The 57,671-nt window shown below is 67.1% G+C and carries 45 protein-coding genes and 1 pseudogene; 32 read left to right on the top strand and 14 right to left on the bottom strand.

Annotated elements, in window-relative coordinates; translation table 11 throughout:
* Window positions 1–170 precede the first annotated feature (170 nt).
* From SPI01S_RS23365 to SPI01S_RS13080, 7 genes and pseudogenes are all read right to left on the bottom strand, one after another.
* Window positions 171–1,187, bottom strand: a complete 1,017-nt coding sequence (locus SPI01S_RS23365; RefSeq protein ID WP_157084689.1) for a UDP-glucuronic acid decarboxylase family protein — start codon at window positions 1,185–1,187, stop codon at window positions 171–173.
* A gap of 72 nt (window positions 1,188–1,259) precedes the next feature.
* A pseudogene (locus SPI01S_RS23425) lies at window positions 1,260–1,856 on the bottom strand (CgeB family protein); the annotation flags it as partial.
* Between the two features lie 410 nt (window positions 1,857–2,266).
* The gene (locus tag SPI01S_RS13100; RefSeq protein ID WP_066723113.1) at window positions 2,267–3,355 is read right to left on the bottom strand and encodes a CgeB family protein; all 1,089 of its coding nucleotides are present in this window, start codon (window positions 3,353–3,355) and stop codon (window positions 2,267–2,269) included.
* Window positions 3,352–4,464 (bottom strand): CgeB family protein, encoded by a 1,113-nt coding sequence (locus SPI01S_RS13095; protein ID WP_066723112.1) that lies wholly within the window; start codon window positions 4,462–4,464, stop codon window positions 3,352–3,354. The genes SPI01S_RS13100 and SPI01S_RS13095 overlap by 4 nt, the downstream gene beginning before the upstream one ends.
* Complete coding sequence (locus tag SPI01S_RS13090) at window positions 4,461–5,564, bottom strand: glycosyltransferase family 4 protein (protein WP_169804512.1); 1,104 nt, start codon at window positions 5,562–5,564, stop codon at window positions 4,461–4,463. Before SPI01S_RS13090 ends, SPI01S_RS13095 begins: the two co-directional genes overlap by 4 nt.
* Window positions 5,565–5,578: 14 nt before the next feature.
* A complete protein-coding gene (locus tag SPI01S_RS13085; RefSeq protein WP_066723106.1) occupies window positions 5,579–6,664 on the bottom strand; it encodes an SDR family NAD(P)-dependent oxidoreductase in 1,086 nt (361 codons plus the stop codon).
* Window positions 6,661–7,776 (bottom strand): SDR family NAD(P)-dependent oxidoreductase, encoded by a 1,116-nt coding sequence (locus SPI01S_RS13080; RefSeq protein WP_066723102.1) that lies wholly within the window; start codon window positions 7,774–7,776, stop codon window positions 6,661–6,663. The genes SPI01S_RS13085 and SPI01S_RS13080 overlap by 4 nt, the downstream gene beginning before the upstream one ends.
* A 243-nt stretch (window positions 7,777–8,019) precedes the next feature.
* Here SPI01S_RS13080 and SPI01S_RS13075 point away from each other — a divergent pair, with 243 nt between their 5' ends.
* Genes SPI01S_RS13075 through SPI01S_RS13060 form a run of 4 tightly spaced genes read left to right on the top strand, consistent with a single transcriptional unit; the run spans window position 8,020 to window position 11,532 of the window.
* Window positions 8,020–8,619, top strand: coding sequence for a histidine phosphatase family protein (locus SPI01S_RS13075; RefSeq protein WP_066723099.1), 600 nt, complete (start codon window positions 8,020–8,022; stop codon window positions 8,617–8,619).
* Window positions 8,616–9,425, top strand: a complete 810-nt coding sequence (locus SPI01S_RS13070; RefSeq protein WP_066723089.1) for a TIGR04290 family methyltransferase — start codon at window positions 8,616–8,618, stop codon at window positions 9,423–9,425. The genes SPI01S_RS13075 and SPI01S_RS13070 overlap by 4 nt, the downstream gene beginning before the upstream one ends.
* The gene (locus SPI01S_RS13065) at window positions 9,422–10,423 is read left to right on the top strand and encodes a glycosyl hydrolase (RefSeq protein ID WP_066723087.1); all 1,002 of its coding nucleotides are present in this window, start codon (window positions 9,422–9,424) and stop codon (window positions 10,421–10,423) included. The genes SPI01S_RS13070 and SPI01S_RS13065 overlap by 4 nt, the downstream gene beginning before the upstream one ends.
* Window positions 10,423–11,532, top strand: a complete 1,110-nt coding sequence (locus tag SPI01S_RS13060) for an inositol-3-phosphate synthase (protein ID WP_066723085.1) — start codon at window positions 10,423–10,425, stop codon at window positions 11,530–11,532. Before SPI01S_RS13065 ends, SPI01S_RS13060 begins: the two co-directional genes overlap by 1 nt.
* Window positions 11,533–11,542: 10 nt before the next feature.
* Here SPI01S_RS13060 and SPI01S_RS13055 read toward each other — a convergent pair whose 3' ends face one another.
* Window positions 11,543–12,067 carry a DUF1003 domain-containing protein gene (locus SPI01S_RS13055; RefSeq protein ID WP_066723083.1) on the bottom strand — a complete coding sequence of 175 codons (525 nt, stop codon included), beginning with the start codon at window positions 12,065–12,067 and terminating at the stop codon, window positions 11,543–11,545.
* Window positions 12,068–12,114: 47 nt separating this feature from the next.
* Here SPI01S_RS13055 and SPI01S_RS13050 point away from each other — a divergent pair, with 47 nt between their 5' ends.
* From SPI01S_RS13050 to SPI01S_RS22300, 11 genes are all read left to right on the top strand, one after another.
* Window positions 12,115–13,074 carry an MDR/zinc-dependent alcohol dehydrogenase-like family protein gene (locus SPI01S_RS13050; RefSeq protein WP_084253449.1) on the top strand — a complete coding sequence of 320 codons (960 nt, stop codon included), beginning with the start codon at window positions 12,115–12,117 and terminating at the stop codon, window positions 13,072–13,074.
* Window positions 13,071–14,045 (top strand): Gfo/Idh/MocA family protein, encoded by a 975-nt coding sequence (locus SPI01S_RS13045; protein WP_066723074.1) that lies wholly within the window; start codon window positions 13,071–13,073, stop codon window positions 14,043–14,045. Before SPI01S_RS13050 ends, SPI01S_RS13045 begins: the two co-directional genes overlap by 4 nt.
* A 111-nt stretch (window positions 14,046–14,156) precedes the next feature.
* Window positions 14,157–14,306 (top strand): hypothetical protein, encoded by a 150-nt coding sequence (locus SPI01S_RS22305; protein ID WP_157084681.1) that lies wholly within the window; start codon window positions 14,157–14,159, stop codon window positions 14,304–14,306.
* Window positions 14,307–14,329: 23 nt separating this feature from the next.
* Entirely contained in the window at window positions 14,330–14,923 is a 594-nt protein-coding gene (locus tag SPI01S_RS13040; RefSeq protein ID WP_245653592.1) for an SRPBCC family protein, read from the top strand.
* Window positions 14,923–16,113, top strand: coding sequence for a zinc-dependent alcohol dehydrogenase (locus SPI01S_RS13035; RefSeq protein WP_066723068.1), 1,191 nt, complete (start codon window positions 14,923–14,925; stop codon window positions 16,111–16,113). The genes SPI01S_RS13040 and SPI01S_RS13035 overlap by 1 nt, the downstream gene beginning before the upstream one ends.
* Window positions 16,114–16,126: 13 nt before the next feature.
* Window positions 16,127–16,906 (top strand): SDR family NAD(P)-dependent oxidoreductase, encoded by a 780-nt coding sequence (locus tag SPI01S_RS13030; protein WP_066723066.1) that lies wholly within the window; start codon window positions 16,127–16,129, stop codon window positions 16,904–16,906.
* A 74-nt stretch (window positions 16,907–16,980) separates the two neighbouring features.
* On the top strand, window positions 16,981–17,823 hold the full coding sequence (locus tag SPI01S_RS13025) for an HpcH/HpaI aldolase/citrate lyase family protein (protein WP_066723062.1): 843 nt from the start codon (window positions 16,981–16,983) through the stop codon (window positions 17,821–17,823).
* A 273-nt stretch (window positions 17,824–18,096) separates the two neighbouring features.
* Window positions 18,097–21,252, top strand: a complete 3,156-nt coding sequence (locus SPI01S_RS13020; protein WP_066723060.1) for a TonB-dependent receptor — start codon at window positions 18,097–18,099, stop codon at window positions 21,250–21,252.
* Between the two features lie 164 nt (window positions 21,253–21,416).
* Window positions 21,417–22,136: a SapC family protein gene (locus tag SPI01S_RS13015; RefSeq protein WP_066723056.1), complete on the top strand. Its 720-nt coding sequence runs from the start codon at window positions 21,417–21,419 to the stop codon at window positions 22,134–22,136.
* Window positions 22,133–23,167 carry a cupin-like domain-containing protein gene (locus tag SPI01S_RS13010; protein ID WP_066723051.1) on the top strand — a complete coding sequence of 345 codons (1,035 nt, stop codon included), beginning with the start codon at window positions 22,133–22,135 and terminating at the stop codon, window positions 23,165–23,167. Before SPI01S_RS13015 ends, SPI01S_RS13010 begins: the two co-directional genes overlap by 4 nt.
* 201 nt (window positions 23,168–23,368) lie before the next feature.
* Window positions 23,369–24,004 carry a PEPxxWA-CTERM sorting domain-containing protein gene (locus SPI01S_RS22300; RefSeq protein WP_169804511.1) on the top strand — a complete coding sequence of 212 codons (636 nt, stop codon included), beginning with the start codon at window positions 23,369–23,371 and terminating at the stop codon, window positions 24,002–24,004.
* Between the two features lie 81 nt (window positions 24,005–24,085).
* Here the strand turns inward: SPI01S_RS22300 and SPI01S_RS13000 are convergent, their stop codons facing one another.
* Complete coding sequence (locus SPI01S_RS13000; RefSeq protein ID WP_245653591.1) at window positions 24,086–25,948, bottom strand: methyl-accepting chemotaxis protein; 1,863 nt, start codon at window positions 25,946–25,948, stop codon at window positions 24,086–24,088.
* Window positions 25,949–26,192: 244 nt separating this feature from the next.
* Between SPI01S_RS13000 and SPI01S_RS12995 the strand changes: the two genes are divergently transcribed.
* The 15 genes from SPI01S_RS12995 to SPI01S_RS12925 all read left to right on the top strand — a co-directional run bounded on the left by SPI01S_RS12995 (window position 26,193) and on the right by SPI01S_RS12925 (window position 46,851).
* Window positions 26,193–27,245 (top strand): glycosyltransferase family 2 protein, encoded by a 1,053-nt coding sequence (locus SPI01S_RS12995; protein WP_245653590.1) that lies wholly within the window; start codon window positions 26,193–26,195, stop codon window positions 27,243–27,245.
* A gap of 171 nt (window positions 27,246–27,416) precedes the next feature.
* Window positions 27,417–28,205: a 2-keto-4-pentenoate hydratase gene (locus tag SPI01S_RS12990; RefSeq protein ID WP_245653589.1), complete on the top strand. Its 789-nt coding sequence runs from the start codon at window positions 27,417–27,419 to the stop codon at window positions 28,203–28,205.
* A 32-nt stretch (window positions 28,206–28,237) separates the two neighbouring features.
* Window positions 28,238–29,527 carry an MFS transporter gene (locus SPI01S_RS12985; protein ID WP_066723037.1) on the top strand — a complete coding sequence of 430 codons (1,290 nt, stop codon included), beginning with the start codon at window positions 28,238–28,240 and terminating at the stop codon, window positions 29,525–29,527.
* Between the two features lie 28 nt (window positions 29,528–29,555).
* Window positions 29,556–30,980, top strand: coding sequence for a glucuronate isomerase (gene uxaC, locus SPI01S_RS12980; RefSeq protein WP_066723033.1), 1,425 nt, complete (start codon window positions 29,556–29,558; stop codon window positions 30,978–30,980).
* Window positions 30,981–31,101: 121 nt separating this feature from the next.
* Window positions 31,102–31,737: an RpiB/LacA/LacB family sugar-phosphate isomerase gene (locus SPI01S_RS12975; RefSeq protein WP_066723031.1), complete on the top strand. Its 636-nt coding sequence runs from the start codon at window positions 31,102–31,104 to the stop codon at window positions 31,735–31,737.
* 154 nt (window positions 31,738–31,891) lie between these two features.
* Window positions 31,892–32,662 carry a 2-dehydro-3-deoxy-D-gluconate 5-dehydrogenase KduD gene (gene kduD, locus SPI01S_RS12970; RefSeq protein WP_066723029.1) on the top strand — a complete coding sequence of 257 codons (771 nt, stop codon included), beginning with the start codon at window positions 31,892–31,894 and terminating at the stop codon, window positions 32,660–32,662.
* Entirely contained in the window at window positions 32,659–33,663 is a 1,005-nt protein-coding gene (locus tag SPI01S_RS12965; RefSeq protein WP_066723026.1) for a sugar kinase, read from the top strand. The genes kduD and SPI01S_RS12965 overlap by 4 nt, the downstream gene beginning before the upstream one ends.
* Complete coding sequence (locus SPI01S_RS12960) at window positions 33,660–35,195, top strand: carboxylesterase/lipase family protein (RefSeq protein WP_066723024.1); 1,536 nt, start codon at window positions 33,660–33,662, stop codon at window positions 35,193–35,195. Before SPI01S_RS12965 ends, SPI01S_RS12960 begins: the two co-directional genes overlap by 4 nt.
* Window positions 35,196–35,260: 65 nt before the next feature.
* The gene (locus SPI01S_RS12955) at window positions 35,261–36,292 is read left to right on the top strand and encodes a LacI family DNA-binding transcriptional regulator (protein WP_066723020.1); all 1,032 of its coding nucleotides are present in this window, start codon (window positions 35,261–35,263) and stop codon (window positions 36,290–36,292) included.
* A gap of 295 nt (window positions 36,293–36,587) precedes the next feature.
* A complete protein-coding gene (locus tag SPI01S_RS12950) occupies window positions 36,588–39,899 on the top strand; it encodes a TonB-dependent receptor domain-containing protein (protein ID WP_066723018.1) in 3,312 nt (1,103 codons plus the stop codon).
* On the top strand, window positions 39,899–41,245 hold the full coding sequence (locus SPI01S_RS12945) for a pectate lyase family protein (protein ID WP_066723015.1): 1,347 nt from the start codon (window positions 39,899–39,901) through the stop codon (window positions 41,243–41,245). Before SPI01S_RS12950 ends, SPI01S_RS12945 begins: the two co-directional genes overlap by 1 nt.
* Before the next feature lie 137 nt (window positions 41,246–41,382).
* Window positions 41,383–42,306: a transferrin-binding protein-like solute binding protein gene (locus tag SPI01S_RS12940; protein ID WP_157084679.1), complete on the top strand. Its 924-nt coding sequence runs from the start codon at window positions 41,383–41,385 to the stop codon at window positions 42,304–42,306.
* A gap of 142 nt (window positions 42,307–42,448) precedes the next feature.
* On the top strand, window positions 42,449–44,488 hold the full coding sequence (locus SPI01S_RS12935) for an amidohydrolase family protein (RefSeq protein WP_066723000.1): 2,040 nt from the start codon (window positions 42,449–42,451) through the stop codon (window positions 44,486–44,488).
* A 60-nt stretch (window positions 44,489–44,548) separates the two neighbouring features.
* Complete coding sequence (locus SPI01S_RS12930; RefSeq protein ID WP_066722999.1) at window positions 44,549–44,947, top strand: hypothetical protein; 399 nt, start codon at window positions 44,549–44,551, stop codon at window positions 44,945–44,947.
* 248 nt (window positions 44,948–45,195) lie between these two features.
* Window positions 45,196–46,851, top strand: coding sequence for a cation:proton antiporter domain-containing protein (locus SPI01S_RS12925; RefSeq protein ID WP_066722998.1), 1,656 nt, complete (start codon window positions 45,196–45,198; stop codon window positions 46,849–46,851).
* Here the strand turns inward: SPI01S_RS12925 and SPI01S_RS12920 are convergent.
* The 4 genes from SPI01S_RS12920 to SPI01S_RS12905 form a co-directional block, all read right to left on the bottom strand.
* Complete coding sequence (locus tag SPI01S_RS12920; protein ID WP_066722997.1) at window positions 46,827–48,434, bottom strand: alpha-glucosidase family protein; 1,608 nt, start codon at window positions 48,432–48,434, stop codon at window positions 46,827–46,829. The genes SPI01S_RS12925 and SPI01S_RS12920 overlap by 25 nt on opposite strands.
* Before the next feature lie 5 nt (window positions 48,435–48,439).
* A complete protein-coding gene (locus tag SPI01S_RS12915; protein WP_066722996.1) occupies window positions 48,440–50,236 on the bottom strand; it encodes an alpha-amylase family glycosyl hydrolase in 1,797 nt (598 codons plus the stop codon).
* Complete coding sequence (locus SPI01S_RS12910; protein WP_066722994.1) at window positions 50,233–51,744, bottom strand: tryptophan halogenase family protein; 1,512 nt, start codon at window positions 51,742–51,744, stop codon at window positions 50,233–50,235. The genes SPI01S_RS12915 and SPI01S_RS12910 overlap by 4 nt, the downstream gene beginning before the upstream one ends.
* Window positions 51,745–51,809: 65 nt before the next feature.
* Entirely contained in the window at window positions 51,810–54,623 is a 2,814-nt protein-coding gene (locus tag SPI01S_RS12905; RefSeq protein WP_066722991.1) for a TonB-dependent receptor, read from the bottom strand.
* Between the two features lie 264 nt (window positions 54,624–54,887).
* Between SPI01S_RS12905 and SPI01S_RS12900 the strand changes: the two genes are divergently transcribed.
* Both SPI01S_RS12900 and SPI01S_RS12895 read left to right on the top strand, forming a co-directional pair.
* Complete coding sequence (locus SPI01S_RS12900) at window positions 54,888–55,916, top strand: LacI family DNA-binding transcriptional regulator (protein WP_066722989.1); 1,029 nt, start codon at window positions 54,888–54,890, stop codon at window positions 55,914–55,916.
* A 2-nt stretch (window positions 55,917–55,918) separates the two neighbouring features.
* On the top strand, window positions 55,919–57,409 hold the full coding sequence (locus SPI01S_RS12895; protein WP_066723266.1) for an MFS transporter: 1,491 nt from the start codon (window positions 55,919–55,921) through the stop codon (window positions 57,407–57,409).
* A gap of 91 nt (window positions 57,410–57,500) precedes the next feature.
* On the opposite strand, the gene SPI01S_RS21865 is transcribed toward SPI01S_RS12895, so the two are convergent.
* Window positions 57,501–57,671: oxidoreductase C-terminal domain-containing protein (locus SPI01S_RS21865; RefSeq protein WP_281179439.1), on the bottom strand; the 171-nt coding region annotated here is incomplete at its 5' end.

The following is a 57,671-nucleotide window of genomic DNA, read 5'->3' as shown; positions in this document are numbered from 1 at the left end:
GTCGCTACCTTGGCCTGTTCATCCGTCGAGCATCGCCTGACCAACCGGCCTCGTTCCTTGCAACAGCGGCCGCGGGCGTAGTGCGGCCGCATCCCAAGGGCGCGCGGTTAGCCACGACGCCGCACCGTCAGCGGGGGCAGGCTGGCGCACCTTCGGTGGGGAACGTGATCCTATTCGGCGGCGACTTCCAGCGGCATGGGGCCGGTGGGCACTACATCCATCGCGCGCGCGAACCAGGCGCAGGTGCGCTCCAGACCCTCCGTCAGCGGTACGCGCGGTTCCCAACCGAGCAGTTCACGCGCGCGCCCGATGTCCGGCTTGCGGCGCCGCGGATCGTCCACCGGAAGTGGATGATATTCAATCGCAACATTGTCACCGATGAAGCCCGCCACCCGTTCTGCCAGTTCGCCGACGGTGATTTCATGCGGATTTCCGAGGTTTATGGGTTCCATTCCTGTGATATCGCTATTCATTAGCAGGATTAAGCCCTGCACCAGATCGGAGACGTAGCAAAAGCTGCGGGTCTGGCTACCATCGCCATACAGCGTCAGCGGCTTGCCGGAGAGTGCCTGCACGATGAGGTTCGAGACCACGCGACCGTCATCGAAATGCATATGGGGTCCATAGGTGTTGAAAATGCGCGCTACCCGCACTTCCGCCCGCCCGGTGCGGCAAAAGTCATAGGTCAGCGCCTCGGCGGCGCGTTTTCCTTCGTCGTAGCAGGCGCGCGGGCCCGTGCAGCTTACCCAACCGCGATATTCCTCCCGCTGCGGGTGCATCTCCGGGTCGCCATAGACCTCGGAGGTGGACGTCAGCAGGAATCGGGCACCTGCATCGGCGGCGAGCCGTAGCAGGCGGTCTGTGCCAACCACATTGGTTAGCATGGTGTGTTCGGGGTCTACCTGATACTGCGGCGGGGAGGCCGGGCAGGCGCAGTTGTAGATCTGCTTGAAGCGGTGCGCGCGGTCTAGAATGGAGGCGGGGAGCGCCTCGACGATGTCGCCGCGGACGAACTCGAAGCCCGGGCGCCCCTCCAGCCCGCGAAGATTGTCGAGGTTGGACGTCTGCAGATTGTCGAGGCAGACGACCTGCTCGCCGCGATCGAGCAGTTCGGCACAGAGGTGCGAGCCGATGAATCCTGCGCCGCCCGCCACCAGGATCAGGGATTTTTCGTCGTCGTTCGTCATGCGGGCATTCCTCTCCTGGCGCGTGCCGTGCGGCCGCGCTCTTGCTTCTTCGAGATGGGCTTCGAGTTCGGCTGCGCGGTGCGCTGCGTCATGGCCTTCGAACAGTCGCCGTCGCGCAGCCGTGCCGATTGCTTCGGCATCGCGGTGGAGCGCGGCGATCGCGTCCTCCGTCGTGTCGGCGAGCAGGATCTCGTCGCCGGGCACGAACAGGCTTTCGATGCCGTCCCAGCGATCCGACAGGATCGGCGTGCCGCAGGCTGCCGCTTCGAACAACCGTACCGAGGGGGACCAGCCAGCGGCGATCATGTCCGCGCGGGTGACGTTCAGCGTCATGCGCGACGCCGAATAGAAGCCGGGGTGCTCTGCCGGCGGCAGATGCTCTATCCGCTCCACATTAGCCGGCCAGTCGATGTCGTCCGGATATTGCGGGCCGGCAACAGCGAACCGCTTGTCGGGACAGCGGCGGGCCGGTTCAAGCAGCAGCTTCTCCAGCGTCGGCTGGCGATCTGGGCTGTAGGTGCCGAGATAGGTGAGGTCCCACCGCTTGGGGACGTCGAGTGGGCGGTAGGCAACGGTATCGACCGAGCAGTAGAGCGCGCGGGCTGCAGGGCTGCCCAGCTCGCGCTCGATCCGGTCCAGCGTCGGGCCCCCGGTGAAGCTTAGATACATGTCATAGCCAAGGATCAGCGCCGGCGTCAGATATTCGAACTCGCTGCGGGCCAGCTTGGCGAGGGTGACCGGCGTGTCGATGTCGTAGAAGGCGGTGACTCCCCTGGCCGTCCCCTGGACGAACGCACCGACCGCGGTGCCGTCCGGCACGTAGGAACCCACTATGACTGCGTCGGCATCCGCAATCTCTTCGCGCCAGGCGTCGAGATCGGCAAGTGTTCGGTAGTATTCGAGCCGGCAGAAATCCGGATCGATCAGGTCGCGGTGCGCACCGGCATACCAGGGGACTTCGCGCTCGAGGAACAGCACGTCATGTCCCCGCGCGGAGAATGCCCGCAGCAGCGCGCGGAAGGTGGTGGCGTGGCCGTTGCCCCAGGAGGAGCCAAGGCTGAGGCCCAGGACGATCAGCTTCATGCTGCTTTCCTTTCGCGCGGACGCTGGGACTTGAGGATGGCATCGACCTGCGCACCGCGAAGGTCGTAGCTGTGCTCGGCGAGTACGCGGGCGCGCGCCGCCTCGCCGATGGCACGGGCCCGATCGGGCGTGAGTGTGGCGAGATGTTCGGCGACGTCCTGCCCGTCACGTGCGACCAGCACCTCGCTGTCGGGCTTCAGGAACAGCTCGATGCCTTCCCAGGCGTCGGTAATCAGGCAGGCGGCGGCACCGGCCGCCTCGAACACGCGGGTCGCGGGGGAGAAGCCGATGGCTGCCATCGAATCCCGCGCCACGTTCAGCACCGCCTGCGGCGTGCAGTTGAAGGCATTGTGGTCGGCAGTGCCGACATGGCCGATCGCGCGGACATTCTCCGGCATCGCCTTGTCGTGCCAGCCATTGCCGCCCAGCAGGAAGCTGCGCTCGGGTGCGAGCGACGCCGCACGGAGGAAGAACTCCTCGATCCGCGCCTCGCGATCCGGCAGGCGATTGGCAAGCAGCGCCAGATCCGCGTTGAAACGCGGATCGGCGGGGGCGGGGTGATGTGTCTCGGGATCGAGCGCGTTGTACACCGGGATACACTCCCGTGCGCCCATCGCCGTGTACGCATCGATCACCGGCGGGCCGCCGCCATAGGTGAGGACCAGATCGATCTCGGGCAGCGTGGTGCGAACCGGGTGGGCGGGATCGCCGCGCATCTCGTCCAGCGTCGCGGCGGCGTCCACGTCCCAGAAGATGCGGAGCGCATCGGGGCGTGGGGCGGTGCGCATCGCCTCGATCAACTCGCGGTCGAACACGCCGACTCCGCTGGCCTTGACGACCACATCGGCCTTCGGCGCTTCGGCCAGCACGCTGCGCAGGCCTTCGTCCGTCGCGGGGTAGACCACCACCTTCGCCCACGCCGGCGGATCAATGTCGCGGTGCTGCTGCCGTTCGAAGGCGTCCGGTTCGTAGAAGGTGATGTCGTAGCCGCGCGCAGCCAGCGCCTTCAGAATGCCGCGATAATAGGTCGCGGCGCCGTTCCAGTAGGAGGAAAGCAGGCTCGATCCGTAGAATGCAATCTTCATGCGGCGTCCTTGGCAAGGTGAGGGCGGGCGAGTCCGGCGACGATCGCGAGCAGTTCGTCGACGCGGTGCGCGCAGCTGTGGCGGGTGCGGATCGTCTCGAGGCCGTGGGAGACCAGCGAGGCGCGAAGATCGGGATCGTCGCGGAGCGCGGCGAGGTGGCGGGTCATTTCCGCGCCGTCACGGGCGACCAGATAGTCGGTGCCGGGGCGGAAGAGATGTTCCGCATCGTCCCATGGCGCGGAAACCAGGGGAATGCCGCAGGCGAGCGCCTCGAACACGCGGATCGTCGGGATGCCCGGCAGAATCGTTGCGTAATAGCGGCGCGGTACATGCACCGTGGCGAGATGGCGGGCGAAGATATCCGGCGCGCGGGCATTGGGCGCCCAGCCATGATAGCGCGCGCCGTGCCCGGCGAGCATCGCTCTGGCTTCGTCCGGATAGCGAACGCCATAGATGTCGAGCGGAAGCCCGGCATCGGCAGCGGGGCGGAACAGGAAGCGCTCCAGTTCCTCCGTGCGTTCCCCGTCACCCCAGTTGCCGATCCAGACCAGACCTTCGCGGTCGCCTTCCTGCACGGGCGGCTGAAATCGGCGCAGGTCGGCGGCTTCATGCCAAACCCACACCCGATTGCCCCAGCCCCAGCCGCGATAGACCTCGGCCAGCGTCTCTCCGAAGGCGAGCACGCCGTCATAGTCGTTGAGGTCATAGGCCTGCATCGCCGCCGGCTCGCTGACCGCACGATGGTGCGTATCGTGGAACAGCAGGGTGAAGCCGCCGCCCATCGCCCGCGCCTGGCCAATGCGGGAAACCAGCTTGGGATCATTCCACTCGTGAACGATAACCAGATCGGCTTCGCCAATCATCTGCGCTGGCGTGCACATCGGCGTGTAGGTGCAGGATTGCAGTTCGGGATAGGCGTCGCGATAGGGCGCCAGACCTTCCTGGCCATGGTCCGCCAGCAGGTTGGCGAGGCTCCAGGCGCTTTCCGGTTCCCACGCCGTCACCTCGTGGCCGCGCGCGATCAGCTCGCTGAGCACGCCGCGCAGGAAGTGTGCATTGCCATGGTTCCAGCACGAGGCGAGCGAATGGGTGAAATAGACGATCTTCATGCCGCGACCTTTCCGGCGGGCGCGCGCTCGGCGAGGAGCTGGCGGTAGAGAGGAAGCATGGCGTCGGCCATGCGGACGGGCGTGTAGCGGCGGGCGTGGTCGGCAGCGGCATCGCCCAGCATGCGGCGCAGGCCGAGATCACCGATCAGCCGCTCGATCGTGGCGCGATAGGCGGCGGCATCCCGGGGCGGCACGAACAGCGCGACGTCGCCCCAAAGCTCGCGGAACACGGGGATGTCGGCTAGCACCAGCGCGCAGCCGGCAGCGGCGGCTTCCAGCACGGCCAGCCCGAACGGCTCGAAACAGGCGGCAGAGACGAACACGGGCCGGGCCGCGAGCCGGTGCGCCAGCGCAGGGCTATCCAATTGGCCGAGCAGATGCAGGTTTTCCAGCCGCGCCGTTTCCCCATGCGGTCCGGTGGCGGCGCCCGCCGCGTGGAACGGCACCGAGAGCTCGGCTGCAACGGCGTCGAGCAGTTCCGCGCCTTTCACGGAATCCCAGAGGCGGCCCACGGTCAGCACGAAATCCTGCACCGGCTCGCCTTTCGGCGTCACCAGGGGCGCACGGCCGTTATGCACCACGGTCGGCAGCGTCGGCAGGGTGTAGTAGCCGCGAATGACCTCGGCGTACCCGGCCGAAGGCGCGACCACGCGATCTGCTGCGCGGAGTCCTTGTTCGGTCAGTGCACGGTGCCAGTGAAATCCCGGATCGAGCGACACGCCGGGACGGGCATGCTGCCACCAGGTGGAGACACAGCCATGCGTCACCGCCAGCACCGGTACGCCGGGCGACGCGGCGGCGGCGAGGGTGGGCATGTTGAGTTGCACCAGGTCGACGCCGTGGAGCCGCGCCAACCGGCTGACTTCCGCGCCGGCGGTGAGTACCGGGGCAGGGCCGTCGCTAAGCCAGTCGAGCGGCAGCCCGGACTCGATGAAGGTGACGCCGGCGATGGCCCTGGCCTCGGCCCGCTGTGCCGCGCTTGGGGGCGGGCCAAGCTGCACCAGCACCGTCTCGACGCCCTGCTCGGCCAGCGCGCCGGCAAGGTCGAGGCTGTACTGCCACACGCCGCCCACGGCGTCGGTGGTAAGCAACAGCCGCAACGGTGCCCCCACGGTCACAGGGCAGCCGCCGCCACGCGCTCGCGCTGTATCGGCCGGCCGAGCGTGCGCCCGCGCTCTTCACCCAGCCAGCGGGCCAGCGCGGTTACGCCGTCCTGCCACCCGGTGGGCGTGCCGAGACCCAGCGCGGTGCGCGCCTTGCTCGTGTCCGCGACGAAATAGCGCTGGTCGCCCGCGCGCCAATCGTCGAAACGGAGATCGAGCGGGCGGCCGGTAATCGCCTCGACATGCGCCAGCAGGGTGCGCAGGCTCACCGCATTGTCGGGGCCGCCGCCCAGGTTGAAGGCCTGGCCCGCCACATGGTCTATCTGCCGCCACGCCGCGAGATAGGCGTCGACCGCATCCGACACGTCGAGGATGTCGCGCACCTGATGCCCGTCACCATAGAGCGTGATCGGTGCCCCTTCGAGCGCGCGGATCAGGAAATGGGCGACCCAGCCCTGGTCTTCGGTTCCCATCTGGCGCTGGCCATAGATGCAGCTCATCCGGAGCACGGCCGCCGGCAGGCCATAGCTGCGGGCATAATCGAGCACATATTGGTCCGCGGCACCCTTGGAGCAGCCATAGGGCGTGTGGAAATCCAGCGGTCGCGCCTCGCCGATGCCGTGCGCGTGCACCTCCCGATCAACCGGTTGATAGCCGTTGGTGCCCAGTTCGAAGTCGAGATCGGCGAGGTCGCCATAGACCTTGTTGGTCGAGGCGAAGATCACCGGCGGCGGCGTGGCCGCGGTGCGGGCAGCTTCCAGCAGCGCGAAGGTGGAGGCGAGGTTCACCTCGAAGTCGCTGTTGGGATCGGTGAGGCTGGTGGTCACCGCCACCTGCGCGGCGAAGTGGAACACCGCACGCGCCGAGCGAACCGCCTCCACGAGCGTCGCCGTTTCGCGGACGTCGGCGATCAGCGGGCGGATCCGGTCGCCATGCCGCGCCTGCAACCAGGCGAGGTTGCGCTCGACGCCGGGGCGACGCAGCGCGTCGTAGATCACCACCGTCTCGCCCTGGCGTGCCAGCCGGTCGGCGAGGTTGGAGCCGATGAACCCGGCGCCGCCGGTGATCAGGATCGGCTTCTCGTCGCCGCCGTTCATGCGACCAGACCCCGCTTCTCGAGCTCGGCACGCGCCTGGCCGACGCGATCCTCGGCGGTCTGCCGCTGCACCCAGTCGGCGAGTTCGGCGAGACCGATCTCGAAATCCTGTCGTGCCTCGAAGCCAAGCTTCTCGCGGGTGAGGCTGGTGTCGCAGAAGCAATGGCGGATGTCGCCGACGCGGGTCTTGCCGACGATTTCCGGCGCGGCATCGTTGCGACCCATGGCGCGGGCGAGCGCCTCGGCAACCTGCGTCACCGAGCGATCGTCGCCGGAACCGATGTTGAAGGTCTGTCCTGCAGCCTGGGGCAGGGTGAGCGCCTCGGCAAAGGCGCGGGCGACGTCACTCACATGCACGAAGTCGCGGCGCTGCTCACCATCCTCGAAGATCATCGGGCGCTGGCCGTTGAGCAGCCGCGAGGCGAAGATCGCCAGCACGCCGGTATAGGGATTGGAGAGCGCCTGGCCCGGGCCATAGACGTTGAACAGGCGCAGGCACGCGGTCTCGATGCCATAGGGCGCGCCCATGATGTGGGTGGTGCGCTCCTGCACATATTTGTTGAGCGCGTAGATCGAGGCGAGGCTCGGCCGCTTCCATTCGGGCGTGGCGACCGGCTCCAGCGGACGGCCTTGCGCGTCGAGCGGGTTCCACTGCTGCTGCCCGTCGCGGACGATGCCGCGCTCGGCGTTCTCCACAAGCTTTCCGTCGGCATCGCGGTACAGGCCTTCGCCGTAAATGCTCATTGACGACGCGGTGACGACCCGGCGGACGGGATTGTCGATCAGCCGCTCGAACAGCACGGCAGTGCCGACGTCATTCGCGGAGGTGTAGCGCTCGACTTCGTACATCGACTGGCCGACGCCGACCTCGGCGGCGAGGTGGATGACACTGTCCACCCCTTGCAGCGCTCGGGCCACCGCGTCGCCATCGCGCACGTCGGCCCGGATCAGTTCTACATCGTCGTCCAGTGCTTCGGGGCGCTCGCGATTGCCATGAACCTGTTCCAGCATCGAATCGAGCACGCGAACCTGATGGCCCCTACGAAGAAGCTCGGCTGAGACCTGACATCCGATGAACCCCGCACCACCCGTTACGAGCACCTTTTCGGTCATTTCGACGCTTTCCTGTCTCAAAAACTAACCTGGGTAAGTCGTGACGGAATGATGACTTGCTAGGGAAATCATCCGCCCATGAAACAAACAGCTTCTTCTTCATCTTGTTCCCGCTGAACGTTACGTAACGACTGGTATTAATTCGTTGAATGTCTGAAGTAACTTAGGTTAGTGGGAACCATTGGGCCAAGGCGGTTGTTACGGAAGCATCTAAGTTGATGCTGGTAGGCTGCAAATCTTCTCATGACTGCGAAAGTACATCTCATCCGGCATGGCGCGCATGATGATGTCGGTCACGTGCTGAGCGGGCGCAGCGCGCGATCGCCGCTTTCCGCGGTGGGCCATGCGCAGGCCCAGTGGCTCGCCGCCCGCTTTGCGCGCGAGAGCCCGATTGCCGCGATCCATTGCAGCCCACGCGAGCGTACCCTTGCGACGGCCGAAATCATCGGGGGGCGGATCGGTGTTCGCACAAAGGTGGTGGACGCCCTGGACGAGGTCGACTTCGGCGCCTGGACCGGCCGAAGCTTCGCGGAACTGGAACGTGATGCCGAATGGCACGAATGGAATCGCCAGCGTTCCGCCGTTCGCCCTCCCAATGGAGAGCGGATGGCAGAGGCCACCGGGCGGGCCGTCGGCCATCTTGATGGCCTGGTAGAGCGCGGATGGACCGGCACGCTGCTTTGCGTGAGCCATTGCGACATTATTCGGGGCGTTATTGCCCATTATCTCGGGTTGGGCCTCGACCGCCTGCTCGCCTTCGACGTGGATCCCGGATCGGTCAGCACGCTGTTGCTCGGTCGCTGGGGGTCGCGTCTGCTCAAGCTCAATGGGGAACAGGAATGAGAAGCCTCGCAGCCGCGCGACCCGCGCCGGCGGACGACCTGCGTGCGCGCATCGACGCGCTGGGACCGTGGTTCCAGAACATCCGCATCCAGGGCGTGGAGACCGCGCCGAAGCATTTCCTGGGCGACTATCCCGCCTTCAAGTTCGCCCGCTTCGCTACGGCGCTTCCTGATGACTTGGAAGGGCGTTCCGTGCTCGACATCGGCTGCAATGCCGGTTTCTATTCCTTCGAAATGAAGCGCCGCGGCGCGGGCGAGGTGCTCGGCATCGACAGCGACGAGCGCTATCTGGCGCAGGCCCGCTTTGCCGCGGAGGCGCTGGGCTTCGACGATGTGCGCTTCGAAAATCGATCCGTTTACGACGTGGCGGCGCTCGGCCGGCGTTTCGACATCGTGATCTTCATGGGGGTGCTCTATCATCTCCGTCACCCGCTGCTGGCGCTGGACCTGATCCGCGAACATGTTGCGGGCGAGTACATGCTGTTCCAGACGATGCAGCAGGGTTCGGATGCGGTCGCCGAGGTGCCGGAGGATCATCCCTTCCACATGCCCGGCACCTTCGACCCGCCCGTCTATTTTGACGATCCGGGCTATCCCAAGCTTCACTTCATCGAGCGCCAGTTCGCGCATGACTGGACCAACTGGTGGGCGCCCAACGCAGCCGCGTCGCAGGCGATGCTGCGCGCTGCCGGCTTCACCATCGAGGCCAACCCGGAATCCGAAGTCTATTGGTGCCGTGTCGCCGACGTGCCGTATGCGGAGTACGGCCCCGCTGCCGTCTATCCGGCCCAGGGAGGCGCGGCATGATCGAAGCGGCGATGCTCTGGAACGAGCCCAACAACAAGTCGCATTGGGATCCGGCGATCGACCCGGACTGGTCGATGTTCGCGCAGCATGTGATCGCCGCCGGTAACGCGATCCGAGCGGTGAATCCGGACCTTCCACGGGTGCTTGGCGGCATGTCGCCGATCGACACGCATTGGCTGCGGCGCATGGAAGGGCATGGCGCGCTCGACGCCATAGACGTGGTCGCGGTGCACGGCTTTCCGCTCGACTGGAATCTCTGGCCGCTTTCCGCCTGGCCGGACAAGATCGCGGAGATCCAGGCGGTCACCGACAAGCCGGTCTGGGTCACGGAAGTGGGCGTGAGCTCGTTCGGTGCCGAGGAAGTGCAGGAATTCGGCCTGCGTCGCACGGTGGAGCTGCTGCGGGGCAAGGCCGAGCGCGTCTTCTGGTATTCGCTGTTCGACCTGCCGACCAGCTGGGGCGCCGAGACGCGCCACCGCGAGGCGGAGGGCTCCTCCTATTATCGCCACTTCTACCTGGGCCTGATTCGTGAGGACGGCACGCCGAAGCCCGCGCTCGACGTCTATGCCGAGCATGCCGCCGAGGTGGGGCTGATGCAGTGGTTCCACTTCCACGATCCCCGGCTGGACGAGGCGGTGGCCTGGATGAAACGGCTGGGCACGCGGCGCATCCGCACCGGGCTCAGCTGGGCGGACAGCTTCCGCGAAGGCGCGGTCGACTGGTTCGACCGGCAGATGGAGGCGCTGGCGGACTTCGACGTCACCGTCACCTTCTGCTTCACGCCCGCGCATCTCGGCATCGAGCCGCACCATACCAGTCCGGCGCGCGACCCGCAGGCGTTCGCCGATTTCTGCGGCTGGATGATCGACCGTTACGCCGGCACCGCGACCATCGCGCCCTCGGCGGCGCCGGTCGCGCTGGCGGCCAGCCAGCCCGAGCTCAACCCCTTGCTGTTCAACCGCGACGAGCGCCTCGCCGCCGAGAGAAAGTTCGCCTGATGCTCTCCCCTGACCGCCATCCCATCAATGTCGCGCTGGTGGGCGTCGGCAATTGCGCCAGCTCGCTCGTGCAGGGGATCGAGCATTATCGCGCCGGTGCCAACGACATGGTCGGCCTGATGCACCCGGAGCTGGGCGGCTATGCCCCCAGCGACATCCGCATCGTCGCGGCCTGGGATGTCGACGCCCGCAAGGTCGGCCGCGACGTCGCCGAGGCGATCTTCGCCCAGCCGAACTGCACGGCCGTGTTCTGCGACGAGGTGCGGCATACCGATACCGAGGTGCGGATGGGGCGGGTGCTCGACGGCGTCGCCGATCACATGGCGGACTATCCGCAGGAGCGTACCTTCCTGCTCGCCGGTGGTGCGGCGGAGCCCGGCAAGGACGAGATCGTCCGGGCCCTGCGCGAGACCAACACGCACGTGCTGATGAACTATCTGCCGGTCGGATCGCAGGCCGCGACCGAATTCTACGCCGAATGCGCGCTCGAAGCCGGCGTGGCGTTCGTCAACAACATCCCTGTGTTCATCGCCAGCAACCCCGAATGGGCGGCGCGGTTCGAGGCGGCGGGTGTGCCGATCATCGGCGACGACATCAAGGCGCAGCTGGGCGCGACGATCGTCCACCGCGTGCTGACCGACCTGTTCCGCAAGCGCGGCGTCAAGCTGGAGCGGACCTACCAGCTCAACACCGGCGGCAACACCGACTTCCTCAACATGCTCAACCGCTCGCGGCTGGCATCGAAGAAGGAGTCCAAGACCGAGGCGGTGCAGTCGGTCGCCGAGAGCCGGCTGGAGGACGAGAACATCCATGTCGGCCCCAGCGACTATGTCGCCTGGCAGAACGACAACAAGATCTGCTTCCTGCGCATGGAAGGCCGGATGTTCGGCGGCGTGCCGATGAACCTGGAGTTGCGCCTGTCTGTGGAGGACAGCCCGAACAGCGCCGGCGTGGCGATCGACATGATCCGCTGTGCGAAGCTGGCGCAGGACCGCGGGCTGGGCGGGGCGATTCTCCCGGCGGCGGCGTGGTTCTGCAAGCATCCGCCCGAGCAGATGCCGGACGACGACGCGTACGAAGCGGTGGAAGCGTTCATCGCGGGGAATTGAGGTGGGGTCCTCAGTCGATCCCCTTCTCCTTGCGGCTCGCGTCCAGCGCATCCAGCACCTGCACCGGCTGCACATGGGCGTGAATCTCCGCGAACCCCGGATCGTCTGCCGAGACGTCCAGCTTCGCGGCGATCCGCTCCACCAGTCCGGCCAGCTTGGTCAGCTCATGCTCGGCCAGGAGGCTAACGTGCAGGTCCAGATCGGCGCGACGATCGGCGATTGTCGCCATGCGGTTCTGGCTGATCAGCACGAAGGTCGACAGGAAGATCGCTTCCACCGACGCGAACATCGCCAGCACCACGAAGCTTGGATCGAAGCGCGGCAGGACCGGCAGCACCCCCAGGTTCACGAGAATCCAGACCCCGAAGAGGACCAGATGCAGCACCACGAACGTCATCGATCCCGTGAAGCGGGTGATCCGATCCGCGACCTTGTCACTGAGCGGTGCGCGCTGGGCATCCTCGCGCTGCCGCGCCGTGAGGTCTTCGATGTTCTGGCGGAGCGTGGCGCCCATGCCCTGGCGTGGTTCGATCATCGCGCTGAAACAGGCCGCAAATCCAATTGGTTGCAGGGGGAGGGTGCATGATGCGCGCGGCGATCCTGGAAGGGCCGGAGCAGATCCGGATCGAGACGGCGACGCTTCCCGCGCCTGGCCCCGGCGAGGTGCGCATCCGCCTGGAAGGCTGCGGCGTCTGCGCCTCCAATGTCGAGCCGTGGCAGGGCCAGCCCTGGAGCCAGTTCCCCGGCGATCCTGGCGGGCTTGGCCACGAGGGCTGGGGCGAGATCGACGTGGTGGGCGAGGGCGTCGAGGGGCTGCTGCCCGGCGACCGGGTCGCCTCGCTTTCGTTCCGCAGCTTCGCCGATTACGATGTCGCCAAGGCCGACATGGTGGTGAAGCTGCCCGACACGCTTGCCGGCCAGCCATTCCCGGGCGAGCCGCTCGGTTGCGCCTTCAACATCTTCCGCCGCAGCGACATTCGCGCGGGCCAGACGGTGGCGATCATCGGCATCGGCTTTCTCGGCGCGGTGTTGACCAGGCTGGCGAGCGATGCCGGTGCGCGCGTGATCGCGATCTCGCGGCGGCAGGAATCGCTCGATCTCGCCAGGCATTATGGCGCTGCCGAGACGATCCCGATGCACGATCACTATGCGATCATCGATGCAGTGAAGGCGCTGACCGACGAGGCCATGTGCGAGCGCGTGATCGAAGCGGTCGGCAAGCAATGGCCGCTCGACCTGGCGGGCGAGCTGGTCGGCTTCGGCGGCAGGCTGGTGGTCGCCGGCTATCACCAGGACGGGCCGCGGCAGGTCAACATGCAGGGCTGGAACTGGAAGGGCATCGACGTGATCAACGCGCACGAGCGCGATCCCGCGGTGCAGATGCAGGGCCTGCGCGAGGCGGTGGACGCGGTGGCGAGCGGCCGGCTCGATCCGGCGCCGCTCTATACCCATCGCTATGCGCTGGAGGAGCTCGGCGAGGCGCTGGCGGCGACGCGCGACAAGCCCGAGCATTTCGTCAAAGCCCTGGTGATGCTGCGATGAGGCCGCGCGTCGGATTTCTGGGCACCGGCTGGATCGGCCGCCACCGCATGGAAGCGATGATCGCCACCGGCGCCATCGAGGCCGCTGCCTTTGCCGATCCGTCGCCGGAATGCGCCGAGCAGGCGCGGGCGCTCGCCCCGGACGCGCAGGCGGTTGACGGACTGGACGCCCTGCTGGGGCTGGGGCTTGACGGCATCGTCATCGCCACGCCCAGCGCGATGCATGCCGAACAGAGCATCCGCGCGCTGGACGCGGGGGTGGCGGTGTTCTGCCAGAAGCCGCTCGGCCGGACCGCGCGCGAAGTGGAGGCGGTGATCGACGCCGCACGCACTGCCGATCGGCTGCTCGGGGTGGATCTCTCCTATCGCCATACGGACGGCATGCAGGCGATCGCCGCGCTGGTGCGGAGCGGCGCACTTGGCCAGGTGTTCGCGGTCGATCTGGTGTTCCACAATGCCTATGGGCCGGACAAGCCGTGGTTCTACGATCCGGCGCAGTCGGGCGGCGGCTGCGTGATCGATCTGGGGGTGCATCTGGTCGATCTGGCGCTGTGGACGCTGGGCTTTCCGGCCGTGGACGGGGTTGCGGCCTCGCTGCGCGCCAAGGGGCAGCCGCTAGGGCCCGACCAGGTGGAGGATTATGCCACCGCCGCCTTCCGTGCGGGCGGCACCGATGTGCGGCTCGCCTGCTCGTGGCAGGTGCATGCGGGTGCCGATGCGGAGATTGCGGCCGTGTTCTACGGGACGGAGGGCGGCGCGGCACTGCGCAACGTCGATGGCAGCTTCTACGACTTCGTTGCGGAGCGGTTCACCGGCACGTCGAAGACCGCGCTGGCGAGCCCCCCGGATGCCTGGGGCGGGCGGGCGGCTGCAGCATGGGCGGAGCAGCTGGCCCGTTCGCAGCGCTTCAATGCGGAGGCAGAGCATTTCGCACGTTCCGCCGAGGTGCTGGACCGGATCTACGGGCGGTAACCTGGGGCCCCTCCCAAGCCTAACCCACGTTATGTCAAACATAATTTGCAACCAGCGCCTTTGCCGGTGGTTTCCCTAGGCACGCCCTCCCCAAGTGCAGGAGACTGGATCATGGCTACCCCGCCGAACGATCCCGAGGTGCGCGACGAACAGCGCGACCCCGGCTCGACCGAGACCAACCCCAGCGGCACCTCCAACCAGGCGCCCGCCGAAGGCGACGACGACACGCCCGAACGCCTCCCGGGCTCACCCCGGGGCTGACGCCCTCCGACAGGAGTACAACCATGGCTGACACGATGAACCGCGCGTCCCACGACGACGCGCCGCTGAGTACTGCCAACAACGAACGCGAGGCGATTGACGAGGCGACCGATGGCCTGATCGTCCAGCGCGGCGACAAGCTCGTCGCCCGCGCGGTGACGATCAATCGCCCGCGCGACGAACTCTACGCCTTCTGGCGCGATTTCAGCAATCTTCCCTCCGTTCTCGACAATGTCGTGCGGATCGACGTGCTCGATCGCGAGCGTAGCCACTGGGTGGTCAAGTCGCCCGGCGGCGGCATCGTCGAGTGGGAGTCGCGGATCACCGAGGATCGCGAAGGCGAGCTGATCGCCTGGGCGTCCGAGGAAGGTGCCGATATTCCCAACAGCGGCCGCATCGAATTCCGCGATGCCGGCAGCCGGGGCACGGTGGTGGTGGCAACGATCAACTACGACCAGCCGTTCGGCACGTTGGGGCGCGTCATCTCGCGCATCTTCCAGCGCGAGCCGAAGATGCAGGCGCAGCGCGACCTGCGGCGCTTCAAGCAGCTGATGGAAACCGGCGAAGTCGCGACATCGTCGCGCACCCACAAGCAACTCGAAGAGGAGCGGAGCTGATGCGCGCACTCACCTGGCACGGCAAGCATGACGTCCGCGTCGACACGGTCGACGATCCCGAAATCCTCAACCCGCGCGACGCGATCATCAAGATCACCTCGACCGCGATCTGCGGGTCGGACCTCCACCTCTATGACGGCTTCATCCCGACGATGATGGCCGGCGACATCCTCGGCCACGAGTTCATGGGCGAGGTTGTCGAGGTCGGTGCGGGTTCTACCCTGAAGAAGGGGCAGCGCGTGGTGGTGCCGTTCACCATCTCCTGCGGGTCCTGCTATCATTGCGGCAAGCACCAATATTCGGCCTGCGAGAACGGGCTTCCCGCCGACAACCAGGATATCGGCCAGGAAATGTACGGCCAGCCGATGGCCGGGCTGTTCGGTTATAGCCACCTCACCGGCGGCTACGCCGGCGGCCAGGCCGAATATGTCCGCGTGCCGTTCAGCGATGTCGGCCCGATCGTGATCCCGGACGGGGTCGAGGACGACAAGGTGCTGTTCCTGTCCGACATCCTGCCCACCGGATGGATGGCGGCGGAAAATGCCGACATCGAGCCGGGCGATACGGTTGCCGTGTGGGGCTGCGGCCCGGTCGGGCTGTTCGCGGTGCAGTCGGCGTTCCTGATGGGCGCCGAGCGCGTGATCGCGATCGACCATTTTCCGCGCCGCCTCGAACTCGCCCGCCGCTTCGGCGCGGAGACGATCAACTTCGAGGAGACGGACACGGCGGCCGCGCTGTTCGAGATGACCGGCGGCATCGGCCCTGATGCGGTGATCGATTCCGTCGGGCTGGAGGCGCACGGCTTCTTCGTCGACAACGTGCTCGACCAGATCAAGAAATCGACCTTCCTCGGCACCGATCGCATCCACTCGATCCGCCAGGCGATCCTCGCCTGCCGCAAGGGCGGCCGCGTCTCGATGCCGGCCGTGTACGGCGGCTTCGTCGACAAGTTCCCGCTCGGCGCGCTGATGGAGAAGGGGCTGACGCTCAAGACCGGCCAGACCCATGTCCAGCACTACATGCCCGCGCTGCTCAACGCGATCATGGAAGAGAAGATCGATACGACCTTCCTGATCAGCCACACGCTGCCGCTGGAGCAGGCCCCGCAGGGCTACAAGATGTTCCACGACAACCAGAACGAAGTGACCAAGGTCGTGCTGAAGCCCGGCATGGCGCTGGCGGCCGAATAAGGAAGCACCGAACATGGCGAACAAATTTGCAATCGTGACCGGTGCCTCGAGCGGCATCGGCCTGGAACTGGCGCGTCTCGCGGCGCGCGACGGCTACGACCTGCTGGTGGTGGCCGACACCCCGCTGGTCGACGCCGCCGCGGCGCTGAAGGGCGAGGGCGTTGACGTCCAGTCGGTCGAGACCGACCTCTCGACCATCGAAGGCGTCGACCGGCTGCTGTCGGCGGCCGGCGGGCGGCGGATCGACCTGCTCTGCGCCAATGCCGGGCATGGCCTGGGCGGCGGCTTCCTCGACCAGGACGTCTCCGAATGGCGACATGTGGTCGACACCAACGTCACCGGCACCGTCTATCTGCTACAGAAGGTGCTGCGCCAGATGCGCGACGCGGGTGAGGGCAAGGTGCTGATCACCGGATCGATCGCGGGCTGGATCCCTGGCAGCTTCCAGGCGGTGTACAACGGCACCAAGGCGTTCGTGGACAATTTCGCCGCGGCGATCCGCAACGAACTAAAGGACGTGAAGGGCATCACCATCACCACGCTGCTGCCGGGCCCGGTCGAGACCGAGTTCTTCGAGCGCGCCGGCATGATGGACACCAAGGTCGGACAGAGCGAGAGCAAGTCCGATCCGGTGGACGTCGCCAAGGATGGCTGGACCGCGCTGATGAAGGGGACGGACAACATCGTCTCCGGCATCTCCAACAAGCTGCAGGTTGCCGGGGCCGGGGTGCTGCCGCAATCGGTCACCGCCGAGCAGCACCGCAAGATCGCCGAACCGGGCAGCGGCGAATGATCGAAAGGGTCGGGCTGTTGCCAGCGCGGCCCTGATGATGCCATGGCATCCCCGCAAAACGGGAGGGGGATGCCATGCGCCTTAGATCGCTGTTGTTCGTGCCGGGCGATCGCCCGGAGCGTTTCGCCAAGGCCGCCGCGAGCGGTGCGGATGCGCTGATCCTCGATCTCGAAGACTCGGTCGTGGCCGAACGCAAGGACTTCGCTCGCGAGGCGATCGGCGCATGGCTGGCTGACATGCCCGACACGCCGTGCTTCGTCCGGGTGAACCCGCTGGGCACCGCCGCCATTGCCGATGATCTGGCCGCGCTTGCATCCTGTCGCCCGGCAGGACTGGTACTGCCCAAGGCCGACGGCGCCACCGCAATCCGCAGCCTGGTAGCGCTGGTGGCACAAAGCGGCGCGGTGTGCCCGCCGATCCTGCCCATCGCCACCGAAACGCCCGCCGCGCTGTTCCAGTTGGGCAGCTATGGCGAAGTCGCGGCCCATCTCGCCGGGCTTACCTGGGGCGCGGAGGACCTGCCCGCCGCGATCGGCGCCGTCAGCGCCCGGGAAAGTGACGGCGGCTACACGGCGCCGTTCGCAATGGTGCGCTCGCTTGCATTGTTCGCAGCGCATGCTGCCGGCGTGTCGGCGATCGAGACGGTCTACCCGGACATCGCCGACGGCGACGGACTCGCCGCCTATGTCGCGCGCGGACGTCGCGACGGATTCACGGGCATGCTCGCAATTCATCCCGCGCAGATCGAGGCGATCCATCGCGGTTTCACCCCTAGTGAAGCGGAGATCGCCGCCGCGCAGGAGATCGTGGCGGCTTTCGTCGCCAGCCCGGCGGCCGGGGCCCTGCGCCTTCACGGCAAGATGATCGACCGTCCGCACCTTGAGCAGGCGCGCCGCCTGTTAGCCCGCGCGGAATAACGCCCGGCGCGCAATTTCCCCGATGTAACCCGTTTCAGTCCGACAGATTGCGGCGCTGCGGCGACTTTTGCAAGTTTGTTGCACAGGTGAAAGTCATTTTCGAGCTGTAACCTCGAAAACACACCGGCGAACAAAATCAAACCTGTCCAACAGCTTTTTGTTTCAAACATTGACAATGTAGCGACCGATGGTAGCGATATCGCGGCTGCGAATGCATCGGGGTATTCGCAGCAAAAACGGTTTCCGACGAACAATGTCGGCAGAGGAGGGGACATGAAAAGCGTTTCGCGTTCGACTATATGGTCGCGCTCGGCTTCCATGATGGCAGTGGCTGCCTGCATGGTCTTGCCAACGATTGCACAAGCACAGACCGACAACGTTGCCAATGGCGCGGCGCAGCAAGAAGCCGGGCAGGGCGAAGAAGTCGTCGTCACCGGTATTCGCGCTTCGCTTGAACGCTCGATCGCGATCAAGCGCGAGGCTCCGGGTATCGTGGATGCGATCTCGGCCGAAGACATCGGCAAGTTTCCGGATACCAACCTCGCAGAGTCGCTGCAGCGTATTCCTGGCGTGTCGATCAACCGCACCAACGGTGAAGGCTCGCAGGTCACGGTTCGCGGCTTCGGTCCGCAGTACAACCTCGTCACGCTGAACGGGCGCCAGCTCGCCTCGGCGGCGATTTCGGTAGTGGGCGGTGACCAGAACGCGGACGGCGCGCAGGGCACTACCCGTTCGTTCGACTTCTCGAACCTGGCGACCGAGGGCGTGCGCACGCTGGAAGTGTACAAGACCGGGCGCGCAGCGGTGCCGTCGGGGGGCATCGGCGCGACGATCAACGTCGTCACCCGCCGCCCGCTCGACAACGGCAGCAAGCCGGGTCTGAACGGCAGCATCGGCGCCAAGGCAGTATACGACACCAGCGTGAACGGCTGCCTCGATTGCGGCGCGAAGGTGACCCCGGAATTCTCGGGCGTGGTCGGCTGGAGCGATGCGGACCAGCGCTTCGGCGTCGAGCTGTTCGGCAGCTACCAGAAGCGTAACTTCACCTCGATCGCGGCGACGTCGAACGACTGGAACATCGTTCCGTACAGCAGCTTCGTCAACGGCGGCTTCACCCGCAACAACACGGTGTGCCCGGCCAGCCAGACGGCGGTGAGCGCGAACTGCACGATCGTCAAGGGCGTGCCCACCAACGCCAACCAGCTGGTCGCGATCCCGAACGACAGCCGCTACCACTATGCCGAAGGCAGCCGCGAGCGCATCAACGGCCAGGCCGTGGTGCAGTTCAAGCCGACCGACTCGCTGACGCTGACCGCCGATGCGCTCTATGCGCAGAACCGCCAGCGCGAGACCCGTTCGGACCTGTCCAACTGGTTCAGCCGTCCGTTCGACGAGGTGCATTTCGACGGCAACACCACCGTCGCGACGGCAACCTATCTCCACGAGACGATCAACGGCTTCAAGGACGAGGGCTTCGAGGCCCAGTCGCGCGCCCAGAAGAACCGCCTGACCGATTTCGGGCTCGGTGCCGACTGGCAGCTGGCGAGCAACCTCTCGATGCGCCTCGACGGGCACATCTCCAAGTCGTCGAGCCTGCCGGACAATCCGAACGGCGTCAGCTCGACCCTGGTCGGCATGGGAGCCAACGTCGTCGCCGCGCACTCGGTGGACTATAGCGGCGCCGGCATTCCGAAGCAGGACATCACGCTGGGCTCGGTGCCGCTCAACCTGACCTCGCTGGGCAGCCAGATCGGCCGCACCAACAAGTCGACCCAGGAGCAACTGGTGCGCGAGGCGCGCGTCGATTTCGGCTGGGATCTCGGCAACGAGAGCAAGTTCGAGTTCGGTGCAAACTATCGCAAGACCGACATGCGCCAGACCTTCGTCAGCACCCAGCAGACGCTGGGCGACTGGGGTATCGCCAACCCCGGTGACGTCGAGCGGCTGGCCCCAGGGCTGGTCAAGTCCTTCTGCCTCGAGTGCAAGTTCGACAAATATGACCCGGGTTCGGACCCGGACTCGAAGGTCGCCTTCCGTGGCGACGCATCGAAGCTGTATCCGATCCTGTCGTCCTATTATGCGGGCCGCGGCAATGCGGTTGGCATCACCGGCAACAACAACAACCGCGTCAAGGAAGACATCTGGGCAGCCTATGGCCAGCTGACCTGGAAGGGCGAAGTCGGCAATGCGCCGGCGCGCCTAGTCGCCGGCATCCGCTACGAGCGCACCAAGTCGCGCTCGATCTCGCAGGTGGCGATTCCCTCGGCGCTGGACTGGGTTTCGGACAACGACTTCACCGTGGTGGTGTCGCTGACCAACACCAGCCAGTTCGACGAATCGCATTCCTATGACAACGTGCTGCCGCAGGTCGACTTCCAGGTCGAACTGCAGCGTAACCTGCTTGCCCGTCTGTCGTACAGCAAGACGATCGCGCGGCCGAACTACAACAACCTGTTCACCGCAACCACGGTCGGCGGTCCGCCGCGCCCGACCAACAATGGCGGCATTCCCAGCGCTTCCATCGGGAACGCCCGCCTTTCGCCGCTGATTTCGGACAATTTCGACGCATCGCTGGAATGGTATTTCAAGCCGGACAGCTATGTGTCGGTCGCGTTCTTTGACAAGCGGGTGCACAACTTCGTCGGCAACGGCCAGTTCACCTCGCCGCTGTTCGGCCTGCGCGATCCCAGCTCGGGTGCGGCAGGCAGCCGTTCGGGCCAGGCGAACGACGCGCTCAAGGCGCTCGGCGCGGACATCAGCGACGTGAATCTGTTCGTGATGTCGGCGCTGATCGCCAACCGCGGCTCGCTCGCGGCGGCGACCACCGAGTTCCAGGCGAACTACAACAACTCGACCCGCGCACTGGACGACAATTACGTCAAGGCGATCAACAACCAGTATGATCTGCGCGGAAATTCGGCCGATCCGCTGTACCAGTTCCAGGTTACGCAGCCGATCAACAACAAGGACGCCGAAATCTACGGCGTCGAACTGGCTGGCCAGTACTTCCTCGGCAGCACCGGCATCGGTGTCGCTGCGGCGTACACGCTGGTGCGCGGCGACGTGGGCTTCAACCTGGGTGCCAATCCGGCCCAGGACCAGTTCGCGCTGCTCGGCCTGAGCGACACGTTCAGCACCACGCTGATCTACGACAAGAACGGCATCTCGGCACGTCTCGCCTATAACTGGCGCGACAAGTACCTGTCGGGCATCAACCGCCAGGGCTCGCGGAACCCCGAGTTCACCGCGCCCTTCGGCCAGCTCGACATGAACATCAGCTACGAGGTGACGCCGCGGGTAGCGTTGACGCTGGAAGGCATCAACCTGACCAAGGCAAGCGTACGGACCTATGCCCGCGACAAGAGCGAGCTGTGGTTCGCGCAGGAACTCGACCGCCGCTTCCTGGCAGGCGCGCGCTTCAAGTTCTGAGCTGCCGCGCAATCGCGCGAGTGGAGAGGGGAGGGTCGCTGCCTGGTGCAGCGGCCCTTTCCCGTATCGGCGGCAGGAGGATGGACGGTTGAGGGGGCGGCGGCTTTGCGCCATGGTTCTCCCGAACCGGGCCGCCGATGCCCGGAAACATGGATGATGTTCGAATGACGAGACCGGTCGCGCTGGACAATGTGCTCCACCAGGACCTGCGCGTCGCCTTCCGCCACGGAGCGGAATTCGGCGATGCCGCCAACCAGATTCTGATCTTCCCCACCGAGTTCGAAGCCGCACAGCGCGAATTCCCGATCCTGTTTCGCGAGGCGGAAGGGGAGGGGCTGCAGGCCGTGGCGCTCACCGGCTTCGAATTGGACGAGAACCTGTTCTTCGACGGTGCACGCTGGACAAGCCGCTACGTCCCGGCACTCCAGCAACGCGGGCCCTTCTCGATCGGCGTCCCCGGCGACGGCGGTGATCCCGATGAAGGCCCGACGGTGCATGTCGATCTCGACGATCCAAGGGTGGGTACCGAGACGGGCGAGCTGCTGTTCCTCCCCGAGGGCGGGGCGAGCCGCTATCTGGAGCATGTCTCGCGGGTGCTCGGCCGCATTCATGCGGGGATCGGCGCGGCCGCGCCCGTCTATGGCTTGTTCCAGGAACTCGGCTTGCTTGAGGCGAACGTCATCGAAGTGACGCTGCACGACGAGCAACGCTATCGTATCGACGGCTTCCAGATGCTGTCGCGCGAGCGGCTGGAGGCGCTGGACAGTGTTTCGATCGAGCGGCTCCACCGCGCCAATGTGCTGGGGCTGGCCTATCTCGTGACGGCGTCCCTGGGGAACATCAGCGGGTTGATCGAGCGCAAGAACGCGGGCCGGGCGCGATGAACGTGCTGGCCGGTGCTGCGCCCGCCGTGCAGGAGATCCAGGGCATCGCAGCCGATGCGATCCCCTTCGATCGGCTGCTGGCGGAACAGCAGCCGGTGCTCCTCAGGGGCATTGCCGCGGACTGGCCGCTCGTCCGCGCGGGGCTGGAATCCGCGCCTTCGGCGATGGACCTGCTCCAGCGCTTCGACGCCGGGCGCCCGGTGGTGACGTTCACCGGCGCGCCCGAGATCCAGGGCCGCTTCTTCTACGACGAAAGCGTCACCGGCCTCAATTTCACCGGCAGGCGCGAGCCGCTGAGCGCCCTGCTCGACGCGATGCGCCCCCGGACCGGCGATGCGGATGCGCCGAGCTTCTATGTCGGCTCGACCGATCTGGACGAGTATCTGCCGGGTTTCCGTGCCGAGAACGACCTGGTGCTCGATCACCCGATGTTCGCCCGGCACCTGGCGAGCATCTGGATCGGCAACCGCACCACGGCGACGTGCCATCACGACATGTCGCACAACCTTGCCGTGTGTGCCGTAGGCCGGCGCCGCTTCACGCTGTTTCCGCCCGACCAGATCGCCAACCTCTATCCCGGTCCGCTCGAACCGACGCCGGGCGGCCAGGTGGTCAGCATGGTGGATTTCGCCGCGCCCGATTTCGATCGGCACCCCGGCTTTCGCGACGCGATGGCGGTGGCGCAGGTGGCGGAGATGGAAGCGGGGGACCTGCTCTTCTACCCCGCAATGTGGTGGCACCACGTCGAGGCGCTCGCCCCGTTCAACGTGCTGGTCAATTACTGGTGGAACACCAGCCCGGCCTGGCTCGACACGCCGCAGCTGACGCTGCTGCACGGGCTGCTCAGCCTGCGCGATCGCCCGGAGCCGGAAAAGGCCGCGTGGCGCGCGCTGTTCGATTATTATGTGTTCGGCGACCCTGATCGCGCGGCGGCGCATCTGCCGGAAGCAGCGCGTGGCCCCCTGGCACCGATCGACGCAATGGCCGCCCGGCGGCTGCGGGCGCAGTTGCTCCACCGCCTCAATCGCTAGGTTCATCCGCAACGCCGCAGATGGTCTACGGAATCCGGCAACCTGCCGCGAGATGGTTAATTTTTCCGGTAAGCCGATGCGGATCCACGACAAATCGACGGAACTTGCTGCGCCGCCGCAGGGTTCGGGGGCTGCCATGGTGCGGGCATGAACCATGCGGCCGTTCGTGGTGCGTTGTACCCTGTTCAGGAGGATTTGCGGATGATTAAAGGCGCTTTGAGCGCGGCGGCCCTGGTTGCGGGCCTGTCGCTTACCCCGGTTTCGGCTTCGGCCGCACCGATCATCGGCGGCGCGACTGCCATCGACCTCACCGCTACCAGCACGTTCCAGTCGCTCGGCTATAATGTCTCCACCTACGGTTCGGCCAGCTCCTTCGTGGTCGGCGGTGACATCATCGCAGCGTTCCTCATCACCGGCGGCAATCGCAACGATTCCACCGGCGCCATGGTCATCAACCATGCAGGCTCGGGCCTGAACTTCTCGCTGGGCGGCAACACGCTCAGCATCGGCAACTTCGAGATCGACACGGCCGCCGGCTTGGTCCGGGGCAGCGCTACCGCCAACGGCTTCACGCTGGGCAGCAACCTTTCGCTGTTCAACCTCGGCGCCGGTTCGGTGCTGACGCTGACGGACGAAGCGGCAGCCGCCTTCAACACCACGCTGGGCACGGCCGGCCTCGCCGGCGCGACCATCGGTACGGCCAACCCGGTCGCCGTGTTCGGCCCGAGTGGCGTTCCCGAGCCGGCAAGCTGGGGCCTGATGATCGCGGGCGTCGGCTTCGTCGGTGCATCGCTGCGCCGTCGTGCCCGCAATACGGCGCGCCTCGCCGCCGCCTGAGCGCCGCTGCATGGGTAAAGGAAACGGCCGGGAGATCGCTCTCCCGGCCGTTTTCATTCTGCTAGCTGGGGAGGGGAGCGATCAGAAGCTCGCCCATTCCCCCGCATCGGACATTGCCGCTACCGGCAGCGGCTTCACGGGCGAGACATAGCCGCCCCGAGCTGCCGCCTTGGCCTGCGGCGCACGCGGCGCGCGGGGGGCGGACTGGCCACCGACCTCGAACTTGTGCGCGGAATCGCTGAGGCTGGAAACCTCGGCGTTCAGATTGCGTGCGGCGGCGGAGGTTTCCTCCACCATCGCGGCATTCTGCTGGGTGCTATGGTCCATGGTCTGCACGGCGGAGGCGATCTGGGAGATCGCCGAGGCCTGGGCCTGGTTGTCGGTCGCCATCGCGCTGACCAGCTGGTGCACCTCGGTCGTCGCGGTCGAGATGCTGTCCAGCGCGCCTTCCACCTGGTGCACCGTCTGTACCGCCTCGACGATGTCCTTCTGCGTGGCGCTCAGCTGGTCGCGGGCGCGGCTGGCTTCCTCTTCCGAACGCATTGCCAGCTGCGAAACGAGATCGGCGACCACCGCGAAGCCGCGCCCTGCCTCGCCGGCGCGACCGGCCTCCACGGCGGCGTTCATCGCCAGAACGCGGGTCTGGAACGCGATCTTGTCGAGACCCTCGATCACGCTGTCGATGCCCTTCGCGCCTTCGGAAACGCGGTTCATTGCCTGCACGGCGGTGTCGGTGATCGCGCGGCCGTCGTTCACGGTCTGGATCGCGCCGTTGGTCCGCTGGACGGTGCTGTCGGCGGCGCGCGCGGTGGCCTTCAGCCGCTGGTCCATCTGCGTGACGGCCGCCGCGGTCTGTTCGAGACTGGCGGCATTGGCCTCCGTCCGCCTCGCCAGGTCCTCCGACGCGGCGGCGATCTCGCCGGAGCCGGTGCGGATCGTGGTGGCGCTCTCCATCACCTGGGCGATCAGCTGGCGCAAATTGGTGACCGCGCGGTTGAAGTTGCTCTTCACCGGCTCGAATTCCGGCGCGACCTGCACGTCGATCGAGGCCGTCAGGTCGCCCCGCGACAAGGCGTCCAGGCGGGTATCGAGCGCGTCGATCAGGCGCGCCTGCGCGGCGTCGGCTGTCTCCTTGGCATGGCGGGCCGTTTCCTGCGTGATGGCGTTCTCCCGGAACACCGCCACGGTGCGCGCCATCGCGCCGAGCTCGTCGCCGCGATCGCTGCCGGGGACGGCAACGCGGAGATCCCCGCCGGCGACGGCCTGCATGGCGGTGCGGAGCGCATCGAGCGGCTCGGTTATGCCGAGGCGTGAGACCAGGTAGCCGAGCATCATGGCGAGCAGGATCGCGATGACGCTGATGGCCACCAGCGTCCACACGGTCGACTGTCCGGCCGCCTGCAGCGTGTGCGATGCATCGGCAGCCTCCTTCATCCGCTGGTTGTTGAAGGTCGACAGCCGCTTGGAGATCGTCTGGATCTCCGGGTCGACCTCCCGCAGAAGCGCGAGCGCGGCGGCGTTGTCGTTCCGCAGGCCGTGTTCGACGGCGGTCGCGGTCTTGTCCTGCAGCGTGTCGATCGAGCGCCGGACCTCGTCGATCATCGGCTTGGCCGATGCATCCTCGCGCTCGATCTCGTCGAGCAGCGTCTTGGCCTGCGCGTAGCTCTGCTTTTCCTCGGCCTGGGCCTGGCGCGCCATCGGGCTGTTGCCGTCATAGGCGACGGAGCGATAGCCGGCATAGGGCATCGCTTCGAGCAGGCGGTTCAGCCGCGCGGTGTGCGCGGTGCTGGGCAGCTTGCCGAGGGTGAGTTCGGAATAGTCCCGATTGGCGCGATGGAGGCTGCTGGCGCCGATCCAGGTGACGACCAGCGTCACCAAGCTGATCATGGCGATCACCGTCAGGATTTTGACGGGCACGCGCATACGCGCGAGTAACTGTTTCATTCCGTGGGTCCCTCGTGCGCCGGCCTGAACGAGCGGGCGGCAAGACCTTCATTATAGCGTCCGCGCATGCGCACGCGGCGCGGGTAAACCCATAAAATAGTCACATAATGCACTGGCGCTGAAGCATAGTCGCGTCGGCGCGTCCCAGGGCTGCGGGCCTGTTCTGCGGGCTCCGGGCGGTTGGTCTGCACGCATCGCCTATAATGCGAACGTGGCGCCGTGGCGGTGCCGGGGGAAGATGCGCGTGACACGGCTGGCTTTGGTGATGATCGCCCGAAACGAAGCCCGTGCGATCGCCCGGGCGCTCGACAGCGCGCGTCCCCATGTCGACCGGATGATCGTACTCGATACGGGTTCCACCGATGCCACGGTGGCGATCGCCGAAGCGCATGGCGCCACCGTCTTCCGGTTCGACTGGTGCGACGACTTCGCCGCCGCGCGCAACGCCGCGCTCGACCATTCCGACGCCGACTGGAACCTGCTGCTCGACGCCGACGAATGGCTCGACGGCGGGTTCGAGGCACTGGGGGCAGGGGCGCTGCCGCCGGGCGGCGCGCGTGTCGGATTCATCGGCTGCGCGCAGCTGCGCAACGAGGGCGTGTCGGCCAGTGTCACGCGTCGGTTTCTTCCCCGCATCCTGCCGCGCGGGGTGCGCTATGCCGGGCGCATCCATGAACAGCCGGTTTCGCCGCTGCCGCTGGTGCCCTGCGCGCTGCAGATCGGGCATGACGGCTATGCCGAGGCGCAGCTGGCGGCGAAGCACGGCCGCAACCTCGCCCTGCTGGAGGCCGCGCTGGTCGATGCGCCGGAGGACGGCTATCTCTGGTACCAGCTCGGTCGCGAGCACCTGGTCCGCGGCGCGCCCGAGGCCGCGGTGGCGCCGCTGCGCACTGCGTGCCGGCTGACCGCGCCGGATGCCGCCTATCGCCATGCCGTGGTGCTTTCCACCATCCGCGCGCTGAAGGAGGCCGGGCATCTGCCGGAGGCGCTCGCGCTGGTCGATGCAGAGCAGGCGGCCTGGCCGCAATCTCCAGACTTCTATTTCGCCGTGGCCGACCTGTATCTGGAATGGGCCAGCCGCGAACCGGCGATCGCGCTCGACGAACTGCTGCCGGTCGTCGAGGGCGCGTGGCTGCGCTGCCTCGAGATCGGGGAGCAGCCGCTGCTCGACGGGTCGGTGATCGGCTGCGGGAGCTATCTTGCGGCCGGCAACCTCGCCATGTTCTACGACCGCCTCGGCATCGAGGACGAGGCGCAGCGCTTCGCCGCGATGGAGCGTGTGCTGCGCGCCGCCTGATCCTCGGACAAGACTGCGCCGCGATGTTCGCCCCGAACACCGCATGTCCCGTTGACGCGGCAATTTGACACCGGTATCAAATCAGCAAGGCGCTGCATGTCGCAGTGGGTTGGAGGCGGAGAACGCCCGCGGCACGACCGGCGGGCTCCGCACATGGAGAGGGATGAAGCATTGGCGGAGCAAGCGACGGCGGAGCGCATCGCACAGGCCTTTGTGGCGGCACGGCGCGCGCGCGAGGGGTTCGCCGACTATCCAGGCGTGATGCCCCAGACGCTGGACGACGCCTATGCCATCCAGGCGCGTGCCATTGCGCTGTTCGACAGGCCCGTCGCCGGCTGGAAGGTGGGGCGCGTGCCGGATGCGCTGGTCGAGCGTTACGGCTCCAATCGCCTCGCCGGGCCGATCTTTGCCGACAGCATCGTCCATGCGGAGTCGGGGGAGGCGCCGGCCATGCCGATCTTCCGCAACGGCTTCGGCGCGGCGGAGGCGGAATATCTGGTGCGGCTGGGCGCGCTGCCGGCGAATTTCGATCGCCCCTGGTCGAACGACGAGGTGCTGCCCTATATCAGCGAGATGCGTGTGGGCATCGAGATTGCCAGCTCGCCCTTCGCCGGCATCAACGCGCACGGCCCGGCCGTGACGGTTTCCGACTTCGGCAACAATAACGGTCTGCTGATTGGATACCGTATATCTTCTGAAGAGGATTTCCTTCGCTGGCCAGTGTCGCTAACGATTGACGGGGAGGTCGCTGGAACCGGCACCGCGGGCAACATGCTCGACGGACCGATCGGAGCGGTGCGCTTCCTGTTCGAACGTGCGGCCAATGGGCTTCCGCTGGCGGAAGGCCAGTGGATCTCGACAGGCGCGGTCACCGGCGTGCACCAGGTAGAGCCAGGCGCGCAGGTCGAGGCGCGTTTCGGAGACACGCTCAGCGTACGGTGCTCGATCGGGGTCGCCTGATCCCGGGGTCACGGAGTGGGATTGGAGAGTTGATGGCGAGCAAGGGGGAAGCCGCAGTAAGCGGCGCCGCGGCACGGGTAGGGCGATATCGCTGGGTGATCTGCGGGCTGCTGTTCGCGGCCACGATCATCAATTATGTCGATCGCCAGATGATCGGCGTGCTGAAGCCCACGCTGATGGCCGATCTGCATTGGACGGAACAGGATTTCGCCAACGTCATCATCTGGTTCCAGTTCGCCTATGCCGTGGGCTACATCATCTTCGGCAAGGTGGTGGACCAGGTGGGCGCGCGGGTCGGCTATACCATCGCCTTCGTCATCTGGCAGGTCGCCCATATCCTTCACGGCGCGGCCCACAGCCTGATGCATTTCGCCATCGCCCGCTTCGCGCTGGGCATCGGCGAATCCGGCAACTTCCCCGCGGGCATCAAGGCGGTGACCGAATGGTTTCCGGCCAAGGAGCGCGCCTTCGCGATCGGCGTGTTCAATGCCGGCGCCAATATCGGCGCGGTGCTTACCCCGCTGGCAATTCCGTACATCGTGCTGGCTTGGGGCTGGCGTTCTGCGTTCGTCATCACCGGCGTGGTCAGCTTCGTCTGGCTGATCGCCTGGTGGACCCTGTACCGCACCCCGCGCGAGCACCCGAAGGTCACCGAAGGAGAGCTCGCCTGGATCGAGCAGGATCCGGCTGATCAGGTGCAGAAGCTCGGCTATGGCGCGGTGCTCACCAGGCGCGAGACCTGGGCCTATGCGCTCGGCAAGTTCTTCATCGATCCGATCTGGTGGTTCTTCCTGTTCTGGCTGCCCGGCTATCTGTACGAACGCTACCATCTGGACCTGAAGACCTTCGGCATTCCGCTCGCGGCGATCTATCTCGTGTCCGACATGGGAAGCGTCGCCGGCGGCTGGCTATCCTCGCGGCTGATGCGGGCCGGCTATACCGCCAACCTCGCCCGCAAGGTGACGATGCTGGTCTGTGCCTTCGCGGTGCTGCCGGTGCTGTTCGCGGAATCGCTGAGCAGCGTGTGGATGGCGGTCGGCGTGATCGGCATCGCGACCGCCGCGCACCAGGCCTTCTCCGCCAATCTCTATGCGCTGCCGGCGGACATGTTCCCGCGCGGCGCCGTTGGTTCGGTGATCGGGATCGGCGGCACCGTCGGCGCCGTCGGCGGCATCCTGATGTCGCTCTACGTCGGCGTGGTGCTGGAGCGGATCGGTAGCTACTGGCCGCTCTTTGCGGTGGCTGGCAGTGCCTATTTCGTGGCACTCGCCTGTGTGCACTTCCTGTCGCCGCGGCTCGCCCGCGTCGACATGAGCCACTGATTTCACATCTACGTTACCGGAGTACCCGATGGCCAAGCCGCTGAAGCTCGATCCCGACCGGCTGCTGCCGGCCGAGGATCGCACCCGCGCGATCGCGCGCGACCTCTATAAGGCGGTCGCGGGCCTGCCGATCATCAGCCCGCACGGCCATACCGACCCGACCTGGTTCTCGACCAACGCCAACTGGTCCAACGCCACCGAGCTGCTGCTGTCGCCGGACCATTATATCTACCGCATGCTCTATTCGCAGGGCGTGTCGCTCGACGCGCTGTGCGTGCCGAGCAAGGCAGGGATGCCGGCCACCGATCCGCGCGCGGCGTGGCGCACCTTCGCCGAGCATCTCCATCTGTTCCGCGGCACCCCCTCGGCGATGTGGCTGGGCCATGTGTTCGGCGAGGTGTTCGGCTTCGACGTGGCGCTCGACGGCGAGACGGCGGATTTCTACTACGACACGATCAACGAAAAGCTGGCGAGCGACGATTTTCGTCCGCGCGCGCTGTTCGATCGCTTCAACATCGAGTTCCTCGCCACGACCGAGGGCCCGCAGGACGACCTGTCGCCGCACCATGCGATCCGGGAGTCTGGCTGGGGCGGCCGCGTCGTCACCACCTATCGCCCGGACGCAGTGATCGACGTCGAGCATGAGCAGTTCCACGGCGCACTCAAGATCTTCGCGGAGAAGACCGGCGAGGACGTCTATAGCTGGGACGGCTATCTCGCCGCGCACGCCAAGCGCCGCGCCGATTTCCGCGCCGCCGGTGCCACCGCGACCGATCATGGCCACCCCACCGCGCGCACCGCGAACCTCAGCAAGGCCGAGGCTGCGGCGCTGTTCGCGAAGATCCTCGGCAGCGACTGGACCCCGGCCGATGCCGAGCTGTTCCGCGCCCAGATGCTTACCGAAATGGCGGCGATGAGCGTCGAGGACGGGATGGTGATGCAGATCCACCCGGGCAGTTTCCGCAACCATAATGGCGGGCTGTTCGCCAGCCATGGCCGCGACAAGGGCGCCGACATCCCGATGGCGACCGACTATGTCCACGGCCTCAAGCCGCTGCTCGATCGCTTCGGCACCGCGACCGACCTGTCGATCATCCTCTTCACGCTGGACGAGACGGTCTATGCCCGCGAGCTGGCACCGCTGGCCGGCCATTATCCGTGCCTGAAGCTGGGCCCGTCCTGGTGGTTCCACGACAGCCCTGAGGGCATGCGCCGCTTCCGCGAGCAGGTGACCGAGACCGCCGGCTTCTACAACACGGTCGGTTTCAACGATGATACCCGCGCCTTCCTCTCGATCCCGGCGCGGCACGACGTGGCGCGGCGGATCGACTGCGGCTTTCTGGCGCAGCTGGTCGCCGAGGGGCGGCTGCTCGACTGGGAGGCGGCGGAGCTGGCCTTCGAGCTGACCAACGGGCTGGTGCGCAAGGCATACAAGCTGGGCAGCGCCGCATAGGACGCCCCAACGGTTGAAAAGGGGGATGCGGCGGCCGAGATGACCGCTGCACCCACAAAATACGGGCGCCACCGGATCGGCTATGGTAACCGGTGTCGTCGCAAGCAGAAGGACGAGGACGATGAAGATTGCGCTGATCAGCGAGAACAGCCAGGCGGCCAAGAACGGCATCATTCACAAGGCACTCACCAACGTTGCCGAGCCGCTGGGCCACCAGGTGTTCAACTACGGCATGTACTCTGCCGAGGACACGGCCTCGCTCACCTATGTGATGAACGGCCTGCTCACCGGCATCCTGCTGAATTCCAAGGCGGTTGATTTCGTGGTGACCGGCTGCGGCACCGGCATGGGCTCGATGCTGGCCTGCAACGCGATGCCGGGCGTGTTCTGCGGCCTGGTGATCGATCCTACCGACGCTTTCCTGTTCGGCCAGATCAACGATGGCAACGCCATCTCGATGCCCTATGCCAAGGGCTTCGGCTGGGCGGCGGAGCTCAACCTGGAAGACGTGTACCGCAAGCTGTTCGAGGGCGAGCGCGGCCTCGGCTATCCGCGCGAGCGCGCCGAGATCATGCGCAAGAACCGCGGCATCCTCTCGGACCTGAAGCGCGTGACCTGCACCGACATGCTCACCGTGCTGAAGAATGTCGACCAGGACCTGCTGCGCGCCGCGATCGCCGGCGAGAAGTTCGCGGAATATTTCTACGCCAACTCGCAGGATGAGGAAATCAGCGCCTATCTGCGCAGCCTTTCCTGATCGCTGACATCCGCCGCTTCCCCAGGCGCTCCCCTCCTGCTCGCGGGAGGGGCTGGGGGAGGGGAGGATGCAGTGTCGTCCACCGTTTCAGGCCCTCCCCCGACCCTTCCCACAAGCGGGAGGTGAGCGCAGAAGGAGGGTGAGGGGAGCCATCATGACCAACCCGTTCGATCTTACCGGCCAGGTGGCCGTCATCACCGGCGCCAACACCGGCATCGGCCAGGGCATCGCGCTGGCGCTCGCCGCGGCGGGGGCGGACATCGCCGCCGTCGGCCGTACCCCTGCCGAGGAAACGGTGCGCAAGGTGCGCGATCTGGGCCGCCGCGCCGAGATCATCTCCGCCGATCTCTCGACCATCGAACCTGTGCAAAGGGTTGTGGACGAGGCTGTGGATAAGCTGGGGAAAATCGACATCCTGGTGAACAATGCCGGGATCATCCGTCGCGCCGACAGCCTTGATTTCACGGAAGAAGACTGGGACGCGGTGGTCGATACCAACCTCAAATCGGTGTTCTTCCTCTGCCAGGCGGCGGGCAAGTTCATGGTCCGCCGCTTCGGCGAGACCGGCGAGCGCGGCCGCATCATCAACATCGCCTCGATGCTCACTTTCCAGGGCGGCATCCGCGTGCCGAGCTACACCGCGTCCAAGTCCGGCATCGGCGGGCTCACCAAGCTGCTGGCCAATGAATGGGCGGCGAAGGGCGTGAACGTGAACGCGATCGCGCCGGGCTATATCGCCACCAACAACACCGCGGCGCTGCAGGCGGACGAGACCCGCAACCGCCAGATCCTCGAGCGCATCCCGGCCGCCCGCTGGGGCGATCCGGAGGATCTGGGGGGGGCGGCGGTCTTCCTCGCTTCGCGCGCTTCGGACTATGTGCAGGGCCATGTTCTTGCCGTTGACGGAGGCTGGCTGGCACGATGACGTTCGCGTTCTTTGGGGAAATGATGCTGCGGCTGTCGCCGCCGGGCCGCGAATTGCTGTTGCAGACGCCCAAGCTCGACGTGGCGATCGCCGGGGCAGAGGCGAATGTCGCCACCGGGCTCGCCTGCCTGGGCCATGACGTGGCGATGATCAGCGCGGTGGCGGACAATCCGCTGGGGGCTGCGGCGGTTGGCGAGTTGCGTCGGCGCGGCGTCGATGCCCGCAAGGTGGTGTCCGAGGCCGGTCGCATGGGCCTCTATTTCCTCACGCCCGGCGCGGGGCTCCGCGCGTCGGAGATCGTGTATGACCGGGCCCATTCGGTGTTCGCCGACCGGTCGGCCGAGGCATGGGACTGGGATGCGCTGCTGGAGGGCGTGACGCGCCTCCACCTCTCCGGCATCACGCCCGCGCTGGGGCCGAACACCGCCGCCGCCGCCATCGCCGCGGCCGAGGCGGCGAGCGCGCGCGGCATCGCCGTGTCGTTCGACGGCAACTATCGCGCCAAGCTGTGGGAAGCCTGGGACAGCGATCCGCGCGGCGTGCTGACCCAGCTGATCGGCCATGCCGAGATCCTGTTCGGCAACCACCGCGACATCTCGCTGCTGCTGGGCGAGCATTTCTCCGGCGACGGCCCGGACCGGCGGCGCGAGGCGGCCGAGGCGGCGTTCTCGGCTTTCCCGAAGCTCCAGCTGATCGCTTCGACGGCGCGGCATGTGGACGATGTCGACAGCCACCGGATCGCGGCGCGCGTCGACACCCGCGATGGCCATCACCAGACCGAGGAACTGCGCGTCAGCGGCATCGTCGACCGGATCGGCGGCGGCGACGCCTTCGCGGCCGGCGTGCTCCACGGCCTGCTGGAGGGCGGAGACGCCCGCGCGGCGGCCGAGGCGGGGCTCGCGCTCACCGCGCTCAAGCACTCGCTGCCCGGCGATGCCAGCCTGTTCACCCGCGCCGACCTCGCGGCCTTCGCCGAGGGCGGCCTGGACGTGCGGCGGTGACCAGCCGGCGCGCGGTGCTGGCGAGCGGCTTGACGCTTGCACTTCCACCGCGCGCCTGGGCGGCCGGCGATCCGGTCGCCGATGCCCCGGCCGGTCGGTTCGTGGGAACGCGGGAAGGGGGGCTCTCGCGCTTTCTCGGCATCCGCTATGGCCGGGCGGCGCGGTTCCGTGCCCCCGTCGCCGCGCCGCGCGCGGCGCGGGCGGCGGCGCAGGCCTTCGGGTCGATCTGTCCGCAACGCGGGCTGAAGAACGAGCCCCAAGCCGAGGACTGCCTGTTCCTCAACGTCTGGACACCGGGCACCGAGCGCGCGGCGCGGCGGCCGGTGATGGTCTATTTCCACGGCGGCGCCTACTCGAACGGCAGCGTCACCGATCCGCTGAACGACGGCGCAGCCCTGGCCAGGGCAGAGGACGTGGTGGTGGTGACGGTAAATCACCGCCTCAACGCGTTCGGCTATCTCTATCTCGCCCGGCTCGACCCGCGTTTTCCCGACAGCGGCAATGCCGGCCAGCTGGACCTGATCCTCGCGCTGCGCTGGATCCGCGACAATATCGCGGCGTTCGGCGGCGATCCGTCGCGGGTGTTCCTGTTCGGCCAGTCGGGCGGCGGCGCCAAGATCGCGACGCTGATGGGCATGGAGGCCGCGCAGGGCCTGTTCCACAGCGCCGCGACGATGAGCGGGCAGCAGGTCACCGCCTCGGGACCGATGAACGCGACGGCGCGCGCGCAGGCGTTTCTCGATCGGCTCGGCGGGCTGGAGGCTGCAACCACGCTGGCGGCGGAGACGCTGGTAGAGGCGCAGGACGCGCGCGATCCCATCCTCGGCGGCGGCGTCTATTTCGGGCCGGTGCTCGACATGCGCTGGCTGGTGCGCCACCCGTTCTGGCCGGATGCGAACCCGCAGTCGCTGGCGATCCCGATGATCCTCGGCAACACGCAGAGCGAGACGCGCGCCTTCATCGATCCCGGGTCCGAGCGCATCCGCACGCTCACCTGGGACAATCTGGCCGCGCGGATGGCGCACGAGCTGAAGATCGACGTGCTGCCGGAATGGGTGGTGGCGCAGTATCGCGCGCGCTTTCCGGGCGATACGCCGCAGGACCTGTTCTACCGCGCCACCACTGCCGGCCGCAGCTGGCGCGGGCAGGTGATCGAGGCCGACGCCCGTGCCGCGGCGGGCGCCAGGGCGACCTGGGTCTACCAGGTGGATTTCGCCTCCCCGACCCAGCCAGAGCGGGGGGCGCCGCACACCATGGACATCGCGCTCGCCTTCGGCACGCTTTCGGCACCCGGCGCCTTCACCGGCACGGGCGCGGCGGCGCAGCGGCTCAGCCGGCAGATGATGGCTGCCTTCGCATCGCTGGCGCGCGGCGGAACGCCGGCGGCGCCGGGCCTGCCGGCCTGGACCCCCTATGCGCTGCCCGACCGCGCAACGATGCTGTTCGACGCCGAGAGCCGCCTGGCGAACGACCCGCGCCGCTGGGAGCGCGAGCTCTTCTCCCGCATCCCCTATATCCAGCCGGGCAGCTGATGCGGCGCCGGTCCGCCGCGCTGCCGGCTATCGCAATCGTTCGCGCCGCCGTGTAGCATCGCCCCATGGAAAAGACGGGAAAGCCCACCATCAACGACGTCGCCCGGCTCGCCGGGGTTTCGAAGAAGACCGTCAGCCGCGTCATCAATCGCTCGCCCCTGCTGAACGAGGATACGCGCGCCAAGGTGGAGGCGGTGATCGCCGATCTGGGCTATGTCCCCAATGTCCAGGCGCGCGCGCTGGCGCTGCGGCACAATTTCCTGCTCGGCCTGATCCACGACAATCCCAACGCCCAGATGGTGATGAACGTCCAGGCGGGCATCCTGGAGGCAATCCGCGATACCGAGTTCGAGCTGATCGTCCGGCCGATCGACCGCGGTTCCTCGACGATGCTGGCGGATGTACGCGCCTTTCTCGAGCGGCAGCGGCTGTACGGCGTGCTGATCCTGCCGCCGGTTTCCGAGAACGACATGCTCGCCGAGGTGTGCCGCAGCCTGGGCACCCGCTATGTCCGCATGGGGTCGGCGCCGCTGGACACGCCCGAGCATATGGTCGCCTCGAACGACAGCGAGGTGGTGGTGGAGGCGGTGCGCCATCTGGTCGCGCTCGGCCATCGCCGGATCGGCCTGATCGCCGGTCCCCACGGCTTCCGCTCGGCCCGCGAGCGGCGGAAGGGCTTCGAGCAGGCGCTGAGCGATGCCGGCATCAAGCTGCCGCGCAGCCTGATCGCTGACGGCAACTACACCTTCGAGAGCGGCCTGGCGGCAGCCGACCGGCTGCTGGACCTGTCGCCGCGCCCCACCGCGATCTTCGCCTCCAATGACGAGATGGCGGCGGCGACGCTGCACGCGGCTCGGCGCCGCGGGATGAGCGTGCCGGAGGATCTGTCGATCGTCGGTTTCGACGATACCGCCATCGCCTCGCACATCTGGCCGCCGATGACGACGGTGCACTGGCCGATCATTTCGATGGGACGCTCGGCCGCGCTGAAGCTGCTGGTCGATTTCTTCGGCGACGACCAGGCGGTGGAGGAGCCCTCGCTCTTTCCCTCGACGCTGATCCACCGTGCCTCGGTAGCGCCCCCGCGCGCCGACTGAGCGCCACGCGCGTGTTGCGGCAAAGCCGCGGCCGTCAAAAATGTCCCGAACCGACTTATGACACCGGTTGACATGGCCGGCGAGCTTGCAACAATACAGGTCAATCAAGCGTGACGCAGCGCTTGCGCCAAGACGAACGCAAGATTCGGCGAAGGCGTGGGAGAGGATTGTCGCGACCCCGTCCTTGAATCGAACGTCGGTGAGAGCCGTCTTTCGAAATACGGTCGCATATCCACTTGCCCGCCCTCCGGTGCAGTCGCGCGCATGCTCAGGCATGAGGACAGGGGAGGTTCAAATGGCAGAACTCAGCGGTTTTTTGGTCAGCCTCCGGGGCGGTCTGCGGGTTGGTGCGTCGATGGGCGCGCTTGGCATGGGGCTCGCGCTCGCCGGTGCCGCCCATGCGCAGGCACAGCAGGGCAACCCCGTCGCGCAAGCCGATGCAGCACGCGATGCGAGCGTGCAGGAAGAACCGTCCCCGATCGATCCGCAGACCGGCGACGAGATCGTTGTCACCGGTTTCCGCGCTTCGCTGCAGAACGCATTGAATCTCAAGCGCCGGTCGAACCAGATCGTCGATGCGATCACCGCCGAGGACATCGCCGACTTCCCGGACGCCAACCTTGCGGAGTCGATCCAGCGCCTGCCCGGCGTCTCCATCGACCGTGACAATGGCGAGGGCCGCTCGATCACCGTCCGCGGCCTGGGCGGTGATTTCCAGTCGGTGCGCCTGAACGGGGCCGACGCACAGAATGTCGCGGGCGGAAACCAGTCCGACGCCGGCGCCAATCGCAGCCGCGGCTTCGATTTCAATACCTTCGCCTCCGAACTCTTCGGCGGCGTGAAGATCACCAAGTCGACTGCGGCGGAGAATGACGAAGGCTCGCTGGGCGCGATCATCGACCTGACGACGGGCCGTCCGCTCGCCTACAAGGGCAATCGCTTCTCGCTGGGCGGCGAAGGCGAGTATCGCGAGAACGGCAAGACGTGGAACCCGCGCTTCACCGGGCTGGCTTCGGTAAAGCTGACCGACAATTTCGGTGTGCTCGTCTCCGGCGCCTATCAGAAGCAGGAACAGCAGATCGATTCCTATCGCCGCGGCATCGGCGTGTTCGACTATCTGTACCGCAACTCGCAGATCAGCGGCGTGACGCCGCCGGTCTACGGCTTCGCGCGGCCCGGCGGTACCGGGGCTACCTTCGGATCGGACCCCGCCGCCTATGCGCTGCTGACGCCGACCACGATCATCCCGGGGCTTCCCTCGATCAACCGGCAGAGGCTCAAATACGAGCGGCTCGGCCTGACCGCGACGGCGCAGTGGCAGCCCACCGAGCGCACCGAGATCATCGTCGACGGCGTCTATTCCAAATATGATCAGGACAGCGAACTGGCCGGCATCACGCCGATCGGCCTGAACCGCAACGGCACCAATACCCGCGTCACCCAGAACACGCTGCGCGCCGTGGGCACCACCAACGGCTTTGCGGATCGCGTGGCGCTCTATCCCAACTGCGTGCAGAGCGCGATCGTCGACTGCGGCCAGCAGCTCAACGGGAGCAGCGTGCTGCCCGGCTATTTCAACAGCTACAATCCCAACAACCTGAGCGCGTTCGATTATTACAACAACACGCGCTCGCCCGGCTATGTCGCGACGACGAACCAGACCGGCTATTATACCCAGCTGCTCGGGCGCCCCAACACGGTGGTGCGGGCCGCCAATGTGAATGCGGCGGGCCAGGCCGATTACCTCCAGCTTGATCGCGTCGACTGGCGCAGCTCGATCGACACGCAGAGCGGCTCGACCGAGTTCAAGCAGGCCACGCTCAACCTGCGCCAGGATTTCGGCGACCGACTGACGATGGACGGCACGCTCGGCTGGTCGAAATCGGTGTTCGACGCGACGGGCTATCTTGCCGAGGTGAACGCCATAGACCAGAACGGCTATGTCTTCGACGAGCGGAACGGCGGCAAGATGCCGGTGTTCAACCCCGGCTTCAACGTCGCGGACCCGAATGCGTGGACGCTGGTAAAGGGTCTGTCGACGATCCGCGTCTTCAAGAACCAGGTTACCAACGAGTATCGCGTCGGCCGGCTGAACTTCGCGTTCGAGGCGGTGCCCGAAATGACCATCCGGTTCGGCGGTACCTACAAGAAGTTCAAGTATTTCGCCGATCAGCAGCGCCGCGCCCAGTCGATCGAGGCGCTGAACCCGACGCTGGCGGAGGCCAGGCTCAACGTCACCGACCTCGGCGGCGTCTACGGCTTCGGCCAGGGGCTGAACGTGCCGGCGGGCACCCCGACCAGCTTCTTCGCGCCGGAGATCGGCAAGTTCGTCAACGCCTTCGGCATCGACTGCAACTGCGTGAACAAATGGGGCGACTTCCGCGTCGTGCCGGATGGTCGCCAGGGCGGCGGTGTCAACGAGCGCGACGTCTCCGGCTTCTTCCAGGTCGACTATGACCTGACGCTGCTCGGCGGCCCGCTGCGGGGCAATGCCGGCCTCCGCATCGCCAACACCCGGGTCAACGGCCGCGGCAATGTCGGCGGCGCGGACGGCATCCCCGGCATCGCGGTGGTTGCCAAAAACGAATATTGGGATTGGCTGCCCTCCGCCAACATCAACTGGGAAGCGAAGCCCGGCCTGCTGATCCGTTTTGCGGCGGCCAAGGTGATGTCGCGTCCGCAGCTCTCCAGCCTCACGCCGGGCACGACGTCCTTCTCAAGCACCCTGGCGATCAACGGATCGGCGCCGTCGCTGACCGTCGGCAACCCCTATCTCAGCCCGTTCCGCGCGACCAATCTCGATCTCAGCATCGAGAAATACTTCCGCAACAACGGCCTGATCGCCGTGGCACTGTTCAAGAAGAACCTGGAGAGCTTCCCGCAGCAGCTGGCGGGTGAAGCGCCGCTCTCGACCGTGTTCGAGCCGACGATCTACAACCAGATCCTTGCCTCGATGACCGATCCGCAGCTGCGCGCCTATACGCAGAATGGCGGTACCTGGGGCGTGCGCCAGTTCAAGGACGCGCCCGGCGGCACGATCAAGGGCATCGAGGTCAATGTACAGACCGATTTCTGGTTCCTGCCGGCGCCGTTCGACAAGATGGGCGTTACCGCCAACTACACGCACATCGATTCCTCGCTGAGCTACCTCACCGGCACCGTGCTGGCGACCACCCAGGCGGGCGGCGCGGCGACCGCGCAGAACAGCTACGCCACGGCGCCGTTCCTCAACACGTCCCCGGACGCGTTCAACGCCACGCTCTATTATGAGAACAAGCTCTGGTCGCTGCGTTTCTCGGGCGCCTATCGCACGCGCTTCGTCAACCGCTTCCCACTGGCGACCGGCACCTGCTCGGTCGGCACGACGACCAATGCCGGCGCGGCGTGCAATTCGCCGGTATTCGCGGACTTCGGCTACAACGAGAACCAGTTCAACCTCGATGCGGCCTTCGCGATCAACGTGACCAAGTTCGCCCGCTTCACGCTGGAGGCGCGCAACCTGACCAACCAGCCGCAATATCGGACGATGTATGCCGCGAACCCGGTGTCGCAGATCTATGGCAGCACCGGCCGGATCGTCACTGCCGGCATGCGGCTGAGCTTCTGATGCGGCGGGCAGCGCTTGCCCTGCTGCTGGCCGCACCCGCACCTGTGCTTGCGCTTGCGCAGGAACGGGCTGCCGTTCCTGCCTTTCCGGGGGCGGAGGGGGCGGGTGCCCATGCGCTGGGCGGGCGCGGGGGCAAGGTGCTGTTCGTCACCACGCTGAACGATCGCGGCCCGGGCAGCCTGCGCGAAGCGGTGGAGGCGGCCGGGCCGCGAACGATCCTGTTCCGCGTCTCGGGCACGATCCGGCTGGAGAAGCCGCTGCGCGTCCGGGAGGGGCGGGTGACGATCGCCGGCCAGTCGGCGCCGGGCGACGGCATCACCCTGCGCGACCACCCGCTGGAAGTCGCCGCGGACGACGTGGTGATCCGCTATATCCGCTCGCGGCTGGGCGACGAGAGCCGCACCGAGTCCGACGCGATCTGGATCCTGGGCGGGCGCCGCATCATCCTTGACCATGTCTCGGCGAGCTGGTCGGTGGACGAGACCCTGTCTGCGTCGGCCAACTACCGGGAGCCAGGGCAAGGCTTCTGGGACCTGACCGTGCAATGGTCGATCATCGCGGAATCGCTGACCCATTCGCTCCACGCCAAGGGCGAGCATGGCTATGGCAGCCTGATCCGGGGCGGGCGCGGCGCGCGGATCAGCTTCCACCACAATCTCTGGGCCAATCACGAAGCACGCATGCCGCGGCCCGGCAACTATAGCGGGCCGGACGTCGATCCGGAGGGCGCCTTTTTCGACTTCCGCTCGAACCTGTTCTACAATTGGGGCAAGGGGTGGTCCGGCTACAATGCCGACAAGGCGACGCTTGCGCGCTACAACTTCGTCGACAACGCCTATGTGATGGGGCCGCAATCGGAAAAGCCGATCGCCTTTCACGAAGGCAACACGCTGGCCAAGGCGTGGTTCGCCGGCAACAGCATGAACGGCACCATCCCCGAGGACCCGTGGAGCCTGGTCGACGGCATTTCGCCCGAGGGCTACCGGCTCGACGCGCCGGTGCCGATGCCGCCGGTGACGCGCGACCCTGCGGCATCGGCGTACGAGCGGGTGCTGGCGAGCGCGGGGGCGTCCAGGGTGCGCGACAGCGTGGATGCACGGGTGGTCGCGGGAGTCCGGGACCGCACGGGCCGCCAGATCGACAGCCAGCGCGACGTGGGCGGCTGGCCGGCGCTGCGGAGCGCGCCGGCGCCCGTCGACAGCGATCACGACGGCATGCCCGACGCCTGGGAGATCGCGCACGGCCTGAACCCGCACGACCACCGCGACGGCGCTGCCGACCGAAACGGGGATGGCTGGACGAACCTGGAGGAATGGCTGGCCGAATGCGCCGCGCCCCGGTCCTGAACGCGGCCGCTCGCGGCCGAGGGGATGATGACCCTGCGCATTGCCGGGCTGAAGAACATCGGCTAGCCCTATGATCCTGTGCCGATGCAGCCGGGGCAAGGCTGCTGATGCGCTGGAAAGTCGAAGGGGGAGATTGCATGCGATTGATGGGATGCGCGTTCGTCGCGCTGGCAGTTGGGCTGGGCGGTTGCAGCGGCGGCGGCGGGGGCGGCAGCGGACCCGGCTTCATCCCGGTGCCGGCAGCGCCGGTCGACCAGCGCAACACAATGCTCACGGACCTTCGCTTTACCGAGGGCTTCGGCGGGGCTGCTGGGCGCATGCGCTATTCGGTTTCGGGCACCGGATCGGCGAGCGATTTCGACGGCACGGTGCCGGTCTCGTCGAACAGCTTCTCGGTGCGGTACGATGCGGCGGCGCAAAGCTACACGATCTCGATGTCGCCCTTCACTTCGCCCGCGTTCGGCCCCGCCGACCGCACGTCGAGCTCGAACACGCTGACCAATTACGAGAAGCGCTCGGGTGGGCGGCAGGAGAACCTGTCGCTGTTCAATGCCGGGTCCGGCAATCCCAGGCTCGTGCTCACCTATGCGAGCTACGGCGCCTATCAGGCGATCACCGAGCGGAGCCCGATCGGCGTCGACACGATCTTCTTCGCGTACGGCGTCCGCACCGCGCCGTCGGACATGCCGAAGACCGGTACGGCCAGCTACACCACCGTCGTGGACGGGCAGTTCGCCGGCGCGAGCGGCGTGTATGCGCTGGGCGGGCAGGGCAGCTTCTCCGCAGATTTCGCCGCGGCGACCGTGCAGGCGACGCTACAGCTGCGCGGACAGAATGTGGTGACCAGCGGCCTGCGCGATTTCGGCACCCACGCGCTGACGGGCCAGATCCGATCGGAACAGACCGGTGTGTTCTTCTCGGCTGCCGGCGGCAGCAACGGGGCGACGGTGAACATGCAGGGGGCGTTCTTCGGCCCCGGCGCCGCCGAGATCGGCGCGAATTTCGGCATCCTCAATGCCGACGGGCGCGGGGTCGGTGCAATGGTCGGGCGCAAGAACTGATCCGCTCGCAACCGGTGGGGCAGGGCGGCCGTGGCGATGGCCGCCCCCTCCGGCGGAGAACGGCGGGCGCCGGCGATTGCGCCCCCGCAGGCCCCGTGTCAGACAGGCGTGTTCCTTTCGTTCCGAGCCATTGGGGGTAAACATGCGCGCACTTCGTCTGGGGCTTCTGCTCGCCACCGCTGCGGTGCTGCCGGCGGCGGCGCAAACGCAGAAGGCCGATCTGATGACGCCGCCCGCCGAGGCGCGGCATTTCACCATCACCTCCACCGCCGGCAAGCATGGCGACGTCTGGTCGTGGACCTTGCCCGACGGGCGCATCGCCTATCGCATGTCGATGTCGCTGCGGGGCTGGATCACCGAAACCGACGAAGTGGTGCGACTGGGACCGGACAAGCGCCCCATCGACATCGCCGTGCGCGGCTTCACCGACACCGGCGACGCGACGGAGACCTTCACCGTCGATCCGGCGGGCATCGCGCACTGGAAGACCGCGGTGGATTCGGGCGAGAAGCCCTTCGGAAAGGCGCGCTACAACAGCTATGGCGGGCCATGGCTGGCGTTCGAGAGCGACCTCGACGCGCTCGTCGCGGCGGGGTCGGCGGGGATCGACCTGCTGCCGAGCGGCCATGCCAGCATCACCATCGGCAAGGCGGTGGAGATCGACGGGCCGGCCGGCAAGAAGACGGTGAAGCTCGCCTATGTCACCGGCACCGGCTTTTCGCCCTCGCCGGTCTGGCTCGATGCGCAGAACCATTTCTTCGGCAGCGCCGGGGGCATGTCGCTGCTCCCCGAAGGCTATGAGGCTGCCGGGCCGAAGCTGAAGGATATCCAGGACAAGGAAGCCGCGGACATGGTGCGCGACGTCGCGCATCGCTTCCTCGCGCCCGCCAATCGCACGCCGACGCTGGTCGATCACGTGCTGCTGTTCGATTCCGTCGCCGGCAAATATCTGCCGGACCAGGCGGTGCTGATCGCCGACGGCAAGGTGGCGAAGGTCGGCCCGGCGGGCAGCATCGCCGCCACGAAGGCGATGACCGTGATCGACGGGCGCGGTCGCACGCTGCTGCCCGGCCTGTGGGATTCGCACCAGCATGTCGGAGACGACTGGAACCTGCTGCAGAACGTCGCCACGGGCATGACCAACTATCGCAGCCCCGGATCGTCGATCGAGGATGCGCAGAGCATCTTCAAGCGCCGCGCCGCGGGCGACCTGCTGGCGCCGGACGGCAAGGTCTCGGTGATCATCGACAAGAAGGATCCGCTGGCCGCGCAAGGGGCGCTCACCGTCTCCTCGGCGGCGGAGGCGATCGCCGCGGTCGACAAGATCAAGGCGGCGGGCATGTGGGGGGTGAAGTTCTACACGTCGATGGACCCCGCCTGGATCGCACCCGCGGCGGCCGAGGCGCACAAGCTGGGGCTCCATGTCCATGGCCATGTCCCCGCGCATATGCGGCCGCTCGATGCGGTGCGGGCGGGCTATGACGAGGTCACCCACATCAACTTCATCCTGATGCAGGCGATGCCGCAGGACGTGGTCGACAAGGCGAACACCGCCGCGCGGCTGGAAGGGCCCGCGCAGTACGGCAAGGACCTGGATCTCGACTCCCCCGAACTGCGCGCCTTCTATGCCGAGCTTGCCAAGCGCAAGACGATCATCGATCCGACGCTGACCGTGTGGGAGCCGCTGCTCACCTCCGACGGCAGCGCCGTGCCGCCGGAATATGCGGCCTATACCGACATCGCGCCCCCCTCGGTTGCGCGCGGCTGGAAGATCGGTGGCTATCCGCTGTTCGCGGGCCTCACCCGCGCCGATTTCCGCAAGAGCTTCGGCAAGATGGTCGAAGTCGTCGGGCGGCTGCACAAGGCGGGGGTGCCGATCGTCGCCGGCACCGACGGCTATGGCCTGGAGCTGGTGCGCGAGCTCGAACTCTACCAGGAAGCCGGCCTGACCAATGTCGAGGCGCTGCAGACCGCGACGATCGTGCCGGCGCGGATGGTGGGCATGTCCGATCGGGTGGGCGCGATCGCGCCGGGCAAGACGGCCGACATCATCCTCGTCGAGGGTGACGTCTCGAAGGACATCGGCAACCTGCGCCATGTGCAGACGGTGTTCCTCGACGGCTATCGGCTCGATGCCGATGCGCTGCGCAAGGCCAGCGGGCTGAGCGGCATGCCCAAGTAACGCCTCTTCAGGTAACACTTCGTTACGGCACCATTGCGCGATCGGTGCGTTAATCGCGCAATGGCCCGTTTCTTCACCCGCATGCCCGATCGAGGCACCCGCCGGCGCATCGCGCTGCCGGTGGCGGTGTGGACCTTCGTGCTTGCCCTTCTGTTCGGCGCGGTGGCGCCGCTCGGGCCCCCTGAAACGCTCGTCCACGGCGCTGCGTTCAACCCGGCCACCACCAGCGTGGCGATCGCTGCAAAGCGCGGCGACCAGGGGGCTTCGCTCTGGCAGAGCGTGCGCGGCGTGCGACACGACGGCGCTTCCGGCAGCGGCGCGGTGCTTGCCGTTGCGCCGGCGCTCGCCGCGGTTCTCCTCCTTTTCCTCGCGCTATATGCCCTTCAGCCGACCACGGCGCTTCGGCCGGTGCGCTGCGGCGCGCGTGGCGCGCGTGCACCGCCGCACCGGCGTTTCTAGGCGCATCTCGCGCTTCTACGCCTGAACTTCGTCTTCGCCGCCCCGCGGCGGCAGAGGAGGACCCCATGCGAAAGAAACGAGGCAAGCGGCCCCCCTGGTGGTTCGCCATCGCCGTCTGGTCCGGCATCGCCGGCGCCGCGGCGGCATTGGCAGCCGCGATCGGCGCGGCCCAGTCCTGACCTGCATCGACACCGGTCGCCTTCAGGCGCGGCCGGTGTCGAACCAGTTTTTCATTTCAAGGAGGATCGATGCCGCATCACGCGCCCCTGATCGCCACCATCGTTGCCGGACTCGTCGTCGCCTTCCTCTTCGGCGCGATCGCGCACCGGATCAAAGTCTCGCCGATCGCCGGCTATCTGCTCGCCGGCGTGGCGGTGGGGCCGTTCACCCCCGGCTTCGTCGCCAATTCGGGCCTCGCCAACGAACTCGCCGAGATCGGCGTGATCCTGCTGATGTTCGGCGTCGGCCTGCATTTCTCGCTGCGCGACCTGCTCTCGGTGCGCAAGATCGCGGTGCCGGGTGCGGTGGTGCAGATCGCCGCCGCCACTGCCATGGGCATCGGTCTCGCCTATGTCGCCGGTTGGGGACTGCAGGCGGGCATTGTCTTCGGCCTGGCGCTGTCGGTGGCGAGCACGGTGGTGCTGCTCCGCGCGCTGCAGGGCCACGACATCGTCCAGACCGAGCGCGGGCGGATCGCGGTCGGCTGGCTGATCGTCGAGGATCTGGCGATGGTGGTGGCGCTGGTGCTGCTGCCGGTGCTGGGTGAGGTGATGCAGGAGGGCGGCGGCGGATCGCTGCTCCAGCCCTTGCTCTCCACCTTCCTCAAGGTCGCCGGCTTCGTCGCGCTGATGCTGGTGGTGGGCCGCCGGGTGATTCCGTGGACGCTGCAATGGGTGGTCGGCACCGGCTCGCAGGAGCTGTTCCGGCTGGCGGTGCTGGCGATCGCGCTGGGCGTGGCGTTCGGCGCGGCGCTGGCGTTCGACGTGTCGTTCGCGCTCGGCGCCTTCTTCGCCGGCATGATCCTGGGCGAAACCTCGCTCAGCCGCCGCGCGACCGAGGAAACGCTGCCGCTGCGCGACGCCTTCGCGGTGCTGTTCTTCGTCTCGGTGGGGATGCTGTTCAATCCCTCGGTGCTGGTCGAGCAGCCTTTGGTGCTGCTGGCGGCAATCGCGATCATCCTCGTCGGCAAGTCGCTCGCGGCGTACGGGATCGTGCGGCTGTTCGGCTATTCGAACCAGACCGGGCTGACGGTGGCGGTCAGCCTCGCGCAGATCGGCGAATTCTCGTTCATCCTGGCGGGCCTGGGCACCGATCTGGGCCTGATGCCGGCGGCAGCGCGCGACGTGATCCTCGCCGCGGCGATGATCTCGATCTTCGCCAACCCGTTCCTCTTCAACTGGGTCGCCAGGCGCTATGAGGACGCCGAGCCCGCCAGGCGAGCGATCGCGCCGGTCGAGCTGCCGGACGGGCATGTCATCCTGATCGGCTATGGCCGGGTGGGCAAGATGATCGCGCAGGATCTGCAACAGCACGGCAAGGCCTTTGCGTTGATCGAGGACCAGGGCGACATGGCCGCCCAGGCGCGCGCCTCGGGCATCACCGTCGTCGAGGGGAATGCGCTGGAGGCGCGCACGCTGGTCGCGGCGGGAATCGCCCAGGCGAGCAAGCTGCTGATCGCGATTCCCGCCGGATTCGAGGGCGGGGCGATCCTCCAGCACGCGCGGCTGCTGGCTTCCGGCGTGCCGGTGGTGGTGCGCGCCCATTCGGCCGACGAGGTCGCCCATCTCGAAGGGCTCGGCGCCGACGAGGTGGTGATGGGCGAGCGCGAGACCGCCAACCGGATGATCGAGCTCGCCCGCGGCATGCCGGCGGGATCGGATCAGCCGGCGATCAGCCCCGCATAACCCGGCAGCTGGCGGAGTGTCGCGCCGTTCAGCGCCTCCACCAGCGCCAGTCCTTCGACCAGTGCGGGCGGCAGTGCGACCGGCGCGGCCGAAAGGTTAAAGGCACAGATCAGGCGCTGATCGCCGGTGATGCGCGCGAAAACGAGCAGGGCTTCGTCGGCATGCAGCACCTCCATCGCGCCTTCCACCAGGGCCGCGTGGCGATCGCGCAGGGCGATCAGGCGCCGCGTCAGGTGCAGCAGCGAGGCGGGATCGGCCGCCTGTCGGTCCACGGCACGATCGAGATGATCCGGGCCGAGCGGCAGCCAGGGGCGCGCGACCGAGAAGCCCGCGTTCGGCGCATCGGCCACCCACGGCATCGGCGTGCGGGCGCCGTCGCGGCTTAGGGTGAGCGGCCAGTTGGCGATCGCCTCGGGGTCCTGCAGGTCCTCGAACCCGATCTCGACCTGGGTCAGGCCCAGTTCCTCGCCATAATAGAGGATCGCATTGCCGCGTAAGGAGAGCAGCAGCAGCATCTTGAGCGCGGCAAAGGCCGCACGGTGCTCGGGTGCGACCCAGCGCGAGATCGCACGCGGGGCGTCATGGTTCTCGAACGCCCAGCTCGGCCAGCCCGTGCCCGGTGCGTCCGGCCATTCGGCGACGGCATCACGCACCAGCGCGGGCGTCAGGCGATCCGCATAGAGGAAGTTGAAGCCATAGGCGCTGTTCAGCCGCGTGCTTCCGGCGGTGAACAGGTGCATCTCCGCCTCGGGGGACGGGCCGCCGACCTCGGCGACGGTGAAGCGGCCGGGGTAGCGATCGGCCAGGCCGCGCAGCTTCTCGAGCAGCAGCGGGATGTCCGCATGGCTCTGGTTGTACACGTGTTGCTGGAAGTCGAACGGGCGGGTGCGGGGGGCGCCGGTATCGGGCGCCGGCGGGTTATCGCGCAGCTCCGGATCGTGCATCGTGAAGTTGATCGCATCGAGGCGGAAGCCGTCGACGCCGCGATCGAGCCAGAACTGCGCCGTGGCGAGGGTGGCTGCCTGCACTTCCGGGTTGTGGAAATTGAGGTCGGGCTGTTCGCGCAGGAAATTGTGGAGATAATATTGGCCGCGCCGCGCGTCCCAGGTCCAGGCCGGGCCGCCGAACACCGATTGCCAGTTGTTCGGCGGGCTGCCGTCGGGCTTGGCATCGGCCCAGACATACCAGTCGGCACGCGGGTTGGTTCGGCTGGTGCGGCTCTCCTGGAACCAGGGGTGCTGGTCCGAGCTGTGCGAATAGACCTGGTCGATCAGCACCTTGAGGCCCAGCGCATGCGCGCGGGCGACGAGGGCATCGAAGTCCGCCAGCGTCCCGAACACGGGATCGACGCCGCAGAAATCGGCGATGTCATAGCCGAAGTCCCGCATCGGTGACGTGAAGAAGGGCGAGATCCACACCGCATCGACGCCCAGCCCTGCGACGTGATCCAGCCGCGCGGTGATGCCGGGCAGGTCACCGACGCCGTCGCCGTTCGAGTCCGCAAAGCTGCGGGGGTAGATCTGGTAGATCACCGCGCCGCGCCACCAGGGCCGGGTTTCGGTGGAGAGATCGCGCATCGACATAAGATTCACTTGGAGGCTCCGGCCGCGCAAACGGCATAGCCGAAGGCGGGAAGGGACAGGGTGAGGCTGCCGGGGGCGGCGGCGGTAGCGGGGCAGGCTGCCCCTGCGAGGGTGCGGAAGGCGGTGGCGCCGGTCTCGACCTGGATGTTGCCGGTCCAGGGTTCGGGGCTCGTGTTGAAGGCGATCACGGTCTCCGCACCGGTCTTCGGATCGAAGCGCGAGACGGCGAACAGGCCGGGCTTGTCGCTGGCGAAGCGGGTGACCTGCCGGCCGCGGGTGAGCGCGGGGTGGCTGGTGCGCAGCCGGGCGAGCATGGCGACCTCGCGGAACAGCGGGTGGTCGGGGTTGAAGCTGGGCGTGGCGGTGGTGGCAGCGGTGCCGAGCAACCGGTTGTCGTTGTAGCTCGCCACCTTGCTGCCGAACATGTCCTCGCGGGCATCCTGGTCGTTGCCGTCGCTGACAAAGCCCTGCTCGTCGCCGGCATAGATGGTCGGCACGCCGCGCAGGAGCAGCAGCATCGCCTGGGCGAGTTGCACGCGCTGGAGCAGTTCGTCCTGGCCGATCTTGGGCAACGCCTGGCGGATGAAGGTGGCGATGCGGCCCGCGTCATGGTTGCTGACGAAGGTGGGCAGGCGCCGCGCGGCGGGCGCACCGCCTTCGTACAGCACATCGGCGGCGAAGGCCCTGGCAAGGCGATCGGTGCCCTTGCCGCTCGCGACATCGGTTACCGCCTGGTTGAAGGCGAAATCGAGCACGGCGGGGAACTTGTCGACGCGGGTGTGCTGGGCGAGTGCGGCCACCTCGGGATCGGCGACCTCGCCGAAGATATGGAAGTTCGGGATGCCCTTTGCCTTGGCGCGGGCCAGCATCGCGGGGACGAAAGCCTGCCAGAATTCCGGGTTCACGTGGCGCGCGGTGTCGACGCGGAAGCCGTCGATGCCGAAGCGGTCGATCCAGCCGCCGAAGATATCGATCATGCCGGCGACGACGCGCGGATGCTCGGTCATCAGGTCGTCCAGCCCGACGAAATCGCCCATGGTCGAGCTCTCGCCCGTAAAGGTCGAGTTGCCGCGGTTGTGGTAATAGATCGGATCGTTGAGCCAGGCGGGGACCTTCACCGTCTTCTCCGCCGCGGGCACGAAGGGCGTATAGGCGTAATCGGGCCGGTTCAGGCGCGCGAAGTTGGCAGCGCTATGGTCGCCGTCGCCCGCGAAGCCCGGGTTGACGGCCGCACCGGCGACGCCGCCCTTGCGCTGGTACGGGTAGTCGGCGCGGCTGCGATAGGCGCAGTCGCCGCACTCGCGATACTGGATCACGTCCGCCGTGTGGTTCACCACGATGTCCATGTACACCTTGATGCCGCGCCGGTGTGCCGCATCCACCAGCGCCTTGAACTCGGCATTGGTGCCGAAATGCGGGTCGACCTGGGTGAAATCGGTGATCCAATAGCCATGATAGCCCGCCGACTCCTGCCCCTTGGGGCCCTGCACCGGCTTGTTCTTGAAGATCGGCCCCACCCAGATCGCGGTGGCGCCCAGCGCCTGGATATAGTCGAGCCGGTTCAGCACCCCCTTCAGGTCGCCGCCATGGTAGAAGCCCTTGGAGGCCGGATCGAAGCCGGTAACCAGCCTGTCGCCGGCCAGCCCGCCGCGATCATTGGCGGTATCGCCATTCTCGAAGCGATCGGGAAGGAGGAAGTAGAGCACCTCGTCCTCGGGCAATCGGTCGCGATAGGTCTGGGCCATGGCCGGGGTCGCGGCGAGCGCGGCGGCGAACAGGGCGAGGGCAGTCGAACGGATCATGCGGCAATCTCCGCGTCCGCGGCGCCGTGGGCGCGGACGAAGTCGCTATGGATGGGCATCTGCGCGACTTCGCGCGCGTTCAGCTTGGCGATAAGGTCGAGATATTCGGCGACCTGCGCGACCGGCGGCTGGTCGGCAAGGGGGTGGTGGCCCTCCGCCGCGATGCCCTGGCCGGCGAGCACCTGCAGCCAGGCGACGTCGCCGAACAGGTCGCCCTCTTCGCGGACGATCTCGCCGCTCGCACGCCAGAGCGCGATCTTCTCGGCAAGCCCGTCGGGCAGGGGCGTGTCGCGGCGATCGCGCCAGAAGGGCGCGTCACGATCGTTCGCGCAATAATGGAGGATCAGGAAGTCGCGCACGCGCTCGCTCTCGTGTGCAGCCTGCCGGTTATAGCTGTCGCGCAACGGCGCGAGTGCGCGGCGGCCGGGCAACAGCTTGAGCACGCGCTCCACCGCCGACTGGATCAGGTGGATGCTGGTCGATTCCAGCGGCTCCAGGAAGCCGCTCGCCAGCCCCAGGGCGATGACGTTGCCTGCCCAGGCGACCTCGCGCCGGCCGGTGCGAAAGCGGATCGGCCGCGGATCGCCGAGCGCGGGTTCGTCCAGCCCGGCGAGGAGACGCGCGGCGGCTTCGTCGTCGGAGAGGTGCGCGCTCGCATAGACGATGCCGTTGCCGGTGCGGTGCTGCAGCGGAATCCGCCATTGCCAGCCGGCATCGTGCGCCGTCGCGCGGGTATAGGGGGTGAAGTCGCGGGCGCGGGCGCTGGGCACCGCGAGCGCGCGGTCGCAGGGCAGCCAGTGCGACCAGTCCTGGTAGCCGACGCCCATCGCCTCGCCGATCAGCCGCGCATGGAAGCCGGTGCAGTCGAGGAACAGGTCGCCCTCGATGCGGCGGTCGCCGTCGAGGTGCAGCGCCTGCACGTCGCCGGTTTCACCGTCCCGGAAAACCTCCGTGATACGGCCCTCGTGCCGCAGCACGCCGCGCGCTTCGGCATAGTCGCGCAGGAAGCGGGCATAGAGTCCGGCGTCGAAGTGGAACGCGTAGGGCATTTCCGGCAGCATGCGGGCGGTGCGGGCAGGGCCCCGCTGCATGCGGTTGGCGAGCGCCGCTACGTTGTTGAGCGCATAGGCCGAGAGTGGCGCTGCCACGCCCTCGGCAAGGCCACGCAGCCAGGTGTGGCGGAAAGCCAGCAGGCCGTTGTCCCGCCCGACATCGCCAAAGGCGTGCATGTAGCGCCCGCCTTTGGTCCACCCGACGAACTCGATCGCCAGCTTGTAGCTCGCCTGGGTGGCGGCGACGAAGGCGTCCTCGTCGATGCCGAGGCTGGCGTTGAACATCCGGATCTGCGGGATGGTCGCCTCGCCGACACCCACCGTCCCGATGGCATCGGACTCGACGAGCGTCACGGTGAAGCCGTTCCCGAGGAAGCGGATCAGCGCAGCCGCGGTCATCCAGCCGGCCGTGCCGCCGCCTGCAACGACGATGCGATATGGTGCTGCGGTTGCCATGGCCTACCCCCTCCGGTGCCGGCAGGAACGGCCCGGTTCCGTGGTGGGAACCGGGCCGCCAAGCATCAGAACTTGTACGTGATACCGAGATAATAATCGCGGCCGTAGCGCTGATATTCGCGCACCAGGCGGGTATCGCCCGCCTCGGTGGTGATGAACGGCGCGTCGGTGAGGTTCTTCGCCTGTGCCAGGATCGCGAGGCCCTTCAGCGGACCGGCCTGGAACTCATAGCCGATCTGCGCATCGAGCACGCCTTCGGACTTGCCGGTGCGGAACTCGGGGTTCGCCGAGAGGCCGGCCAGCTCCGCCAGGAAGCTGTCGCGCCAGCGATAGGTGGCACGCGCCTGGAAGCCGTTCTTCTCGAAATAGGCCGTGCCGGTGGCGATCCACTTGGACTGGCCGGGCAGGGTGACCGGGGTGTTCGGGTTGCTGCCGTAGACGACGCGGCTGTCGACATAGCTGCCGCTGGCGAACACGCCGAAGCCGTCGAGCGCGCTGCTGAAGGTGCTGAACGGCACCGACGCGGTCGCCTCCACGCCGAGGATGTCGCCGCGGCCGGTATTGTCCGGCGTCTTCACCAGGCCGAACTGCGCGTTCTGCGCGCGCACGATCGTCGCCGCTGCGGGGGGCAGCGCCGAAAGCAGCGCCGAGAAGTCGTACAGCGTGCTGTTGTTCGGATCGACGAAATCGGTGAGGTGCTTGTAGAAACCGGTCAGCGCCAGATAGCCGCCGCCGCGCAGGTACTTTTCCACCGAGATGTCGATGTTGGTCGACTGGTAGGGGCGCAGGCGGAAATTGCCGCCGTCCGAGCTGAACGGACTGTTCTGCGGCAGGTTGCCGAGGCCGACCTTCGACAGATCGACGTTCACCGCCTGGGTGATCCGCTCCTGGTCGAGACGCGGACGCACCATCGTCTGCGCGGCGCCCATCTTCACGTAGAAGGCAGGCATCAGCTCGAGGCTGAACGTCGCCGAGGGCAGGAAGTTGGTGTATTTGGTGTTGTCGCTGACCGGTGAGGTGGTGACCACACCGCCCTGCAACGCCGCGATCGCGCCCGACGAACCCTGATCGGTGTGCACCACCTGCAGGCCCAGCGTGCCCTTCAGTGCCTTGCCGCCCACCATGCCGTCGATGTTCAGCTTGGCATAGCCGGTATAGACCTTTTCGGTCACGGTGTTGTCGCGCACCAGCGAGCCGGGGCGGTTGTCGAACACCGGACGCAGCAGGCCGTAGACCTTGAGCGGATCATAGGTCAGCATCTTCGGCACGCCGAGATAGGCGAGGGCCACCTGCTCACCGAGCACCGCGTCCGCCGGGACGGCGAAGCTGGTCGGCGTGCCGCTGGCGATCGTGCATCCCGTGCCAGCGCCCGGCGGGCAGAGGAAGTAGGAGGTATAGCGGCTCTGCTTCTCGCGGCGGCTCAGATTGCCGCCGATTTCCCAGCTCTTGACGATGCTGCCGCTGAACTCGCCGTTGAAGCTGGCGCGCAGCGACTTGAGGTCGTCCTCGAAATCGGGGCGGTTGAGGAAGCCGGCCTGCACCACCGACTGGGTGCCGTTATAACCCCAGCCGCGCGGATCGGTGAGGCTGATCACGCCTGTATTGGTGTAATCGAGCGTCGGCACGATGCTGTACGTGCCGTTCGCGTTCTGGTTGATCCTGATCGTGTCCTTCACGCCCGACGAGTTGTAGCCGGTGCCCGAATAGGTCTCGAGCAGGAAGTCGGTGCGGGTGGCATGGCTCCAGCTGGCGTCGACGACGAAGTGGATGCTGTCGCTCAGCTTGAAGTCGTTGTTCCAGCCGAGCGAGATGTTCTCGGCCTTGCGCTTGTTGTAGTCGTTGCGCTGCACCGCCACGACGTTGCTGAGCGTGGCGCTGGTCACCAGCCCGTTCTGGACCGTGTAGCCCGGCTGGATGACGGCGTTCGAGCCCCATTGCGGCGCGATCGGGAATTCGATGCCGCGCAGGCGCTGGGTTTCCTCGAAATGCGAATAGAGGCCGTCGAAGGTCGAGTGGAAATTCTCGCTCGGCTGCCATTCAACCGTCGCGACGCCACCATAGCGCTTCAGCAGGTTCGACTGGACGTACGGCTTGGCGCCGCCCAGGAACAGGTTGCCGCCGGCCGCGGACTCGTTGGGGAAGCCCCAGGCGGCGTAGCGTTCGATCTGGGTCGGCGTGTTCTGCGCCGAGACGCCGATCGCGATGCCCAGCGTATCGTTCGCGAACTTGTCGACATAGGTCGCCGAGGCGCGATAGCCATAGCGGGTGCCGTCCGGGTTGAGCGCCTTCTGCTCGTTCATCTGGCCGCGCGCGGCGACGACGAAGGTGCGCTTCTGATCAAGCGGGCGCAGCATGCGCAGATCGACCGTGCCGGCGATGCCGGCGGCGATCAGCGACGCGTCGGCCGACTTGTAGACGTTGACGTTCTTGAAGAATTCCGAGGGATACTGGTCGAACTCGACGCCGCGATTGTCGCCGACGGTCACCTGCTCGCGGCCGTTCAGCAGCGTGGTGGAGAAGTCGGGGCCTAGGCCGCGGATCGACAGGCGCTGGTCGCGACCTTCGAGGCGCTGCGCGGTGACGCCCGGGATCCGGGCCAGCGAGTCCGCGATCGAGACGTCGGGCAGCTTGCCGATATCTTCGGACGAGACCGAATCCACGATCATCGTGTTGTTGCGCTTGATGTTTGCCGAGGTGGCGAGCGCGGCGCGGAAGCCGGTGACGACGATCGCCTCGCCGCTATCCTGCGCGGGCGCTTCCGCGGCGGGGGCAGCATCCTGTGCGCGGGCGGCGGTGGTGAAGCTGAAGGCGATCGCAGCGGCGCTGGCGCCGAGAGCGATGCGGGCGGCACGACGGCCGCGGAACGTGCTGAATACCATGTCTCTCCCCAATTTCGTCTCTACTCCCGGCTCTTGGGTGGCCGGATGAATGCCCGCCCCATGCGGGATGCGCTGAACTTGCGCTGTGCCGCATTCAATCTTGCAAAAGGGGGTATGGAGGCCAGCCGCTCACATACGTATTCAGGCCCGATGCGGGCCCGCTATGGCCTTTTGGCACCACCCCCGCGATTGACGCGACGCCCCCTCCGCGCCCATGCATAATATGCGATGCGGCGACGACGCCGCACGCGGGGAGGAAGCAGGATGGGCATGCAGCGCAAGCCTACATCGTTCGACATCGCCCAGCTCGCCGGGGTCTCGCAGCCGACCGTATCGCGCGCCCTGCGCGGTGAGGCGGGGGTCAATCCGGCGACGCGACTGCGAATCGAGTCGATCGCGAAGCAGTTGAACTACCGCGTCGACAAGGCGGCCTCCAATCTTCGCACCCGGCATTCGCAGACGCTGGCGCTGCTGTTCTTCGAAGATCCGACCTCGGACGATTCGCTTATCAATCCCTTCTTTCACTCGATGCTGGGGTCGATCATCCGTGCCTGTGCCGAACATAATCATGATCTGCTGATCAGCTTTCAGCAGCTTTCCAGCGATTGGCACACCGATTACGAGGATGCGCGCAAGGCCGATGGGCTGATCCTGCTCGGCTATGGCGATTTCGAGCTGTACCGCACGCGGCTCAAGGCGCTGCGGGATGCGGGCACCCATTTCGTCCGCTGGGGATCGGTGCTGTCCGAGGGCGCCGGGCTGACCGTCGGCTGCGACAATCGCGGCGGCGGGGCGGAGGCGACGCGGCACCTGCTCGAGCTCGGGCGGAAGCAAATTGCATTTCTGGGTACGGCGTCGAGCCATTATCCCGAGTTTCACGAGCGCTACCGCGGCCATGCCGCGGCATTGGAGGCGGCGGGCATCGCCGCGGACCCGCATTTGCAGATCGATGCGATCACCACGGAGGAATCCGGGGCGGCCGCGGCACAGGCGCTGCTCGACAGCGGCGCGGACTTCGACGCGATCCTCGCGGCGAGCGACCTGATCGCGATCGGCGCGATGCGGACGCTTCAGGCTGCGGGCAAGCGTATTCCAGAGGATGTTTCAGTGATCGGTTTCGACGATATTCCGGCGGCGAGTTCGGCCAGCCCGCCACTCACCACGGTGATGCAGGACGCGCGGCTGGCCGGCCGTACGCTCGTGGAGACGCTGATCGGGCGAATTCGCGAGCGGCCGGTGGGGCCGGCGCTGCTGCCCACCAGGCTGATCGTTCGCAAGTCGTGCGGGGCGTGAGCGTGGAGAAGCCGCGCCAGTCCTTCGCCGGGCTGTGGAACATCAGCTTCGGCTTCTTCGGCATCCAGATCGGCTTCGCGCTGCAGAATGCGAACATGAGCCGGATCTTCCAGTCGCTGGGCACGCGTCTCGACGACCTGCCGGCGCTGTGGGTGGCGGCGCCGCTCACCGGCCTGCTGGTGCAGCCGATCATCGGACATCTGAGCGACCGTACCTGGCTCGGCCGGCTCGGGCGACGGCGGCCCTATTTCCTGGGCGGCGCGATCCTCGCCGCCCTGGCCTTGCTGCTGATGCCGGAGAGTCCGGCCTTGTGGTTCGCCGCCGGGCTGCTCTGGGTGCTCGACGCCTCGCTCAACATCTCGATGGAGCCGTTCCGTGCCTTTGTCGGCGACATGCTGCGCAAGGATCAGCACAGCGCCGGCTATGCGGTGCAGACCGCGTTCATCGGCATGGGTGCGGTGCTGGGGTCGATTTTCCCCTGGGCGCTCGAGCATCTCGGCGTTTCCAACGCCGCGGTGGCGCACGGCGTGCCCGATACGGTGCGCTACGCCTTCTGGTTCGGCGGCGCGGCGTTGTTCTGCTCGGTGCTGTGGACCGTGCTGACCACCCGCGAATACAGCCCCGCCGAAATGGCCGCCTTCGATGGCCTGGCGGAAGCGGACGAGGGCGCGGCGGTGCGGTTGCTCGCCGCCCGGCGGCCGGCGGCGGGCCTGCCCTGGATCGTCGCGGGTGCGCTGGTGGTGCTGGCGGTCGCGCGGTTCGCGCTGGAGAAGGAAGTCTATCTGCTCGGCGGTCTGCTGATCGCCTATGGCCTTGCGCAGGGGCTCGCCATCCTGCGCGCGCGGGCGGGCAAAGCGAGCATGCTCGGCCATATCGTCGGCGATTTCGCTGGCATGCCGCCGCTGATGAAGCGGCTGGCGGTTGCGCAATTCTTCAGCTGGTCCGCACTGTTCATCATGTGGATCAACACCACGCCCATCGTCGCCGGCGCCTTCTACGGATCGCCCGACCCGAAAAGTGCCGGCTATCAGCAAGGCGCCAACTGGGTCGATGTGCTGTTCGCCACCTATAACGGCGTCGCGGCGGTGGCGGCGCTGACGCTGCTGCCGCTGCTCTCGCGGCGGTTCGGCAAGGCGCGGACGCACGTCTTCGGCCTGCTGTGCGGCGCGGCGGGCTATGCCAGCTTCTTCCTGGTGCGCGATCCCGCCTGGTTGATCGCCAGCGAAATCGGCATCGGCATCGCCTGGGCGTCGATCCTCGCTATGCCCTATGCGATCCTCGCCTCCAGCCTGCCGCAGGCGAAACTCGGCATCTATATGGGGCTGTTCAATGTCTTCGTGGTGGTGCCGCAGCTGCTGGTGGCGACGGTGATGGGATCGATCATGAACCGCTTCTTCCCCGGCCAGCCGATATGGACGATGGCATTCGCCGCGGCCACGCTGCTGCTTGCGGCAGGCGCGATGCTGCGGGTGGCGGCGCTGACGCGCGAGTGAGCGAGGCCGCGATGCTTGCGGCGCTTCACTTTAGGGGAAGGGACGGATCAGGTGGCCCGAAGGGATGCCCGGACGGCGCGGCGCGCGCAACTCAAAGCGCCTTCAGCACCACCGCCGGATCGGCAAGCGTTGCAGGATCGACGACCATCCGCTCGGCGACCAGCCGCTTGCCCTGGACATAGTCCCGCATGGCGTTGACGCAGTCGAGCGCGATCACCCGTCCCTGTTTCAGGTAGATCACCGAAAAGGCGCGCGCGGCGGG

Source organism: Sphingomonas pituitosa NBRC 102491, from assembly GCF_001598435.1.
Classification (GTDB): domain Bacteria; phylum Pseudomonadota; class Alphaproteobacteria; order Sphingomonadales; family Sphingomonadaceae; genus Sphingomonas; species Sphingomonas pituitosa.
This window is presented reverse-complemented; position numbering and strand designations above follow the sequence as displayed.

What these genes read in the sequence shown, in the direction of transcription:
- SPI01S_RS13065 (WP_066723087.1), top strand. Translation starts at nt 9,422, where the DNA reads ATGATCGAAGCGGCGATGCTCTGGAACGAGCCCAACAACAAGTCGCAT.
- SPI01S_RS12945 (WP_066723015.1), top strand. Translation starts at nt 39,899, where the DNA reads ATGCGGCGGGCAGCGCTTGCCCTGCTGCTGGCCGCACCCGCACCTGTG.
- SPI01S_RS12900 (WP_066722989.1), top strand. Translation starts at nt 54,888, where the DNA reads ATGGGCATGCAGCGCAAGCCTACATCGTTCGACATCGCCCAGCTCGCC.
- SPI01S_RS13010 (WP_066723051.1), top strand. Translation starts at nt 22,133, where the DNA reads ATGAACGTGCTGGCCGGTGCTGCGCCCGCCGTGCAGGAGATCCAGGGC.
- SPI01S_RS12935 (WP_066723000.1), top strand. Translation starts at nt 42,449, where the DNA reads ATGCGCGCACTTCGTCTGGGGCTTCTGCTCGCCACCGCTGCGGTGCTG.
- SPI01S_RS12930 (WP_066722999.1), top strand. Translation starts at nt 44,549, where the DNA reads ATGGCCCGTTTCTTCACCCGCATGCCCGATCGAGGCACCCGCCGGCGC.
- SPI01S_RS12965 (WP_066723026.1), top strand. Translation starts at nt 32,659, where the DNA reads ATGACGTTCGCGTTCTTTGGGGAAATGATGCTGCGGCTGTCGCCGCCG.
- SPI01S_RS12920 (WP_066722997.1), bottom strand. Translation starts at nt 48,434, where the DNA reads ATGTCGATGCGCGATCTCTCCACCGAAACCCGGCCCTGGTGGCGCGGC.
- SPI01S_RS13070 (WP_066723089.1), top strand. Translation starts at nt 8,616, where the DNA reads ATGAGAAGCCTCGCAGCCGCGCGACCCGCGCCGGCGGACGACCTGCGT.
- uxaC (WP_066723033.1), top strand. Translation starts at nt 29,556, where the DNA reads ATGGCCAAGCCGCTGAAGCTCGATCCCGACCGGCTGCTGCCGGCCGAG.
- SPI01S_RS13045 (WP_066723074.1), top strand. Translation starts at nt 13,071, where the DNA reads ATGAGGCCGCGCGTCGGATTTCTGGGCACCGGCTGGATCGGCCGCCAC.
- SPI01S_RS13075 (WP_066723099.1), top strand. Translation starts at nt 8,020, where the DNA reads ATGACTGCGAAAGTACATCTCATCCGGCATGGCGCGCATGATGATGTC.
- SPI01S_RS13050 (WP_084253449.1), top strand. Translation starts at nt 12,115, where the DNA reads ATGATGCGCGCGGCGATCCTGGAAGGGCCGGAGCAGATCCGGATCGAG.
- SPI01S_RS12925 (WP_066722998.1), top strand. Translation starts at nt 45,196, where the DNA reads ATGCCGCATCACGCGCCCCTGATCGCCACCATCGTTGCCGGACTCGTC.
- SPI01S_RS22300 (WP_169804511.1), top strand. Translation starts at nt 23,369, where the DNA reads ATGATTAAAGGCGCTTTGAGCGCGGCGGCCCTGGTTGCGGGCCTGTCG.
- SPI01S_RS13085 (WP_066723106.1), bottom strand. Translation starts at nt 6,664, where the DNA reads ATGAACGGCGGCGACGAGAAGCCGATCCTGATCACCGGCGGCGCCGGG.
- SPI01S_RS23365 (WP_157084689.1), bottom strand. Translation starts at nt 1,187, where the DNA reads ATGACGAACGACGACGAAAAATCCCTGATCCTGGTGGCGGGCGGCGCA.
- SPI01S_RS12915 (WP_066722996.1), bottom strand. Translation starts at nt 50,236, where the DNA reads ATGATCCGTTCGACTGCCCTCGCCCTGTTCGCCGCCGCGCTCGCCGCG.
- SPI01S_RS12955 (WP_066723020.1), top strand. Translation starts at nt 35,261, where the DNA reads ATGGAAAAGACGGGAAAGCCCACCATCAACGACGTCGCCCGGCTCGCC.
- SPI01S_RS13030 (WP_066723066.1), top strand. Translation starts at nt 16,127, where the DNA reads ATGGCGAACAAATTTGCAATCGTGACCGGTGCCTCGAGCGGCATCGGC.
- SPI01S_RS13080 (WP_066723102.1), bottom strand. Translation starts at nt 7,776, where the DNA reads ATGACCGAAAAGGTGCTCGTAACGGGTGGTGCGGGGTTCATCGGATGT.
- SPI01S_RS13095 (WP_066723112.1), bottom strand. Translation starts at nt 4,464, where the DNA reads ATGAAGATCGTCTATTTCACCCATTCGCTCGCCTCGTGCTGGAACCAT.
- kduD (WP_066723029.1), top strand. Translation starts at nt 31,892, where the DNA reads ATGACCAACCCGTTCGATCTTACCGGCCAGGTGGCCGTCATCACCGGC.
- SPI01S_RS12950 (WP_066723018.1), top strand. Translation starts at nt 36,588, where the DNA reads ATGGCAGAACTCAGCGGTTTTTTGGTCAGCCTCCGGGGCGGTCTGCGG.
- SPI01S_RS13020 (WP_066723060.1), top strand. Translation starts at nt 18,097, where the DNA reads ATGAAAAGCGTTTCGCGTTCGACTATATGGTCGCGCTCGGCTTCCATG.
- SPI01S_RS12910 (WP_066722994.1), bottom strand. Translation starts at nt 51,744, where the DNA reads ATGGCAACCGCAGCACCATATCGCATCGTCGTTGCAGGCGGCGGCACG.
- SPI01S_RS12940 (WP_157084679.1), top strand. Translation starts at nt 41,383, where the DNA reads ATGCGATTGATGGGATGCGCGTTCGTCGCGCTGGCAGTTGGGCTGGGC.
- SPI01S_RS13060 (WP_066723085.1), top strand. Translation starts at nt 10,423, where the DNA reads ATGCTCTCCCCTGACCGCCATCCCATCAATGTCGCGCTGGTGGGCGTC.
- SPI01S_RS13040 (WP_245653592.1), top strand. Translation starts at nt 14,330, where the DNA reads ATGGCTGACACGATGAACCGCGCGTCCCACGACGACGCGCCGCTGAGT.
- SPI01S_RS13100 (WP_066723113.1), bottom strand. Translation starts at nt 3,355, where the DNA reads ATGAAGATTGCATTCTACGGATCGAGCCTGCTTTCCTCCTACTGGAAC.
- SPI01S_RS13000 (WP_245653591.1), bottom strand. Translation starts at nt 25,948, where the DNA reads ATGAAACAGTTACTCGCGCGTATGCGCGTGCCCGTCAAAATCCTGACG.
- SPI01S_RS13025 (WP_066723062.1), top strand. Translation starts at nt 16,981, where the DNA reads ATGCGCCTTAGATCGCTGTTGTTCGTGCCGGGCGATCGCCCGGAGCGT.
- SPI01S_RS13015 (WP_066723056.1), top strand. Translation starts at nt 21,417, where the DNA reads ATGACGAGACCGGTCGCGCTGGACAATGTGCTCCACCAGGACCTGCGC.
- SPI01S_RS22305 (WP_157084681.1), top strand. Translation starts at nt 14,157, where the DNA reads ATGGCTACCCCGCCGAACGATCCCGAGGTGCGCGACGAACAGCGCGAC.
- SPI01S_RS13035 (WP_066723068.1), top strand. Translation starts at nt 14,923, where the DNA reads ATGCGCGCACTCACCTGGCACGGCAAGCATGACGTCCGCGTCGACACG.
- SPI01S_RS12975 (WP_066723031.1), top strand. Translation starts at nt 31,102, where the DNA reads ATGAAGATTGCGCTGATCAGCGAGAACAGCCAGGCGGCCAAGAACGGC.
- SPI01S_RS12905 (WP_066722991.1), bottom strand. Translation starts at nt 54,623, where the DNA reads ATGGTATTCAGCACGTTCCGCGGCCGTCGTGCCGCCCGCATCGCTCTC.
- SPI01S_RS13055 (WP_066723083.1), bottom strand. Translation starts at nt 12,067, where the DNA reads ATGATCGAACCACGCCAGGGCATGGGCGCCACGCTCCGCCAGAACATC.
- SPI01S_RS12985 (WP_066723037.1), top strand. Translation starts at nt 28,238, where the DNA reads ATGGCGAGCAAGGGGGAAGCCGCAGTAAGCGGCGCCGCGGCACGGGTA.